Origin of the sequence: Amphritea sp. 1_MG-2023, from assembly GCF_030547545.1 — a bacterium.
Classification (GTDB): domain Bacteria; phylum Pseudomonadota; class Gammaproteobacteria; order Pseudomonadales; family Balneatricaceae; genus Amphritea.
On record NZ_JAUOQE010000009.1, the window covers coordinates 1 to 57,671 of the forward strand.

Sequence of the window (57,671 nt, forward strand, 5' to 3'; positions counted from 1 at the left end):
AGTATGCCTGTAACTGTTGCCTTGATCTCCAGCTTCTCTGTAAGCCAGAGGCGTAATTGACTTATTCGCACCTTCCCAAGCCTCGAGGGCAAGGCCGAGTGTGACATTAGCAGCCATCACAGACTAGTTCGTGTTATAAACCGCTTCAGCTGCGGCAATCGCTTTGCCGGTATTGATATCAGCTCCCATCGCTGACAGCGTATTTTCTAACGCATTCAGACACAGCAATACATTTTTCTTATTACACGCCGCGCCCATTAAACCGATACGCCATACTTTACCCGCTAATGCTCCCAAGCCAGCCCCAATCTCTAAGCTGTAATTTTCCAGCAAACGCTGACGCACCTGCGCTTCATCGATACCCTCAGGTACGAATACAGAGTTAAGCTGTGGCAAACGATAAGGTTCTTCAACCAGAAAGCCAATACCCATCGCTTCTAGCCCATCACGTAAAGCATGGTGATGATGACGGTGACGCGCCCATGCATTTTCGAGCCCCTCTTCCTCCAACATCACCAACGATTCATGGAAGGCATACAACGAGTTAACCGGCGCCGTGTGATGATAAGCACGCTTAGCGCCGCCGCCCCAATACCCCATCACCAGTTTTTGATCGAGGAACCAACTGGGTGTTTTACTTGCGCGCTGTTCGATCACTTCAATCGCTCGCGTATTGAAACTAACGGGTGAAATACCCGGCGGGCAAGACAAGCACTTCTGAGTACCTGAATAGACGGCATCGATTCCCCAGCCATCGACATCCAATTCACTCCCCCCGAGGGAGGTCACGGTATCAACAATGGTTAAGGCATCATGTCGTTGCGCGATTTGACATAAGGTTTGTGCATCAGAAAGCACGCCCGTTGATGTTTCCGCATGCACAAAGGCCAATACTTTAACATCGGTATTGGCAGCAAACGCGGCTTCAACTTTGGCGGGATCGACCGGTTTACCCCATTCATCTTCAACCATAATGGCGGTTGCACCGAAGCGTTCGACATTCTCTTTCATCCGCCCGCCGAACACACCATTCTGACACACAATCACCTTATCACCCGGCTCAACCAGGTTAACAAAACAGGCTTCCATACCCGCCGAACCCGGTGCCGAAATCGGCATCGTCAACGGGCTTTTGGTTTTGAAGGCATACTGCAACATCTGTTTCACCTCATCCATCATGCCGATGAATGCGGGATCGAGATGGCCAATGGTAGGACGCGCTAAGGCAGCCAGCACCCGAGGGTTAACATCGGAAGGCCCTGGGCCCATCAAGGTGCGCTGCGGTGGGTAGAAAGATGTCGTCATAATCCGTTGCTCTTTATGATTATTTTGAAATGAAAGTTAAGTCGGGTTAACGTTTTAAGCGGTTTTATCAGCGATGCAGTGTACCATCGCGATCACCATTTCTGCCGAGTGCTTTGCCGCAATCAGTAGAAACTGATCAAACGACAGGTTGGACTCTTTGCCGGCAATATCTGACAAGGCGCGAATCACGATAAAAGGAATATCAAACTGATAACAGGTTTGCGCAATGGCGGCCGCTTCCATCTCAACGGCTTTCATGGTGGGAAAATGCTCGCGCGTTTTGGCGACACGTTCAGGACAGTTCATAAAGGAGTCACCGGTGGCAATCAACCCTTTGACGGTTTGAATCCCTGCCATATCGGCGATACAACGTTGAGCGACATCCGCCAAAAAGTCATCAGGCGCAAAGCCTGCCGGTAATCCCGGCACTTGACCATGCTCATAACCAAAGATAGTGACATCCACATCATGATGACGCACTTCATCACAGATCACCACATCGCCGACATTCAGTTCAGCCGCAAAACCGCCAGCCGAGCCCGTGTTAATCACGCAGGTTGGCTGAAATGTTTGCAGCATTAATGTCGTACCGATAGCAGCATTGACCTTGCCAATGCCTGATTTAAGCAGCACAACCTCTACGCCGTGCATGGTGCCGGTATAGAGACTGTAACCTGCAATCGTATACTCCTGCCGCCCCTCCAATGTTTGTTTCAGCAGCTCGACCTCTTCATCCATGGCGCCGATAATACCGATTTTAAGCTGATCAGACTGAGCGCTCAGGCGTTCAGCAAAGGAGGTGTTGTTGGTCATTCGGGTGATTCCAGCACGAGTAATAAAAAAGTGGATATTAAGGCAATAAGGATACGCAATTTGCGTCACCGAAAAAATAGTAAATCGGCAGAAAAACAGATTAATACAGCAGTTTTATGACACTATTTAGTCGAACAACTAGTCAAACAACTAGCCGATCAACGCTTCGGTTGAATATCTACCCTCTATTGGCAAGATAAACACAGCACGGCTTGCTCATCGGCTGACATGATGCCGCCCTTTAGTTCGCGCTTTCCTCATGATCGGCTCGCATCTGCGGTGCCGGATATAGTCCTTGCCAACCAAATTCAGTAAACAACTGATCGACCCACTGTGTCACCGGCGCGTTAATGATAACCGGCTGCTGTGTATAAGGGTGCACAAACGTCAGCTGAGTTGCCATCAACAACAATCGATCCAAACCAAAGTGATCACGAAACAAGGTATTGTGTTTACCATCACCGTGCTGAGTATCGCCCACCAAAGGATGAAAAAGATGCTTAAGATGTCGACGAATCTGATGCTTGCGCCCCGTTTTGGGCTTAACCTCAACCAAGGAATAACGCGCGGCAGGGTATTTGCTCACCGGAATCGGTAACTCAACTGTGCCTAAGCGACGATATTCACTGATCGCATCTTTGGCTGGCTTATTCGGATCAGCCCGTTTATCGGCGACCTTATCGATAATCTCTTTAAGTGGGTAATCAATAACCCCTTGCTCTTCTGTATAGCCACGACAGACACAGAGGTAGGTTTTTTGCACCCGCCGCTCGGCAAAACAGAGATTCAGTTTATTCGCCGCGGCCGATGATTTTGCAAAGATGAGTACACCTGACGTGGGGCGATCGAGACGATGCACCGTATAGGCTTTAATCCCCAGCTGTTCTCGAATCAAGGCGACCGCGTTAGGCGCGCGTCTCTCAATGGGGCTCGGATGTACCAGCAATCCCGCCGGTTTATCAATGGCAAAATAGTGTTCATCATCAAAGAGTACGTGTATGGGATACATAATTATAACTTACCTCGCCGGTTCAAGGCGCGCAGCTTATCAATAAATGTTGCTATTGCCTATGAACCCTGCGGGCAAACATCTGTCATATCTATTAATACCTTCACCATAAACTGACACCACTGACGATTAAAAACCGGTTAAGCATTTAACACGGAGTGTCTGTATGGTTGAAATACTGACAAAAACCTATATATATAGGGTATTCAACAAACTAAACTTAAACGGCACCTAAAGCCTTAATTTATAGAGGGATAAGATGCGTAATATAGATACAATGACCGTCCGTTCAGAGCAATCTGTACTGGCGACCAATAAAGTAATTCGCAATACCTACATGCTACTGGCCATGACCATGGTATTCAGTGCGGTGACGGCCGGTATCTCTATGGTTATCAACCCACCGATGCTATTGGCTTTAGGAGCGATGATCGCGGGTATGATCTTAACGTTTGTCATCTCGAAAAAGCAAAACAGCGCGGCAGCACTGCCGTTAGTATTTGCCTTTACCGGCTTATTTGGCTTTGCCCTCGGTCCGATCTTGAATCGTTACCTCGGTATGGCCAATGGTGGTGAGATTGTCATGACGGCAATGGGCATGACGGCCGCAACCTTCTTAGGCTTGTCAGCTTACGTCCTCACCAGTAAAAAAGATTTCAGCTTTATGGGCGGATTTCTGTCGGCAGGCTTAATCATCGTCTTAGTGGCCATGGTGGCATTGATGATTCTACCGATGTTTGGTGTCAATATTGGTGCCATGCATCTAGCGCTATCGGCCGCTGTCGTTTTACTGATGTCTGGCTTTATTCTGTATGACACCAGCAATATCGTTAACGGTACCTACACTAACTACATCATGGCGACAGTTAGCCTGTATACCAGTATTTTTAACCTGTTTATTCATCTACTCAGCTTGGTTGGTTTTCTTAACGACGACTAAGTCGTTTTGACCCTCAACATTTAATAAACCACACACAAAGCCCTGCAATCCTGATAAGATTGCGGGGCTTTTTAGTTTACAGACAGCAAAATATTATGATCTTTTCTATCGTTGTTACCGGAGCGCCATACAGCTCTCAGGCGTCAGCCAGCGCCTTGCAATTTAGCCGAAGCGTTTTAAAGCTCGGACACAGCATTCATCGGGTGTTTTTTTATGCCGACGGTGTGCACAGTGGTTCGGCATTGGCCTCCCCGCCTCAAGATGAAAGCAATATTCCCGCTGAGTGGTCCGAGTTAGCGCGCCAACATCAGCTCGATCTGGTGGTCTGCATCGCCGCCGCCGTTCGTCGCGGGATACTCGATGAAAACGAAGCCCGCCGCTATGAAAAAAAGGGCCACAACTTAGCAGCAGATTTCACTCTGTCAGGCCTAGGTCAGCTGGTTGAGGCTGGCATTCTGTCTGACCGTGTTGTGACCTTTGGAGCCTAACCATGCGTGAGAACAAAAAATCATTTCTGATTATCAATCGCAAAGCCCCCTACGGCAGTAGCGCTGCCCGAGATGCGCTAGATGTTGCACTCACCTTCTCGGTTTTTGAACAGCCTCTCAGTCTGTTATTTATGGATGATGCCGTGTTACAGCTACTGCCAAACCATCAAGCCAATACGATTGGCCAAAAAAACCTCTCCGCTAATCTGGCGATGCTGGAGATGTATGACATCGATCAATTATATGTTTGTCGTCAAGCGTTAAGCGAACGGGGTATTCGTCCCGATCAGATTTCATTAAATATTACCCTGCTAGATACGCACGCTATTGCCGCACTCATCAAACAGCAGGATCAGGTATTGAGCTTCTAATGACAACACTGCATGTAATCAATAAAACACCATCGGAAAGCAGCGCCCTGCGTGATAGTCTCATCGCGATGAGTGATGGTGACGCGCTGTTATTGATTGAAAATGGCGTATATGCGACGCTGCCCGCCTATAGCGAACACTTCTCTCGGCTAACCGCTAATGTACAATGCTATCTACTCACGGATGATGCGCAAGCGCGTGGCTTGAACGATCTGAATCAAGACTTTTGCGGCATCGATTATGATGGCTTCGTTGAACTCAGTTGCCGCTATAGCAAAGTCGTAAGTTGGTTTTAAGATGACAACAGACAATAGTACTCAACCGCACGCGTTACAGGTTAACGGCCTCGCTATTCCGGTCGATCCCGAAGGCTATCTTCGGCATCTAGAGGATTGGAATGAAGCGGTTGCCACACAACTCGCGGCACAAGAAGCGATTCAACTCACCGAGGCTCACTGGGAGATTCTCAGGCTACTACGGCAGTTCTATCAGCAATTTGAGATGTCCCCCGCTATGCGACCACTGATTAAGGCGATCACCGCCGAACTCGGTAGCGACAAGGGCAAAAGCATCTACCTGATGAGTCTTTTTCCCGGTAGCCCAGCGAAGTTAGCCAGCAAGATTGCAGGCCTGCCGAAGCCGACCAACTGTCTATAGAGTAGTAAGGATGAAAATAGCATTTTTAGGTATCGGCCTGATGGGCCGCCCTATGGCCAGTCACTTATTAAAAGCTGGCTTTCAAGTGACACTATGGAACCGCACTCGCCATAAAGCAGAAGCGCTCATCGATCTGGGAGCAACGCTGGCTAACACCCCTGCAGAGGCACTGACAGATGCCGATATCATCATCACGATGCTGGAAAACGGCCCTGTTGTTGATCAGGTGTTATTTAATGCCAGTGTCAATTTCAAGCCCGGCAGTACACTCATCGATATGAGTTCAATCCCGCCCGAATTAGCCCGACAACACGCCACACGCTGTCTCGCTCTCGACGTCAATTACCTCGATGCACCCGTCTCTGGCGGCACTGTCGGTGCAGAGCAGGCATCCCTATCTATTATGGCTGGTGGCGAGCGAGCAACATTTGATGCCTGCCTAGCGATACTGTCGACACTGGGAAAAGCCACCTATATTGGTCCCGCCGGATCGGGTCAACTGGCGAAGTGCGCCAATCAAGCGATCGTCGGCATCACCATTGGTGCGGTCTCAGAAGCACTACTGCTGGCTGCTGAAGGTGGAGCCGACCCTGCCGCCGTGCGGGAAGCGCTGTTAGGAGGCTTTGCCGGCAGTCGTATTCTTGAACTACATGGTCAACGTATGATTGATCGAGCATTTAACCCTGGGGCAACGTCTCGCGTACAGTTAAAAGATCTGCGAACCATTTTAGATACCGCTCAAGATGAAGCACTGACACTGCCCTTGGTGCAGCAAACCTATGCTCAATATCAAAAGCTAGTGAACAATGGCCTAGAAGAAGTGGATCATAGCGGTCTATTACTGCAACTCGAGATCGATAATGGCAACCGCCCATTAAACAACAAACCGACTCACACACCCTATAGCAAAACTTAATCATCGATTCAGCACCGAGATCTCATCAACCCATAAGAGAGCCACCGCAGATGCCCGATTTTGCCGTTAACCTCAGCATGCTATTCACCGAAGTGCCCCTGATCGATCGCTTTGCCGCGGCGGCGAATGCAGGCTTTAGTCGCGTTGAAATTCAATTTCCTTATGTCTTACCTGCGGCTGATATCGCGCAACAATTGCAGCAGCATAAGCAACAACTCGTACTACTCAATGCGCCCGCAGGAGACACACAAAAAGGCGATATCGGTATCGCCTGTCACCCCCACCGAATAACTGAATTTCGTCAGGGTGTAGCTCAAGCCATCGATTACGCCAAAGAACTAAACTGCCCTAATATCAATGTATTATCTGGTATAGCGCCCGTTGATTATGATACTAATCTGATTGAAAAAACCTTTATCGATAATCTCAAATTTTGCGCCGAACAGATGGCTGAAGCCGATATTCAACTGCTTGTCGAAGCGATTAATACGCAGGATGTGCCTGGTTTTTTTCTGCACACGAGTCAACAAGCGCTGCATCTCTTTGATGCCGTAGAGCATGCCAATATAAAGCTGCAATATGATATCTATCACATGCAGATTATGGAGGGCAATGTGATCCATACGCTGAAAAAACATCTCAATAACATTGGCCATATTCAGTTTGCCGATGTACCGGGGCGTCATGAACCCCAAACTGGTGAGCTAAACTTCCGCAATATTTTTCAAGCCTTGGATGATATGGGATACTCCGGTGTTACCAGCCTTGAATATAAACCTTCCGTCAGCACGACTGAAAGTCTGCACTGGCTAAAACAGATAGTATGAGAGAATAATCTATGGGCCTTGAAGACACCGCCGCACAACTACAGCAGATTCAGGCAGAACTGAGCGCTAATGTTTATGATCTACACAAAAAAAATGGCGAGAGTCAGGAAGCCTATCGAAAGTGGGCGACCTTTTCGATAGCCGATGAGCTGTACGCCATTGATGTAATGCAGGTAAAAGAAGTACTACGCTTTACCGATATAACCCCCGTTCCTGGCGCTCCAGAGGGAGTACTCGGTATCATCAATCTACGTGGTAGCGTCGTCACCGTTGTTAACTCCCGCACCCTTTTCCATCTTGAAGATAAAGCAATCGATCACAATACCCGCATTATCGTGGTTGAATTCGATGATCAGGAGGTACTTGGCGTTCTGGTTGATGGCGTGGATGAAGTCATTAATCTACCTGAAAGTGACACCGATCGCGCCCCTGGCGTGTTACGCGAAGATGCTCAGCGACAATTTGTACAGGGCGTTTGCTATCGCGATGAGCATCTTATTATTCTCTTAGACCTTGATAAAATGCTGGCCGGATTCAAACTTCACACGGATGATACATCTGAATAACGCTTATAGCGCTTGATATAAGGCCCAATAGCGGGCCTTATTTAATACGCCTCAGCCAATATGAACGGCGATCTGACGCTGCTGATGATGGTGACGATGTTCCCAACAGAAGATTCCCTGCCAAGTCCCCAGCATTAATCGTCCCCGATGAATCGGCACCGATAAGGTAGTCGCCGTCAAGGCCGCTTTAATATGCGCAGGCATATCATCTGGTCCTTCAGCAACATGGGTATATAACGCGTCATCTTCCCGCACCAGACGGCTAAGCCAGTTTTCTAAATCATGTTGCGCACTCGGGTCAGCATTTTCCTGAATCATCAGGCTGGCGCTCGTATGCTGAATCAACAAACTACACAGCCCCTCCTGCACCTCACTATGACTGACCAAGCGATCAACCGCGCCGGTGAACTCGTATAAACCCTGCCCTCGGGTCGACACACTAATGATATCAATCATCTTTACTTACCTTACTTACCCATTAAAAAAAGCCCTGCCAACGTATGCTACGCCGACCGGGCTTTTTAGTGCGAGCCTCTGTATTAAAGCAATGCTTAAAGCACGCGAGTGTTATTCAGAAATTTACTTTCCGGACTAGGCCCAGTGCCATCGGCATAGAGCGTCACACCTGACTTCAAACAGATAGTAAGGTTCATATGTGACTCTTCCGTCTCTTTGGGTAACAGATGATTAATCACCGCCTTCTCTTCTAACAACTCCAGCTCGGTGGCCGTCAACTGCTTGCGACTGAAATCACTGATATCCAAACCATGTACAATCTGATAACGACCGTAGTTGCAGCGTACGGGGAAGGAGAAAAACACGCCTTTTTCAATCCCATAGCTGCCATCGCTCAGAATCCCCATACTGACTATCTCACCAGGCTCGGTACCTTGCGTCCAATTATGCATCTGATCGACAATCGCCTGTGCCGCGGAGGCCGCACTCGACAGTCCTCGGGCTTTGATAATCTCGCTACCGCGCTCTTGCACCCGAGGTATAAACTCATTGCAATACCACGCCGTATCAATCTGCGCCATCGCTGGCACACCAAAGACGGTGGCATGATGTAGATCAGGATATTGTGTGGGCGAATGATTACCCCAGATAATGATATTTTGAATATCGCGAGCCGTCACACCACACTGACTCGCCAGCATACCTTTAGCTCGGTTATGATCCAAACGAGTTAAACAGGTAAACTGAGACGGGCTGAGATTCGGCGCATTCCGACTCGCAATCAACGCATTGGTGTTAGCTGGATTACCCGTCACCAACACCTTCACATCACGGTTAGCAAAGTCGTTTAATGCCTTACCCTGACGGGCAAAAATCTCAGCATTCACTTCCAGTAAATCACTACGCTCCATGCCTGGCCCGCGCGGACGCGCGCCTACCAGCAACGCATAGTGACAGTTAGAAAAACCCTCTTCGACATTATCATGCAAGGTGATGGTATGGAGTAAGGGATAGGCACAATCTTCCAGCTCCATGGCCACGCCTCGTAACGACTCCATGGCTCCTGGCAATTCAATCAGCTGAAGAATAACCGGCTGATCTCTGCCCATCATTTCACCGGCAGCAATCTTAAATAATAAGCTGTAACTAATGGCGCCTGCCGCCCCCGTGACTGCTATCCGAACCGGTCTTCTCATCATATTTTCCTTTTTTATTTCAGACTTATAAAACAAGTGCATGATACACAGCATAACACCCTGTATTCACAACGTAGCGCTCAACGTAGTACTCAACATAGTGCTCAACGCAGCACAGGTCGTTATACTGCTCAGCCGCTCGTCAGTAGCAGCCTATCTTAAGCGCCGGACTATAATCCACGCTGACTCTCCTGCCTGAGAAACACGCGATCCGGTGTTTCGATCGCCTGCCGTAACTGAGCCAACAGCGTATCCATGTCCCGATTAAGCACGCCTTTAAGTACTAACAAATTAGACGCATGATCACTGCGAAAAATAGTGTTCTGCAAACTCAGATTTGACAGAAACAGCTCCATCTCTTCAAATAACTGACGTTGATTCAGGGCGGTAAAATCACCATCAAAACCCTGTTTCATTCGCTGATTACCTCGTCGAGAAAAAAGCACCAAGGTCGCCAGGTAATCTGGCTGCGTCAGGTTAATCAGCTTGGCAGACGCGAGCGCATGTTGCTTGCTCAATCGCGTCCCACCTAAGCCGTTAATCAACATAACCGAGGTTTTGATGCCGGCGGCTTTAGCCTTTAAGAGAGATTCGGCGGTACTGGCAAAGGTTTCACCCTTATCAATACAGCGTAACACGTCGTCATCGCCACTTTCAGCACCGACATAGATCAGTGTTAACCCGAGTGCTTGCAGCTGTTGTAACTCATCAATAGATTTATGCTTCAGGTTAGATGGCAATGCGTAAGTCGATACCCGTGTCACATGGGGTAGATAAGTGCGAATAGCCTCTAAGAGCGTTTTTAAACGGCGGAATGACAGCACCATCGGGTCGCCATCACCGAGAAAAACCCGCCGTACACCGGGATACTGTTGACCACAACGGCGAATCTCTTCAACCAGTTCCGCTTCGTTTTTGGGTTTGAATTTTTTCTGCGGATCGATATACATTTCGCAGAAGTTACAGCGATTCCAGCTACAGCCATTGGTAACTTGTAGAATCAGCGAGTTAGCTTCACTCGGTGGTCGATAAACGGGCTCAATATAACGAATCGGCATCGGCTTGCTTAGTGTCCAGCTTGCGTGACTTTACTGAACATGCGATCAAAATTTTGACTGGTAATTTCGGCCACTTCTTCGATACGCAGCCCCTTAATATCGGCGACACATTGCGCAACCTCAACCACATACTGAGGCTCATTAGGCTTACCGCGATAAGGAACGGGCGCTAAATAAGGCGAGTCGGTTTCGATGAGTAAGTTCTCAATCGGCACCTGTTTCACCACCTCTCTTAGCTCTGCAGCGGTACGAAAGGTAATAATGCCGGAGAAAGAGATCATATAATTGAGATCCATCGCCTGTTGAGCCATCTGCCAACTTTCAGTAAAGCAGTGCAACACGCCACCCACGGATGGATCGCTATGTTGACGTAACAGTGTCAGCGTATCTTCGCGGGCATCACGGGTATGTACAATCACCGGTAAACGCGATATCGCCGATGCCTTGAGATGACGAATAAAGCTCTCTTGCTGTAATTCAACGGTATCTTGCTGATAATAATAATCCAGCCCCGTTTCACCTAAGGCAACCACCCTCGAATCGGCAGCATACTCAAGTAACTCGGCGATCTCAGCCATGCCTTCTGCAACGTGCAGCGGGTGAACACCCGCGGAGGCGAAGACATTATCGAAACGTTTAACCGTTTGCAGCATATCGGGCAGTTGTTGCATCTCAATCGCGACACAGAGCATTCGAGACACTTGCTTAGCGGCGGCAGCATCAAGCACCGCTTGAAGATCATTATTTCGGACAGACAGATCCAGTCTGTCTAGGTGACAGTGGGAATCGACAAACATGGGAAGTAACTCAGAATTACATAGTATTAGTGCGACGACCTGAATTCAGCAAGGTCGCAACATAGGTTTCGATCTTCGAGATCAACGTAGCATCTTCCTGGGACAATTGAATGCCTATACCAGGAACGCGACCACCCTGCGCTGCTCTAGGCGTCACCCAGACAACTTTACCGGTGACCGGAATTTTATCGCTCTCATCAATCAGGCTCAGCAACATAAACACTTCTTCGCCCAGTTGATACGTTCGATTGGTCGGAATAAATAAACCGCCATTCTTAATAAACGGCATATATGATTTATAGAGATCTTCCTTGGTCTCAATGGTCAGGGATAAAATCCCATGACTCATGCGGGGTACAACTGTCATAGGCTGTATAGCCTCCCTCGTACTTGTTCCGTCCTGATTCAGACTTGCTATATTACTATTGCTTTATGCGGCTGTATATCCCATCAGCCGTGTTAGTCTTATCTCGCTAAAGAATACCACTCACTTAACAGCTTCTCCATCAACAACTGTTTATTCAGGTTATGCCGCAACATCAACTCTTTTCTGGCAACCTGTACCTGATCCGCAAAACAATATAGTTTTTGATGATTTACTTTACGCGCCAACGCTAACAACATATTACGCGCATCCGTATGTCGTAATATTTCAGGGTCCGCCTGATTCTCAGCGGAACGAGCAATATCAACAATCCAGCTATAAAGCCAACCGAGTAGCAACTCAAGATCTTCTTTATAAAGGGATTGCGCCACATCAACAGCGCTTCGACGGCTTTTAAGAATATCCGCCAATCCTTTCAACACCTTGGCCCGTAAGCCCAGCAAATCATCTTGCTTATAAGCCAATGCTTGCAGCGGTGAATGATGGGCAATGACTAATAATTGAGCCGCTTCTGCAGACTCAACCTGCAACTGAGTGGACACCCATTGCGTCGCCAAGGCGACATCAGCAGGCGGCATATCAACACGCTGACAACGACTCTTAATGGTTGGCAACATCTGCCCCAAACGATGAGTCAATAACATGATTAGCGTCTGTTCACCGGGCTCTTCCAGCATTTTTAACAATGCGTTAGCTGCATTGATATTCATACTGTCCGCAGGATCAATAATCACTACCCGATAGCCACCTTGCTGAGCCGTCGAATATATAAAGGTCGTTAATTCACGTACCTGATCAATCTTGATCGGCTTACCGGGATCATCAGGTTTCAGTAGATACAGATCAGGGTGGCCACCGCTACGGGTCAACTCACAGCTACGACAATGACCGCAGGCGGTATTGCCCTGCGGAGAACGACACAGGACATAATTCGCCAGCGCCATGGCAAAACACGCTTTACCGATGCCCTCAGGACCATTAATCAGTAGCGCATGAGGAAAGCGATTCTGTGTTTTCAATTCAAGCAGATAATCCCAGCGCCCTTTCAGCCAAGGCAATACCAAGGGCTTATCTTGCCAAAGTTCATCACTCACAAGCCCTGCTCCTGAAAATAACGCTGCAACACATCGGCAATCTGCTGCTGTACCTGCTCGAGTGTGCCGCTAGCATCAATAACGGCAAAGCGTTGCGGGTCGGCCGCGGCACGCTCAAGGTAAGCTTGCCGCACCTGTTCAAAAAACGCCATACGCTCATTCTCAAAACGATCTAATTCACCCCGTTGACGAGCGCGAGACAGACCAATCTCGACGGGCAGATCTAGTAAAATAGTTAGATCGGGTTGCAGGCCTCGCTGCACCAATGTCTCTAGTAGGCTGATGGTTTCCTTACTTAAGCCTCGGCCTCCACCTTGATAAGCAAAAGTCGCATCAGTAAAACGATCACAGAGAACCCAGCGCCCTGCTGCCAAGGCGGGACGAATCACGCTGGTCAGATGCTGAGCCCGCGCCGCAAACACCAATAACAGTTCGGCATCATCGGCCACCTCTTCGGTACGGTTGCGTAATAATAATTCGCGCACCTCTTCAGCCAACGGAGTGCCGCCCGGCTCGCGGGTCAATTGATAATCAATTGTCTGTTGCTGCAAAACAGATTCAATAAATCGCAGATTAGTGGACTTACCGACGCCTTCAGTACCTTCTAGGGTGATAAAACGGCCTACACTCATGCTTCCCAACTTATATCATTATCCAATGAACACACTATCGCTCAGTCATTATGACTCAGGACTCGAACGATAGTCACTACGCCGTCGCAACTGATACTCTCTGACTGCCTTATTATGATCTTTTAAGGTCGCTGAAAACTGATGACTGCCATCGCCTTTAGCGACAAAATAAAGCCACTTACCCTCTTCGGGATTTAAGGCGGCGGTGATCGCTTCACGTCCAACCATCGCAATCGGCGTGGGTGGCAAGCCACTGATGGTATAAGTGTTATAGGCGGTCGGTCGGCGTAAATCCGCGCGACGAATATTGCCCTGATAACGCTCGCCCATCCCGTAAATCACTGTCGGATCGGTTTGCAGTCGCATGCCTTTCTTTAAGCGCTGAACAAACACCCCAGCAATGATCGGCCTTTCACTCGCCAGTGCCGTTTCTTTTTCAACGATTGACGCCATAATCAAGGCTTCATAAACCGATTCATATGGCAGATCTTTAGCCTTGCTCAACCACGCTTTATCCAGTTCGGCTTGCAACAATTGATGCGCCCGTTGTAACAGATCCAGATCACTCATACCGCGGTGAAACTGATAAGTATCCGCAAGAAACATCCCTTCAGGATGCTGTCCTTCTAGCCCCAGTGTCGCCATTATCTGCGCATCACTGTGATCGGACAGCGTTTTTCTAATATGAGGATTAGAATTAATAGAAGCTCTTAACTGCTTGAAATTAAGACCTTCTATAATAGAAAAGTTATACGAAAGCGTTTTCCCTTCAATCAGTTGCACCAGTAACGTCCTAGGCGTTGTACCGGGCTCAAGCTGATATTCGCCAGCCTTGAGTAGGTGGCCTACTTTCTTTAAACGGACAAAAAACGAGAACCAGTCAGGCCTCTCTAATATACCCTCAGTCGCCAATTGCCTAGCTAAACGACTAAAGCTACTGCCCGGTTCAACCATCACCACCTGGGCTTGCGATAGCTTCAGTGGATCATCTAAATACGTTTGCAACGATCGCCATCCCGCATAAGCAAGCGCCACCACGAGTGTTAGAGTAATCAGGAAAGAGATAACAACTTTACGCACTAAGAAATTCCTTCAGCAGACAGCAATGACTGTAAGCACCGGGTAATAGGTCCTACAGACCATTCAAACTGAGATTGATCGATAGCGATACACTTAATCACCGGCCAGATAGCAATAATGCTATTGCAAACAAACACCTCATCGGCATCATTGAGCGCAGCCGCAGTAAATAAACCTTGCTGCAATGGGATTCCCTGCTGCTGGGCGAGGCGTACGACTTGCTCTCGAACAATCCCTTTAACGCCACAACGATCAAGTTGCGGCGTATACAGAACCCCATCACGACACCAGAACAGATTACTCATGGTGCCTTCCACCAAATACCCTTCGGTATCAAGCACGAGGCCTTCGCGAATAGCCGTTGTTGACCATTCCGCGCGCGCTAACACCTGCTCTAAGCGATTAAGATGTTTAATGCCAGCGAGATGTGGCGCAATGGCTAGCCGAGACTGACACAAACGAACGGTTATGCCGTTATCAGCGGGTTGATCGGGATACACTGGAAACGCGCTCAGCTGCACGATTCGATTGATCGGCGTCTCGGCATCAACCGCATAACCTCGACCACCGCAGCCTCGCGTAAGCGTGATTTTAAGCACTTGACGCACGGTAGAAGCGCTTCGTGTACTCAGCAGTGTCGACAGATCCTCTAACAAGAGCTGCTCAATATTATCAGGCAAAGGAATGGCAAGACGCTGAGCCCCCGCCTTGAGACGCTCGATATGAGCCTGCCAAGCAACGGGTTTTGCCTGATTGAGGCAAATGGTTTCAAACAATCCATGGCCGTAAGCTAGCCCCCGGTCAGCAACCGGAAGAGACTGTTCAGACAAACCATTGATTAGAATAATAGGTGGCATCAGAAGAAAACGGGTGCCTTAATAGCGCACCCGTATAGTCAGATCTTACGGAACACTAGGGTGCCATTGGTTCCACCAAAACCAAACGAGTTGGATACTGCCGCCTCAATCGGTGTTTCCTGAGCCGTATGTGCAACATAGTTCAGATCACAACCGTCGGATGGGTTATCCAAATTGATAGTCGGTGGGGCAACTTGATCACGAATAGCTAAGACAGAGAAAATTGCCTCAACCGCACCGGCAGCCCCTAACAGATGACCAATCATCGACTTAGTCGAACTCATACGCACCTGCTCAGCAGCATTACCCAACACCAATTTAGCGGCATTAGATTCTGCGATATCACCGGCAGGCGTCGATGTTCCATGCGCATTGATATAGTTGATCTGCTCTGGATTAAGACCGGCATCCTTAATGGCATTCGTCATCGACAAAGCGGCTCCAGCGCCATCAGCGGGTGGTGAAGTCATATGATAAGCATCATCACTCATACCAAAACCGACTAATTCAGCGTAGATAGTGGCACCACGGGCTTTCGCGGCTTCATACTCTTCCAGCACCACAACGCCTGCGCCATCACCTAGCACAAAGCCATCACGATCACGATCCCAAGGACGGCTGGCCGCCTGCGGATCATCATTGCGCGTAGATAATGCTCTAGCCGCAGAGAAGCCACCCACACCCAAAGGCGTCGTTGCCATCTCGGCACCGCCGGCAATCATCACATCAGCGTCACTGTTCTGAATCATCCGCGCAGCAAAACCAATATTATGAGTCCCCGTTGTACAGGCCGTGGTAATCGCAATATTAGGCCCTTTAAAGCCATATTTAATCGCGAGATTACCGGAGATCATATTGATAATACTACCGGGCACAAAAAATGGTGAGATTCGACGCGGACCACTCTTATTGAGTGTATCGTGTGTTGCTTCAATCATCGGTAAACCACCGATACCCGAACCAATGGCGACACCGATACGGGGAGCATTTTCTTCAGTGACTGTCAGATCTGCATCTTCAACCGCCTGAATTGCCGCCACCATACCGTACTGAATGAACAGATCCATTTTCCGTGCATCTTTCAGGCTCATGTAACCGTCAAGATCCAGCCCTTTAATCGGGGCTGAAAAACGGGTACCAAACGCTGTAGTATCAAAGTGCGTAATCTCAGCCACGCCACTTTTACCGTTAAGAATGCTAGCCCACGTCTCCTGGACAGTGTTACCAACCGGGGTCAGCATACCCATGCCAGTAACAACGACTCTTCTGCGAGACATCAACGTCCTCCTAGTTTCCCGGTATAACAAAAGAAAAGCCGCACTATATCACTATAGTTGCGGCTTCTCGGTAGTCTGCTGTGAGTCGATTACTGATGTGCGTTGATGTAATCGATTGCCAGTCTAACAGTGGTGATTTTCTCTGCTTCTTCATCAGGAATTTCAGTTTCAAATTCCTCTTCCAGAGCCATTACTAGCTCTACAGTATCCAGAGAGTCTGCACCTAGGTCTTCAACAAAAGAAGCATCGATGGTTACTTCTTCTTCTTTAACACCCAGCTGTTCAGCAATGATTTTCTTTACGCGATCTTCGATGTTGCTCATAACTCTTCCTATTGTTTATCGACATCCACATCCGAAGATGTGAATAGGGATTTTATTAGAATCCGCCGCTATGGATCAAGCCTGACGGCGATATTATCCAGTGAGCTGCGGCTCATTATCAACACTTTTACAGAAAAAACAATTCCTCAGGGAAAACTTTATGACATATACATGCCGCCATTGACATGAATCGTATCTCCAGTGACATATCCGCCGGCATCACTGGCTAAAAAACCAACAACAGCGGCGACTTCCTCAGGCTGCCCTAAGCGACCCATTGGAATCTGTTTTTGCAATGCAACTTTGTGCTCTTCCGGTAACCCGCTAGTCATATCTGTATCGATAAAACCAGGCGCTACACAGTTGACAGTGATATTGCGGGAAGCGACTTCTCGAGCCAATGCTCGACTAAAGCCTTCCATACCCGACTTAGCAGCAGCGTAGTTAGCCTGCCCAGCGTTGCCCATAGAGGCCACCACCGATGAAACATTAATAATACGACCCCAGCGCGCTTTGGTCATACCCCGTAGACAACCTTTGACCATGCGATAAACAGACGTTAGATTGGTATTCAAGACAGAATCCCATTCATCCTCTTTCATCCGTAACATGATGTTATCGCGGGTAATACCTGCATTATTGACGATGATCGCTACAGGCCCAAACCCATCCTGTACCGACTTTAACACCTCATCAACCGACTCACTTGAGCCTACATCAAGACATAAACCTGCGCCTTTCACGCCTGCTGCTTCGAGGTAAGCAGTAATAGAAGCGGCACCTTTATCACTGGTCGCCGTGCCCACAACAACAGCACCTTGACGCCCCAATTCCAGCGCAATCGCTTTACCGATCCCTCGAGTAGCACCCGTAATCAGCGCAACCTTGCCTTCGATACTCATAACTTGTTTCCTTTAATTCAGAGATTAAGCGTTTAACGCCTTCTCAAGACCTGCAGAGTCATTAATAGCCCCTACCACAAGGCTACGCTGTACTTTTTTGTTTAGTCCTGACAGTACTTTGCCAGGGCCGCACTCAACAGTACGCTCAACCCCTTGTTCAATCATATTTTGCACAGAGTCTGTCCACAACACCGGACTATACAGCTGCGCCAGTAAGTTTTCGACCAACTCATCAACACTATTAGCTGATTTAGCCGTGAAATTCTGAATAACTTGAATACTTGGCAGAGTAATTTCAATATTTTTTAAGGCTACCGCCATCTGTTCAGCGGCTGGCTTCATCAACACACAATGAGACGGCACACTAACCGGCAATGGAATCGCTCGCTTAGCACCCGCCGCCTTGCAGCCTTCGATGGCACGCTCAACCGCGTCTTTATTACCCGCAATAACGACCTGACCTGGGCAGTTAAAATTCACCGGTGAGACAACCTCATCACCCGCCGCCGCATCACAAGCCGCCTGAATTGCATCATCAGCCAAACCTAAAATAGCCGCCATCGCGCCAGTACCCGCAGGCACCGCTTGCTGCATAAACTCACCACGCAGCTTGACTAGATTAACCGCATCTTTAAACGCAATCGCACCAGCACACACCAACGCCGTATATTCACCAAGACTGTGGCCGGCCATTAGAGCAGGCTGTTCACCGCCCTGCTGCTGCCATAGACGCCACAAAGCCACGCCAGCGGTCAACAAGGCTGGCTGCGTGCGATCGGTTTGATTCAGATCGGCTTCTGGCCCATCCTGAGTCAAAGCCCAAAGATCATAACCCAGTACAGCGGATGCTTCGGCAAACGTATCTTGAATAATAGCGTGTTCAGTGGCTAACTCAGCCAGCATGGTCAGATGCTGCGAGCCCTGACCTGGAAAAACAAAAGCGAGGGGTTGTGGCATTATTACCTCAATAGACAGATAAACGCATAACAATTTAAAGGGCGTAGTTTACAGGATTTACAATGAATTAAAACGTTTGTCTTATAGATCAAGCATTTCCACTAGCCATCAGCGATATGCAATTCAAGCTGACGATTGATATTACCAGGCACATCCATCACCACTTCAGCCACCGCCTGATCAATCGCATAACCAAAACAGGCGCGATTGGCCGCCCCATGACTTTTCACAACAATACCCTGCAAACCCAGTAAACTCGCACCGTTGCGACGCGCTGGATCGATATGCGCCTGCACCTCTTCCAGCACTGGCGCGACCAGACATGCCATCAACTTACGTAACAAGGAACGGCTAAAGCTACGCTTCAACTGCTGCCCAATCAGACTGGCGACTCCCTCACTACTCTTTAAGGCGATATTACCAACAAAGCCATCACAGACGACGACATCGACCTTACCGGTAAAGATATCCCCGCCCTCAATAAAACCGCAATAGTTCAAACCACCATGTTCACGTATCAGGCGAGATGCTAGCTTAACCTGCTCATTACCTTTAATCTCTTCTGCACCCACATTCAACAAGCCGACGCGCGGCTGAGCAATCCCTTCGACCGCACTGGTCATCACCGACCCCATAATGGCGAACTGCAACAAATGCTCAGCACTACAATCGACATTAGCACCGAGATCAAGCATATAACTAACCCCATCAACAGAGGGGATTGCTGTGATGATCGCCGGACGATCGATGCCCGGTAACATTTTTAAGGCGAAGCGACCCAGCGCCATTAAAGCACCCGTATTGCCAGCACTCACACACGCTTGAGCCTGCCCTTCGGCAACCTGAACAACGGCACGGTACATCGAGGTATCTTGACGCTTACGGAGCGCATGAGAAGGTCGCTCATCACACCCGATGACTTTATCGGCATTAATGATAAGAATACGTGAACGCAGAGACTTATCTGTGCGTTTAGCCAAGGCTTGATCTAATAGAGGAGCAAGAACTGCTTGTTGACCAACAAGCTGCAGGGTCAACTGAGGATGACGCTTTAACGCATCAACGGAAGCGGGAATAACAACGCGGGGACCGAAGTCCCCACCCATCGCGTCAACCGCGATGCAAATGCCGTCAGACAATATTACTCGTCGTCTTGCTGTGCAACAACCTGCTTACCACGGTAAAAACCATCAGCACTAACGTGGTGACGACGGTGAGTTTCACCGGTGGTTACTTCTACTGAAAGAGTTGGGTTGCCCAGTGCATCGTGTGAACGACGCTGACCGCGACGTGAACGAGTTACTTTGCTCTTTTGTACTGCCATGGGATATAGCTCCTATTTCACTTATCAGCCTTCAGTGAGGCTAATACACTGAAAGGGTTCGGTTTATCAGTTTTGTTGTCCGTCGTCACCTCGTCACCGAAGGATGTCTGCACGCTGCAATCGTCATGATATGGCACAATAGGAAGCGATAAAATCAACTCTTCCTCGACCATTGGAAGCAATTCCAGATCATCTCCCGCTACAATCAAAGGATCATAGTACCTGGGCAGATTTTTTGCATGCTCCTCGGTGGGAGCGACAGCCAAGTTGAACTTAGCTTCGACTTCGATCTCAACTGGCTCAAGACAGCGCTGACAAGTCATAAAGACTTTAGCGTCGGCGGTGCCCTTAATTGTACGGATGCGCAATTCATCAGTATCAAATTGCAGATCAACTGAGACTTGGCCCTGTTCACCGGCCAGCATTGTAGCCAGATTCGGCAGCAGAGCAAGCTCGGCATCACCTTGTATCCGTACTCCCCGGTCAGCAAGCTTACGCGGGTCAATTTTCTTTGGTAATGGGGTGTTCGACATAAGCGCGCAATTCTAGGGATCAAAAGCCAGTCTGTCAAAGGAAATAAGGGTTTAAAAGCTAAAAAAACACGCTAATATCTGCAACTTAACTTAAGCCCGAGTATTTTGGAGAAATTGAGGCATGACTCAGCTAATTTTAGCGTCTAGCTCACCGTTCAGAAAAGCAATTTTGGATAAGCTCAACCTCGATTATCAGGCGCTATCGCCCGATATCGATGAAACCCGGCTGACGGATGAATCGCCTGCGGCTTATGTCGCTCGACTGGCGCGCGCTAAAGCGGCTGCATTACAAAGCCATTTTCCTACCGCCTTAATCATCGGTTCGGATCAAACCGCCATTATCAATGGCGAAACGATTGGCAAGCCGGGGCATTACGACGCCGCCTTTCAGCAGCTTTCAGATGCATCGGGACAGAAGATCACCTTTCTCACGGGCTTAAGCTTGTTGAATAGTCACACCGGCGAATGTGAAACCGATGTCATCCCCTATCATGTTTACTTTCGTCAGCTGACAGCCTCGATGATCGATAACTATCTTCAGGCTGAGCAGCCCTACAATTGCGCGGGCAGCTTTAAATCAGAAGGCCTTGGGATCGCGCTCTTTGAAAAGCTTGAAGGCGATGATCCCAACACGCTGATCGGATTACCGCTGATTCGCTTAATCCGTATGCTGGAAACGCAGGGCTTACCTATCATCTAGGGCATCTCAGCTCTCCAATCGAATAACGGCACCAAGACAGCGTGGCTAGCTATCGCAACTAGGCGTTCAATACAAAGCCTCACTCAAAGCTCGCTGACTCTACCATTGCGTGATACATCGATAGCCTCTCCTGCGTCACTTGGCGAAGCTAAATTTAAGATAAAACCTTGAATACCCTTTGCCTGCCGCTAGAATGCGTCAATTAAATATTCAAGGGATATAGCGCAATGGGCAAGGTCACGATACTCAATGGCGGCGTCGGTCGAGAACTTGAGCGCCGCGGTGCGCCTTTCAAACAGCCTGAATGGTCTGCTCAGGCCATGATCGAAGCACCTGAGATGGTTAAAGAGGTGCACAAGGCCTATATAGAAGCCGGCTCACAGGTCATTATTACAAATAGCTATGCACTGGTGCCTTTCCATCTTGGCGCAGCCCGCTTTAACGCGCTCGGCGCAAAGCTGGCAGAGCAATCCGCCCTCATTGCCCGTGAAGCGATCAATGAAACCGGTCAGCAAGCGGTATTAATCGCAGGCTCGATGCCACCCCTGTTTGGCTCTTATCGAGCCGATCTGTATCAACCTGAACAGGCTGATGATATTGCCCTTCCCTTGATTACCGCCCTCAACCCACATATTGATGTGTGGCTGAATGAAACACAGAGCCTCATAGAAGAAGCGTTAACCGTTAAAAAGCTAATCGATCGCATCGATACGGATCACAAACCCTATTGGGTGGCGTTTACGCTGGAAGATGCAAAGCCAACCGACTCACCACAACTACGCTCTGGCGAATCAGTTGTCGCCGCCGTGCAAGCAATGGCCACCGCGGGCGTTGATGCCATTTTATTTAACTGCAGTCAACCGGAAGTAATTACTCAAGCGATTGAACTCACGCAACACACTCTCGCGCAGTTGACCTCAACGTCGGCGATCACGAAAAAGATCAACATCGGGGCTTATGCGAATGCCTTTCCGCCGCAGCCAAAAGATGCTCAAGCCAATAGCGAACTGAATCAACTCCGCGATGATTTAACGCCCGCCGCCTATTTACGCTGGGCACAAACTTGGCATGCTCTTGGGGCTGATCTGATTGGCGGCTGCTGTGGTATAGGCCCTGAACATATTCAACGATTAAGTGATGCGCTATCAAAATAACACATTAAGCTTGTCAGACAGTCAGCCTCATCTCTTCATCGCGCGGCAGTTGTGCGCCAGAGCGCAACACAATATGCGCTAAGAGGTATCAATATACGATACTTTTTAGTCATTCATATCTAATCCGTACTGACCTCGCCAGAATCAACGCCATTGAACACACATCACCGCATCAATGGAAACGGATTCGAACATGAAACAGACAACAACCAATGCACTCGAACAAAAACTCATCGCCACACTTCAGGAAGGCGATATCCTCTTCATCTCCATCGACGCCTTTCTCTATAAGCAGGTGGCTAAAGGCACCGGCAGCTGGAGTTCTCATGTCGGTTTTGCTATTCAAGAAAATAATCAGTGGTTCGTGATTGAAAGCAAAGTGCCCGTCGTGCGCAAAACGCCCTTGAGACAATTTCTTCAGCGTACCTGTCATGGTGAAGTGATGGTGCGACGCCTGAAACAGCCCCTAAGCAGCAAGGAGATCGAACGACTCAAAGCCTCGGCAAGCAAGCTTGCTAATAAGCTAAGCAACAGACTGTATCACTTAGGATTTGATTTTGAATCGGAACGTCAGTTTTGTTCTAAATTTGTTCACTTAGTGTATAAAGATGCTCTCAACATCGGGCTAGGCAAAGTACAGACACTGGAACAATTACTGCAGGAAAATCCTCAAGCATCCGTTCGGTTTTGGCGCTGCTGGTTTCTAGGTTTTATCCCTTGGCAGCGCAAAACATTAACTCCCGCGAGCCAAATCAATGATGAGCAGCTCAGGACTATCTTTACCACCGTATCGCCATTGAGTGCATCAATGGCATAACACTTAATTAATGTGCCGCTGCTCGCTGCTGTGAATGATCCAGCATACAACGCTGTTCATCCCAAGACGATTCGATCTGTATCGTGGCGTGAGCAATATTAAAATGATCATGAAAGTGCTGCTGCAACTGCCGCAAGAAATGATTATCTAATTGCGTATCATTCACCACCAGATGCACTGTCAGTGCTATCTCGGTGGTACTTAAAGGCCAAACATGTAGATCATGAATTCGCTCAACCGACTCGAGTCCGGTGATGTACTGCCTCAAGGCCGCGATATCCACGCTGTTGGGTACAGCATCCAGCGCATAGTTCATCGAATCCTTCAGCAAACGGAGGGTCCCCAGCAAAATAGCCACCACAATCAGCAAACTAATGACGGGATCGACCCACAACCAACCCTGCCATAAAATCAATACACCGGCCAGCACAACGCCTAGCGAGACCACCGCATCCGCGGCCATATGTAAAAACGCGCCCTTGATGTTCAGATCCGTTTTCTGTCCACTAAAAAATAGCCAAGCGGTCAGCGCATTAATCACCACCCCGATAGCGGCAACCACAATCATGGTTACCCCCTCTGCTGGGGCGGGAGTATCAAACCGGCTCACCGCCTCCCAAGCAATACCGCCTAAAGCGATGAGTAGCAAAATAGCACTGCCTAAGGATGCTAAAACCGGCGCCTTACGTAAACCATAGGTGCGTTTTTCCGTCGCCGCGCGGCTCGCCAAATAACTCGCGCCCCACGCTAATAACAGACTAAAGACATCACTCAGGTTATGCCCCGCGTCGGCGATCAACGCCAACGAGTCAGACAGAATACCGTAAGCCGCCTCAATCACAACGAAAATGATGTTTAAGACAATACCGATAGCAAAGGCTTTATTGTGATTGGTAACTTCATGGTGATGATGACTCATTGTACCTCCTGCAGTCGCGTGAATGAGTTAAAGGCATCGCGACACGACAACCGCTTAACGCCTCAGCCTCAAGTCTCTCTCGTATGAGCTGCGGATGAAAAAACGCCGCAATGATACCCTGTCGTATTCAGTCGCCAAACGATTTGTTACTCTCTCTTCTTTAGAGTCGCTGACGTTGTATCGTGAATGAAAAAGCTATTGCAAAGAAAAACCTACATAAGCCTATTACTCATCGCGGGCATGCTCTTTTTCCTCTCTGGCTCGGACAAACAAAACCAAGAAATTAACCCTCGTCAGATTACCGAGGAGCAATCCTACCGTTTCAGTCAGCATATCAGCCCGATATTGGATGAGAAGTGCTTAGCCTGTCACGCTTGTTATGATGCGCCTTGTCAGCTAAAAATGGAATCCCACCATGGTGTTGAACGAGGCGCATCAAAACTACGCGTTTATGATGGCGGGCGCTTAAACGATCTATCACCCACACGTCTCTATATCGATGCCCAAACCCCTCAAGAATGGCGCGCCAAAGGCTTTTATTCGGTACTGGATCATTACAGCGACAATGATAGCGGCGCGATCAATCGTCCTCTCATGCAACGTATGTTAGACCTCGGGTATCAAAACCCACTTCCCGCCAATCAGCCCGTGCCAGAGACCATTCAACTCGGTTTCGATCGAGTGAATAGCTGCCCTGCCCCGGGAGAATTTACTGACTATGCCGAACAGTTCCCTCATGGCGGCATGCCTTTGGCCGTTGCTGGATTAACGCAACAGGAATATCAAACGCTCTCTACTTGGTTGACAGAGGGCGCTAAAATAGACACCCCCGGGATCGCTATTGATACGCACGATCAGGCAATGATTCAGCGCTGGGAACAGTGGCTAAATCAGCCCGATAAACGCTCACAACTGCTCGCCCGTTATCTCTATGAACATCTTTTCTTAGGCCATCTTTATTTGCAAACCGATTCGCAAACGGCATCCAAGCTGACCCAAACAACCAACAAGATGCAATTTTATCAGTTGATACGATCTTACACCGCTGAGGGCGCGCCGGTTATCGTGCCCACAGTACGCCCCAATGATGACCCTCAAAAAGCGTTTTTTTATCGACTGATTCCGCTTGCGGGCACTATCGTTCATAAAACACATATCACCTATCGTTTCGATGCCGCTCGGTTACAGCGCTATCAACAGCTTTTCTCGAGTCATGCATGGGACGTTACTGATCTTCCGGGGTACAACTTTGCCGAGCGATCCAACCCGTTTATCACCTTTGCCGCCATTCCCGCCAAGCTACGCTATCGTTTTCTATTAGATGATGCGCAGTTTTTTGTGCGCAACTTTATTCGCGGTCCAGTGTGTCGCGGACAGATCGCCACCAATGTTATCCGTGATCAGTTTTGGGTTATGTTCGAAAGCCCCGATCAAGAGCATTACACCAATAACGAAGACTATCAGCTAACGGTTAATCCCTACCTCGGCTTACCCGGCGAAAACACATCTTTGCTAAAGTTTGGCAGTGAATGGCTCACCTATAATGATAATCGTAATCACTATTTAAGCCTGCGTGAAAAAGCCTACCGACAAGCATTTCCAGCCGGCACAACAGTCGAGCAGATCTGGAACGGTGAACATAGCAATCCGAACGCCTTTTTAACGGTCTTTCGACATCACAACAGCGCATCAGTGACACAGGGCTGGCAAGGTGAAATACCCTTAACCGCTTGGGTCATGGGCTATCCATTGCTCGAACGGACATACTATGAGCTGGTGGCCAATTTTGATGTATTTGGCAGCGTTTCTCATCAGGCACAAACGCGGCTCTATTTTGACCTCATACGCAACGGCTCAGAAACCAACTTCCTGCGCTTTATGCCCGCCTCCGCGCGGCAAAAAATCTATGACAACTGGTATCAATCCAGCGCGAAACTCAAAGCCAGCATCACTTACTATCCATTAGATACGCACACCCCTAGCGACATCATTTATCACAGCGATAAACCAATGCAGGAATTCCTGCAAACGCTGCAGCAGCAATACCCTGAAATCAGCGCTAAAATTGATCCACTTAACCGCTGCAAACACTGTGAACAACCTCATACTGAGCCGTCCGCCATACGTGCTAATCAAGCCCTGAGTCAGCTAGCCGCGATACCCGCTTCACAATTAGCAGGCATCAAATGGCTACCCGAGGTCAGCTTTCTGCGTATCAACCTCGATAGCGATGCTCAGCAACAAACAGACAATAACGTTCTCGCGTATACCCTACTGCGTAATCGTCGTCACAGCAGCGTGGCGTATCTATTGGGTGAATCATTACGCTATCAAGAAAATCTTGATAGCTTAACAATCCTACCGATGCCTATTGGCAGTTACCCCAACCTGATATTGCAGATGAATCTCTCTGAAATAGACGAGTTTGTCGCACAGTTTCGTCATATTGATTCCGATAAAAGTTATCGTCGGTTTTTACAGCGTTGGGCCGTTGGCCGCATGAATTCTGACTTTTGGGGCGTGTTCCATAGCTTCAAAACGTATTTAGAGAAAACCAACCCACTCGAAGCGGGTGTCTATGATATGAACCGCTATGGGCACTGATGGCCTTTCAGCCCCTTAAACAACCGTTGGGCTTTCAGCGTTGAGCGTGGCAGGCTCGATCAGCAACGCGCATGATTTACTGCTGATCGACTATCGGCATGATGATTGATGATCGCATATAAGAGTCATCGTTCCGCCTCATGATCTCACGACCTCATGACTCGACGGCATTAAGATGGCGATAACGATGTGAGGCAGTATCAGTAATGCTTTAGGCTAGTTCACGCAATACTTCTTTGTAGGTGCTCTGCGGATGTGCACCGGTCATCGCGCTACTTCGATTAAAAATCACCGTTGGCACCCCTGAAATGCCCTGCTGCTGCCACTGCTTCTCTAACTGAATCACTCGCTGCTGACGCTGAGTATCATTCAAGGCGAGTGCAGCAGCCTCAGGTACTAAGCCGACACGTTGAGCCTCAGCCAATAAGATAGCGCGATCGGAAACATCTTTCTGCTCGGTGAAGAACGCGGCAAATAAACGCTGCTTTAACGCATGCTGTAGCCCCTGCTCATGGGCAAAATCGAGCAATACATGGGCATCCCGCGTATTCACGATTTTCATTCCGTCAAAGTAATCAAACACAAAGTCATACTCAGCACCGAGGGCGCGAATATTCTCACGGGCTTTATCACTGTCTTCCCGCTGAGCACCATATTTACGTAGTACATGAGCCCGAAGCTCTTCACCCTCGGCAGGCATCTCCGGATTCAACTCAAACGGCTGCCACTCGATCTCAACTCGCTGCTGTAGCCCTAATTCATCGATGGCCGCCTGTAATCGCTTATAGCCAATGATGCACCATGGGCACACCACATCAGAGACAATATCTAACTTAATCTTATCGTTCATATCAGGATTCTTGATTAGTCACTTGAGGGACTAGCAGCTTTAACAATACCGATTGATACTCCCCATTCGGTTGATCAATCGCTACTGCCGTCAAACACTAGCCGAAACAATATGTTACAGCGGATGCCCCGCACCCGCCGCCCTATTTAACAACGCCTTATGCAGGCTTTAAGGCTAAAACCTTATCGATATCATCAGCCGAATGCCGTTCAGGTACTTGCTCCCAGGCTTCTCCCCAAGAACGGTTAACCATCCGTCCCCGCTGAACGGCTTCTCGCTGTTCAATCATTGTTGCCCAACGCACAACGTGACGATAGTTTTCAACTTGCAGGAATTCTGCCGCATCGTACAAGTGACCCAAGACTAAATTGCCATACCAGGGCCAAATAGCCATATCGGCAATCGTGTAGGTCTCACCTGACACAAAGGTATGCTCGGCTAACTGCTTATCCAAGACATCCAGCTGTCGCTTCGTTTCCATCGCAAAACGGTTGATAGGATAGGCCTGTTTTTCATCCGCGTAAGCATAGAAATGACCGAACCCACCGCCCAAAAAGGGGGCCGAACCTTGCGCCCAAAACAGCCAATTAAAGGTCTGCGTGCGCGCTGCTCCCTGCGGCAAAAACTGCTCAAATTTCTCGGCCAGATACACCAGAATCGAAGCAGACTCAAAGACATTCACCGCTTCACTGCCCGACTTATCGAGCAGCGCAGGAATTTTTGAATTGGGGTTCACGCCAACAAAACCCGACGAAAATTGCTCGGCTTCACCAATATTAATTAAGAACGCATCATATTCCGCAGCCTCAATGCCCAGCGCCAATAACTCTTCAAGCATAATGGTTACTTTTTGACCGTTGGGCGTACCAAGTGAATACAACTGCAAATCATGTTCACCAACCGGTAAGGCTTGCTCATATCGAGCACCGGCTTCCGGACTATTAATATTCGCCCATTTATTATCACCACGGGGTTCATTGCGCCAAATTTTAGGCGGTACGTATGGGGTTCCCACGCTCATCACTCCTTGCGTTATTAAGCATTCTTAGCGAAGTTTTGCGGGAATAGCGCCCGCGCTGCAACGTCATCGAAATCAGACTTAAATTGAATATCATTATCGATGTTACGCGCCCGCTCGACAGCAGGACGCCCATTGATTTTAGCAAACCAACGCTTCAGGTTGGGATAACTATTTAAGCCTTCACCACCTAATACAGGCATCACTTTATCGATCCAGCCCCATGCGGATATATCGGCAATAGAATAGTCATCACCCACGATATACTCACGCCCTTCCATATGAGCTTCAAGCACCTCGTAATGACGCTCAGCTTCGCGTAGATAACGATTGATCGCATAAGGCACTTGCTCGGGAGCTTTGTGTCGAAAATGTACTGATTGACCCGAAAAAGGTCCTAATCCTGTTGCGATAAACATCAACCATGACAACATCTCAGCACGATCGTCTGCGTTACCGGCTAGCAGCCCCGTTTTTTCAGACAGGTACATCAAAATCGCAGTCGAATCGAAAACACGCTGACCACCATCCTCGATGGCAGGGGTTTTGCCATTAGGATTGATCGCACGGTATTCCGGCGTATGCTGCTCACCTTTCAGGGTATCGACTGGGATCAATTCATAGGGCAAGCCCGTTTCTTCAAGAAACAGCGCAACTTTCATGGGATTGGGCGTTTGATGGAAATAAAACTTAAACATCGGATTATCCTATGGGTATTTTAATGGTATGAGATGGCAACAACACCGACTCAAAGATTTAACGACGACAAACACAGGAACAATTGTTCAGGTAAATTGACAGTCATTGTTTAACACGTGAACGGGCGATATTTTGTCTAAGACTGTATTTAAAGAGACGGTAGCTTAAAGAGGCACAAACCTAGATCGATAGGTAACGACATAGCATCACGACTCAGCGATTAGTACAGTAAAAGACTCAAGCTATCGCGCAAAAAAACAGTGACTGCTACATTAATCGTCACTGGCTATAATTTGATCGACTAAATCGCTCATACTGTCGGCATAGATAGCCGGCCGTTTGTACAATGGATTATAAGGCGCACCGGAGCGATTGATGTAGGCCGCCTGCAAACCAGCACTCATCGCTCCGTGTGTATCCCAATCATGGGTTGCTACCAGTCTGAGCTTATCCTTAGGATGCGCCAGTTTCGTTGCAGCAAATTCATAAGCCGCTTGGCTGGGTTTAAACGTACCCGCCTCCTCCACCGAGATAATCTCATCAAAGTACTCATCTAATCCCGCATTATGGATTTGACTATGGATCAAATTAAGTGATGAGTTTGACAAGGCAACCACTCGAAAACCCGCTGAGCGCAGTGTGGTAAGCGCCGCTTTTATATCCGAATGGGCTGGTAGACTGGAGAAGCCACTCAACACATCATCAACCTCTGCGCGACTCAGTGTTACCCCTGTGCGAGCCGCCAACGTCTCCAGCATGATTTTCGAGAGTGAGGCGAAATTAGTGTTAACACCGGTCATCATCGAAACAGTCGACGCATGTAGCAACATGGAAAACCACGTATCGGTATAATGCTCATCGCCAAACAGCGCTTTAAACTTCGGTTTTAACACACTCAAGTTTAAAACGGTTTCGTTGATATCGAATAAAATGATGGTTTGTTGCATAAATCACCCTTAATAACACCCAATAAAGCGCACATCGTGTTTAATCTATGTGCATTGCACCCTTTTACTATAGCCATATAAAACCGCACTGATAGCGGCAAAAAAGAACAGATGCAGTATAAACTTAACATCTAGGCTGAGATTAAAGCCGGGGAGCTTATCCAACTGCAACTGTTGTAACGACACTAACTGTACGATCATCGCATTGGCGGGTGGTGCGATAATGGTCGTGATCCAGCTAAACAGGAGGGTCACTAGCGTTATCATCGTCAAACGTGATGTACTCAATACGAGTACCGCGCACATCAGCCCATACAACACCGAGACGGCCAAATGCGCTGTCCAAGCCATCATGATCGCAGTCACTTGACCCCAATCTCCCAACGCCTGATAAGACTGTGCATGACGACTGGTTAAAGTATCCATGCCAAACAATGGCTGAATAAGGATAAAAATAACGCCCGCCACAACCCCAAGCATGACAGCCATTGCCAGAAGTTGGCTACGAAAATCACGCGGCAATAGGCTTAACAAAGGATTCGAGGTTTGGCTGTTGATAGCTGACATAAGGCTCTCTTTTCTATCGTTAGCTGCACGCTTTTAATGCGTTCATTGAAGCGAACAGGCTGACTCAATCGCGGCCTGTCCACGCTCTATCAAGCTTAAACCGGTTGGGTTATGCCTTCTTCCAAGCAAACTTTTCAAACACCGTATCAATCGGTGTCTCAGCAATACGATTCACATAATTACTAATGACCTTCTGAGATAAACCCAGCACAATCTCCAGTAATTGACGCTCGCCATAGCCTGCCGCATAAAAAGCTTGAACCTCTTCATCCGTTAAATTACCGCGATTTCGTACCATTGACAGCGTTGTATCATGCAGCACTTGCAGCTTAGCCGTTGGCATCTCGGTTTCGTTTCTCAATGCTTCAGTCAATGCAGGATCAACGTTCATCATCTGCGCGATACCGGTGTGCGCAGGCACACAGTAGTGACACTCATGTTCAACATTAATGGTTTGCCAAACAACGGTTAGCTCTTCTTTATCAAAGGATGAGTTAACAAATAGCTCATGTAATTTTTGATAGCCTTCGAGTAAGTTCGGCGCACTCGCTAATACACCATGCAGTCCGGGAATACGGCCGTTCGCCTTAAGTGATTTGGCGAGGAACGTTTGACTCTCTTCAGGTGCTGTCTCTAAATCATGGATCGTTAAGTGGGTCATTGTTGCTCTCCGAGTAGCGCAATGTCGTCATCAGTTATCGACAACGACTTATTCAGTGAGAGCACTATAACCGCACTTGAACGGTCGATCAATACATTTATGAACGATTGTTCAAAATGAATCACGCCGCTACCCGCCCATCCACTTTAAGCAATGATCATCATTGACATTAGTGATTTGATTTTAAGTATTGCTGTAAATCGCTACCGCCCTTATAAAACATGGCCGATAGCTGCTTTTCAGGAGAATATGATTGAATTGAACATGAGATGTTACGCTAAGAACGATTAACTTATGACATATAAACTTGGGTGGTACACAGAATTAATTATAGGTTCATGTTTCGGTTTAACGTCATGCTCCCTGATAAAAACAGCCCAGTGCCAGAATAGCTTGCCATGCTCGGTGCGCCATTTGATAGCCAACGGCACTTTATCTGGCAGGCCATCCCACGTCTTGAACGGTGTTTCTTTGGGCGAAACAGAGATATTAAATTCACGAAGTAGCGTCCGAACATGCTCTGTTTCAGACCAGAGCGCTGTGTCTGCTGCAGGTATACCAAGTGCGTTTGCCTTTTGCTTGGCGCTCTAACAGCTTATTATGTGCCGGTTTAGTACATCGGATTGCCATTTTTTGATTCACTTGGCACCTCTTGTATTGAATCCCAATGCTCAACTATTTTTCCATTGTTATCGAATCGAAAAAAATCCATCGTTACGTACTCTTCGTTACCTGGCCAAGTTTGATGTGTATGAAGGGCTACCAGATCGCCCTCAGCAATGACCCGCACGAACTCTATTTCTTTATCCGGGTAGTCTCGGGCCATTTCGTCAAAGTAATCGATAAATGCCTGCTTCCCATCACCTACTGCTGGATTGTGCTGGATGTATTCAGATCCCACGTATTTATCAACGGCTTTAGCTGGCTCCCCTAAATATGCCGTCCGGTAAAATGCAATTGCATTTTCTTTATTTAATTTCAGATCGTGTTCCATATCTGATCTCCGTATTTAAGTGTGTTGGCAATTATTGAGGGGCACATAACGCTTTGCTCACCGGTAAGTTAGGAGCGCAGCGAGTAATTTATGCGTGTGCAGCTAATTGTTATATTTCTTAGAGGCTGAGTTAGTGAAAACAGTCATGACCACCTATATTAAATTTTGTATGCCCGAACAAACTACGCCAATTACTCATTGATGAGAAAGTCAATTGGGTCGCCAATAACGTTTTTCGATATCCTTTGGTTGATCGTTGGGAGTTAAGAATCTGTTTTCTTTTGCCGAGACCTTTAGTTCCCTATGAAAAAGCCCAACGTAGTCTAAGTCGTTTAAGAGATCATCGCTTAGCTCCGCATCAATTTTCTCAGCTACTTTTAATGTGGCTCCACCAGTTGAAAGAACAGGAATAATGTCTTTTCCAGTCTGAAGCTGTGCGAAGAGCTCGAATTCATCGATAATCCCAGCCATCCCACCAACAAAAATAGCGGCTTTAAAATTATTATCAGAAAACATCCGCTCTCTCATGTGGCGCAAACTTTTATCGCGGTCATTTTCGATATTCTCTGTGTAAATAACATTTCCAAATTTCTCGTTATCTTGAGGAAACTGATCTTTAAAATAGAGTGATTGATAAAGCTTAACCCACTCGCCGTAATCAACCCCCATTTCCTCCGCGACAACTTTTATCATAGGCGTTATAGCTGGATGGCCTCCCCAAACAAGAACTCTGCGCCCTAAAGTAACATGTACTAATGCTCTGACCGCAGAGGTGATCGCTACTGAATTAGACGTTTCTGCAAACTCGGGGGCACGCTTAGGATCAGGAACACTAGCTGATAAAAAAATTGAGTCTTCCATTCTTATACCTCCCAGGCGGCAAGCATCCAACCTGCCTGAGTTATCTTAAGCCCACGAACAGCTTGAATATTATCTTCTAACCATTGCAAGTGTGCAGACCAAGCTTCTCTAATTCCAATATCATCATACACAAGTACGGGGATTTCTCTCTGGTTAGCTGCACGAGCCTTATTTGCAATATCATTTAAAGTTTCTGCTGTAGGCACTCCAACAACTGGATATGCCCAAATAGTTCTATCATCAATAAGCTTGATGGCAATTGCCCGATGAGCGCCAATTCCTTCGAAACTAGCACCAATCCTCTCAACATCCGCCCTAAGACGGCCTGTAATAGACATATACCTAGCTGCAATGCTCCGACTTCGAACACTCTCCACTTTTAATGCTATTTCATCCATAGTTTTGGAAACAACCGGTCCGCAATCTTTTTCTAGATCTTCCTTCTTTAAGTAAACGGTCTCAGCCAAGTCCGTCATTTTGTTTGGTTCATGCTCAGGCCAAACGACTCGCAACACATGAATTTCCTTGGCACGAGCTCGACCGATTTCTTCACGGGTCCACCTACTTTCAAAATAGGTTGGTGTATCTAGCATTACTAGCACATCGGAGTCACATAGCCTGTGCCAAAGAACATCCTGAAAGGGATCTCCGGGCCGGATGTCGTGCGTATCCAGAAAAACATCGAATCCTTTTGAAGTAAGAAGGTCGTGCATCTGTAAAGCAGCTTCGCGTGACTCCGTTCGGCGATAGCTTACAAATACCCGCCTCTGACGACGCAAAAGCCCAACACATTCAAGCATGATCGTCGCCAATTCTTCCATTTCTGGATCTTCTTTTTTTAGGCAGTATCCATTTGTAGCCCGTAAAAAGTCAGGAACAGCAGTAGAAAACTGTTCTAGATTTTCTACCACAGGAATTATCGGGACGCTCTCTGAAAATAACGATGAAGCGGCTTCTAAGTCAGTAGTGACGGCTCCGCCAAAGTAAACTGCTGCAAAAGCTGACGCTCTATTTCGACAAGCCAATGTTTCGTCATCATAGATTTTAACTTCGGCACCTATTGCAAGACCGAATTCGGATATCATTTCACGAATTGTGTTAGTCAAGCACTGCCGCTGTTCAGACGAAACATTACCTAGAATAGAAAACTCGTAAATGCCCATCGCATTATCGACCTGCTGCCTTGGCAGCTTTTTCTATCCAAGAAGAAAGATTGTTGTATCCATCGTCATTTACCCAGTCGTAGGTTTCATACATCTCGGAGAAATATACTTTACGACCGTTCTTTTCTATGAACCAATAGTCCAGCGGATTTTTGCCCTGAACGTCAGAACCTTTTTGTGGATCTTTAATCCGATGAATATCTATTGCCAGCATGCCTTTTTTTAGCTTATAGCTTCGCTCTATTTCATGGAGCACCCATTTTCTGTCATAGGTTTCAGCTCCAAAGAGGATAACAGTAACAGATGTTCCTTTGAGCTGTTGTTCAATCCACTCTTCAATACCACCAGCACGCTTCTTGGCTTCTTCAAACTCAGCTTTGTCGTAGAAAGGCTGCGCTTCTCCTTCTGGTCTGACAACCCAAGAATTCCGCACCTGAACGATACGTCTAACGTCTCGTTCATAATGAAAACTAAAAAAAACTTTCCTAGCCATATATTATTCTCCTACGTTTTTAGGTTTAGGCTGCTACCTAACAGCCTATCTGACCAAATTTATTAATGACAATCTGATACCGGAAATATAACGCCCGCATTTGCGGCTGGTTTGGAGCGTAGCGTAGCCGAAAACCAGTCCGACAACATGCGCTTGTTATACGTTACCTGCACAACCCTCGCGATGTCGAAATCCGACCAGAAGCAGACTTTACGAGTTTTTACTCTGACCCCAGCCATCTAAAGTTGATTAATTTTTTAGGGAGTGACGTTTAGACAGTAACATTTTCTTATTTTCATCCAATATTAAAGAAGCTTTAATTGGATCGATACCCCACAATTCCGAAAGTTCGGGTATACACATACGGTTTGCATCCCAAGGGTATAGTGATTGTTTGTTGATCGAAGTGAATGGGCCATCAGTCTCTAACAAAATTCGCTCTTTTGGAATTCGAGATACCAGACTCCTTCCTTTCTTCCCCCTCAGCATCAACGGGCCAACACTAAACCAACAGCCAATTTCAACTGCTCGGCTAACCTCTTTAACAGTGCCGGAAAACCAGTGTAGTATGAAGGTGTTGCTGTATCTAAAGGGCTCTAGACAATTCATGACTTCAGTAGCTGCCTGACGACTGTGTATCGATAAAATCCTTCCCCCATGAATATCTGATAGTTTCAGTGCGTGGGTAAATACTTTTATCTGGTTCTCCCAAGAACTTCTATATCTAGATGAACCGTCAAGGCCAACTTCACCAACAAAGTCCGTTGAATGTATCCATTTGTCAAACAATGATAATTCACCGAATCTTTGATGGACTAGCTCCGGGTGTAAACCAAGCCCGGTTTCGATATTCGGACAATCCTTGGCTAGTTGAGCAGTTTTTTCGTAAGCAGACGGAGTTGTTGTGACAGATAAGACAAAAGTGCCTTGTCGCTTTGCCGTAGCCACTACCTCAAAGGGGTCAGGATACAGGTCTAAATGGCAATGAAAATCCACTAAGTTACACCTTGGGCTTTAAGAAAGTCATCAAGCTCCTTTAAACCACGCTGGGCTATATCGTTGTAGGGTTGAATGTTTGAAATTGGTGCAGAGGAAAGCCCCGCCCCCATCCAGCGACGAATACCTACATCTTTTTCTTGTATAATAGCCATTGCGACTGCACGAACATCATCAAAACCAGAATTATCGGAGTCCTTTTTCCCTAGGTTTTTGTATACATAAGTGGTTCTATCCACCTCTCCCCACTTATGAAATGCCGCTCTTCTAACTAAGCAGGGAACGCATCGACCACAATGGGTTTTCTTAAAAAGCAAGAATCTACCGCAGCTCGTTGACTGGTGGGCCAACTCCTTGATGAGGGATTGATTTTTACACTCTGATAACATCTCTCCCTTTGTTTTCAATGCGTAGGGAGTATCGATTTTTAGTCCAATATCTGCTGAATCAAAAACTTCCTGAATACCGGAAAGATAGGTTGGATGTGTTGTTCTTGTACTTAGACTTCCTACTCTCATAGGGGTGAGGGGTGTATTCAACGAAATAAAGCCATTTTCTGAGACTACTAATTCAGTATTGGAGCTGTTGTGATTTTTCAAAGATGATGCTGCGAGGGCAGCATAGGCTAAGAAAACTATAGATCGCGAACGCTGAGACGCAGGAGTTTCGCCATTTGGTACTTTAGCTTTATGACTCATTACGAGTGACTCTATATCACTGTGAATCTTTTGTGGGAATAGCTTTTGTTTGGCTTGATCACCTTGTACAACTTGGCTAATAGTGACTGGCTTTTGCCCATCTTTAACAAGGTTAATTGCCCCGATAAGACTATCCATTCCGCCAGAGAAAAGTGTCAAACAATCAGCATCGAATTTTTTCTCTGGTTTTGGTGGTTTTGGATAAAAACCTCCTTCAGAAAAATTGATAAGCCAACGGTCTGTAGTCAGGAAATTTAAAGTCTTCTGAATGACCTCTGCTTGTGATCTCCAGAAATATGGATCAACTACTGCAATTGTAAGTTCGAACTCTCTAGTCCAACCGTCAGGACTTTGCTTTCTGTGTCCAGCAGTATCAGCGCATACCACTGAAAGTGCGATTGATAAAAAGTCCCATGACCTTGATGAAGGGTTAATTTTTCTTTTCCTGACTACTTCGGCAATTCCGTGACCTGCATACCCTAATCTCTTGTTGTCAGGAATGGAGTAAAGCTGAACGTCAAGGTTTGATTTATGATCATCGAAGTTAAATCCCTTTGGTCCGCATACTATTTTCATCGCGTATATTCCTCAAAAACTTCGTATGTGTCTTCTAATACACTACGGGCTAAAAGTGTAACTTGGTTCTGTGACAATGAGGATAGGTTGTTTCCTATTTTTTTAAATGAGGACTTAACTGTCTCGCGTACATACTCTTTTATCTGTTTTAATCGGCTTACACCTGCTGCTGCATTTGGTGCCTTGTTTTGTATGTGTTTTCCGACATCTAAGGCAATTCTTTGATAGATATCGGCGGCAAGAAAGGTCTCTATGACTAAATACTTGTCGTTATCATTCAGTTCCAATAAATCAGCATCGGGATTCTTATCTAATAACTCGCTTAATGCGTCCTTGATAGATTCTCGTGAAGCTTCTGAATCTTGTGTTCCATCAATAGGTCTAACCGCGTCAATGATTGCATTTACAACATCATCGGAGTTTTTCGATTGAAAAGACAGCGCATTAAAGTGGTCAGATTGAGTGTTTGCACGTGTGTCGGAAGATAATATTCCTGCCAAACCACCAGCAGTAGATGCAGTGCTACCCATTCTTCGCGCTGCACTTTTAGCCCCGCCATAACCTCTGGACACATATTGACGAATTCCATTACGCATACTGCTTGAGCTGCCATCGCCAGCGAAAGCACCTAGGCTACTGCGCGCGCCTCTAAATCTCCCTGGAGGAGCGTTTAGCGGTTCTTTTGTGTTGCCCCCGGCGTTGTTATCTTCAGGACTTGATTGATTGTCGTCTTGACCACCCTGGCTAGCAACTGGCGCTTCCGTGGGGTTGTCAGCCCAAGGCGGTACCATCGGTATCCCTGAACCGGGGCCATTGCTTGAACTTGATGTTCCCATTATTTCTTACTCTTCTGAATTGCTTTTATTACTGGTCCTGATACGTCTGAGTCTGTCCAAACATCAAACGGAATATCGACCCAATCCTCCTCTGCGATCTTTGGAACAATGCTAGGCTCGATCTGGTTTGCGGGGCGTTCACTCAAAAAAGCTCCGAAGCGCTTACCAACAGATTTATGAGACTGCCCAACGACGATACAGGCAGTTAATATATCCGGTGCGCCCCATGATTGCTCGCGCGCGGCAATTTCCAGCAATTTATCCATTATTAGATTCAAATCTTCAGTTGCTAACTCATTAATTGAATCTTTAAGCGCTGTTGCCATGTCAGGTGTTTCTTTTAACGCACGCAAAATCTCTAGGCCACTCGATGAAAGTTGTTCATGGCTGAGGAGTAATGGAGAGTGTTCTCGACTGACATATAACGCACCACGAATATCAATATCAGCTAATTGTGGCTTTGAGGCGGCCCATTGTTTAAAGAACGCAGTATCGAATTCTGATGGCCAATCAATCTCTTTACCTTCTTCTAAGCTGGCTTCAATGTCCTTCAGAATTGACGGGAGTCCCTCATCATTACTTGCACAAGATGTCGCAATTTTTCGGTAGGCATCGTCGGTGCCGCAACGCTCCAATAAAAGTATTTTCGTCAGAACGGCTTCATCAATCGCGATATCTTGGGCGTTGCCGATTGCTAGACGAATTGATATGGCGTTTAGAAAACGCTTAATTAACCTGGGATTTGCATCTATGGCTGTTTCCGAAGACATTAGAGGTGCCAATCGATCAGCAAGATCGATTTGTGTGGATAGTTTTACGGGTATTTCGATATTGAGCTCTTGAGATAAGCCTTCCAGAAACTGCCTATCAACACGAGCACCTTTCCAGGTTTCAGATAACTGTTTGCATATCCTTTCTCTAAGCCTGTCTTTTTCGTGTTGTTCGATATTGCTAAGGTCGATATACAACATGCATAGGTAAGCTTTAATATCCTGTACACCGAGCTTTGGTACTTGAATAGGTATTTGTATCAGCTTATCGAAATAGTTGGTTACTAGCTGGTCGTCTGGCATATCATGGAAGTGCTTTTTGACAGCGTGACGAATCATTTTTGTGTCAGCAGCGATAACGAAAGCTGTGTTTTTTAGGAAGAGGAATAGTCGCAGTGCTTCCAATGTCGATATTGCAGTTTCTGGCAAGCAGCGATCTAAATCGTCAATGAGCACAACGAGAGTAACGTCAAGCTCTTCAAGCGAACTCTCGAATCCACTTCTAATTGCTTCTATTTCTTGAGGGGGAGATTTTCTTTTCTTCGACTTTACTAAGCTTTTCCCTTCTTTAAGTACTTCGCTACCGGACTCTTTAGCAGACTGTAGTTCTTCCTCTGTAATGTCTCCGTCTAGTAGTGCTTCTCCCGAGTCCCAAACCCTACCGACAAGGCCACCTATGGGCAGGCCAGTTATAAGTGAAGCGGCTACACCACCGGTTGTTTTTGCTGCGCGTAACCAGTCAATGCGGCCTAGCAAATCTTTAGTCTTGCCAACCGCAGTTTGTTGCTGTTCAGCTTCTTCAGCAAGTTTCCTAGCAATGACTTCCATCAATGCCGCTTTAGCATCGTCGTATCCTTGATACAGCCAAGCATTGAACTCGACAAATATATATTTCTTTTCTTCTTGACTGTCAGTGGTATTTTTCAGATTAGCTTGGACAAGTTTGATCATGGACGATTTCCCGACGCCCCAGCTTCCTGAAACCCCTATAGAAACAGGCTGTCCATTTGCCCTTGCGATAATCTCCGAAACCGTAGCTGCTACGGTAGAAAAATTGAGAAAATCGCGATCAGTTTCATTATCTGTCCACATTAATTACCACCTTGATTAAATATTTCGCTAGAAACTCACTTTTTAGTCTGAAAGAGCTTTCATAGTCCCGAAACCAACCATTGCGCATCATGGCTCCACCACATAAGAGAATGATCATGTGCTACAAAGTGCTCTTAGCCATTGTGAAATTACCATAGCCTTTGTTACTCAGGCCATAAATAGGTCTCGAGCGTACGGTGCTCCAACGGCTAGCGGCTTCTGGAACCATTTGTACGTTCCAACTTATTTGTATTAGACTTCTAATGACTGAGATGGGTCGAAATCAGACTTACCACGACCAGCGTATAACAGCTTATTCGTGTGCGTGCCTGATATACTGGCGAGAACTCACTGGGCTTGTGCTTGTAACCAACTGATTTCATTCTGAAACCTTCCATAGTTTGACGATTCCCTTCCAGAAAAGCGTGCGTGCACACTATTTCGCTGACGAGCGGCCTATAAACTTGCAGACCAAATCAATAACCTATTGATTTTATTGACAATCAAAATATCACCAACCGAATAAACAGGCAAGTACGAAAACTCAGTGTGTCCCCTTTCCTTGAAAAATTCAAATCATACTGTATATAAAGACAGTGCAAGAATGTTTCATGGGTTCCATTTTCATCAATCGATTGCGTCACCATATTCGTGCTCGCAATGGCCGTCAGCGTACAGAACAAACTTATGTTCGTTGAATCTGCCCTGATCAAGCTTATCGCCCGTAGGGGGCTGGTGAGCTGTGCGAACCGCACCGTTTTTTTGTTATGCCTCGACTGTCCTACTCAAGCCTATCGCCCCTAGAAAGGACTCCCACAGGTATAGCCACTAAACTTTTGTTGCTGCTCAGCTAAGATGGGATTAATCGCGACGAGTACCCAAGGGGCATGCTAGCGTCGCTCGCTACAATGGATATGGAGCATGGTGAAAAATCACACGGGGGCTGGTGAGCTTTGGGATTCGTTTCTTACCCGCCTCCCCTTCGTTTTGTCCTGGTTGTGATTTCAAGCCACGTCGACTGGGCATATCGCCCTGTAAACTTTGTAAAGGTGTTTAAAAGACAGTTTTATAAAATTTTTCCAATTAAGATAACGGTATAAACTTATCGGGGAATTTGAACGATGCTTAGCTTGCCTGCCTTATCCGTTATTGATGAATCCTACCTGCGGCTCTCAGCCTCAATCGACATCATCACTCGATCACGTAGATGGGATTCATATCAAAGACGAGACTATCAATAAGAATCAATAAGAATCAATAAGAATCAATAAGAATCAATAAGACTATCCAATGAGACTATCCAATGAGACTATCCAATGAGACTATCCAATGAGACTACCAATGACTATGTGGATTTAACACGGAAGCTATAAAAAAGGCCGCGACATCTCTGTCGCAGCCTCTCTAACGCAATACGCGGTTTAGCGCAGTTGTACTGAGTTATTCAAGCCTAATTGGGTGGCGATGGTTTTACCAAAGCTGACGCCTAAGCGATCAATTAACTGTTCCAACGGTGTGCCCTTCGGTGAGTAGTCGACTAATTTTTCAACGCCGACTATATCACGTGCGACAGAACTGCTACTTCCTAGACCATCAATCAAACCAAGTTCCAGAGCCTGTTCACCGGTCCACACTAAGCCACTGAATAACTGATCGTTTTCTTTCAAGCGATCACCCCGTCCTTGACGGACCTGCTCAATAAATTGCTGATGAGTTGTATTCAGGACGGTCTGCCAGAACATGCGATCTTTGTCTTCCAACGGCGAAAAGGGATCGAGGAAGGTTTTATTCTCTCCCGCAATCAGGTTACGACGCTCAACACCAACCTTCTCCATCAGATCGACAAAGCCAAACCCAGAAGAGACAACACCGATAGAGCCAACCAAGCTGGCTTTATCGGCGTATATTTCATCCGCCGAGGCCGCAATATAGTAAGCGCCGGAAGCACCGATATCGAGAATCACAGCATAGACTTTCTTCTGCGGATGCAAGGCCCGCAGGCGTTTTACTTCATCATAGACATAACCCGATTGAACTGGGCTACCACCGGGGCTATTTATTCTCAGAATAACCGCCTTAGCGCTGTCATCGGCAAAGGCCTTTCTCAATGAATAAATGATCTTATCCGCACTGGCATCTTCACCATCGGCAATCATCCCTTTCACCTGAACCACCGCGGTATGATCGACACTATCATCGATATCCGAGGTAAAGACATTGGCAAACAGATAGATACCCAATATGACAAACAGATAGCCAAAGGTCAGTAACTTAAAAAATATCCCCCAACGGCGAGCGCTGCGCTGCTCTTTTTGCAGCCCCATCATCGTTCGTTCGATTAACCGCCACTCTTTCGTTTTATGCTCAGGCTTGGCTTTATGCTCGGCCTTAGCGTTCTGCTCAGGCGGTTGAATATTTTCAGAGTCCTTGCTGTCGTCTGCTTCCCAGGGATTTGAGCCCACTTGGTTCTCCTTACTTTATCTGGCTTAAATGATGTTTCGATACGGCTTAGCGAATTGCTCGGCCCGCTAATCCGCTTTCTAAATCGGAAAAACGATGCATCACTAAGACGGGCTTATAGGGTGTTAATCGATCGATATGATGTGCACCATAACTGACACCAATGGTGTCCATACCTGCTCTGACACCCATTTCCAAATCAAATTCCGTATCGCCTATCATAACCGCTTCAGACGCATTTAAGCCGGTTTCTTCAAGAATCTCTTCCAGCATATGCGGATGCGGCTTAGAGGTCGTTTCATCGGCGCAACGAGAGGTCTCAAACAAATACTCAAGCCCCGTCTGAGCAAAAACCCGATCCAATCCACGACGGCTTTTACCGGTCGCAACCGCCAATCGATAACCTTGCTCTTTAAGGTTAATCAGGGTTTGTTCTACCCCCTCGAACAGCTTAGTCGGGGTGTCATCCGCCTCTAAGTAATAGTAGCCGTATCGCTCTCTTAGCTGAGGAATTACATGATCATCGACACCCGGAATGAGCATTCGAATCGCTTCTGGCAAACCTAAGCCAATAATATTTCGTACCGCGTCATCACTCAGTTCCGGTTGATCCAGATCACGGGCGGCCTTTTGCATACTCGAAATAATGCGTGCCGCAGAATCAATAATGGTGCCGTCCCAATCAAAAATAAGTAGCTTATACACAATAGTTATCCAGCGCTGTTAATCTTAAAACTTGGAAACTGATCTTACGTCAACCGCGGCATAAACATAACCACGGATTTAAAATGGTTTACATAAACAGATGATTAGCGCGTTTTTCGGCGGTATGGCTGTGGTTCGGCAACAACAACGCAGCGCTATTCTGCCACGAGGGGGCGAATCAATAATTCGCTGACATCCACATGGGCAGGCTGTGTCACTGCGTAGAGTATGGCATTGGCAATATCTTCCGGCTTAAGGTTGTCCTGCGTCTCGCTATACATATTGTCTTTGACCGCGGCGCGTATTTTTTCATGCACAATACTATCGGGCAGTTCGGTATCAACCGCACCAGGCTGCACATCGGTAACGCGCACACCGTAGCGGATTGCCTCTTTACGCAGAGTATCCGAAATCGCTCTAACCGCATGCTTTGTGCCTGCATAGACGCCCGCACTGGGGTAGGTTTGCCGTGCAGCAATAGAGCTAATATTAACGATGTGCCCTTGTTTGCGTTCAGCCATCCCTGAATAAACCGCATTAATCGCGTATAGCACGCCCTTAATATTGGTATCAATCATCAGTTCCCACTCATCGACCCGACCATTAATGAGTGGACTGATCGGCATGGTACCGGCGTTATTAATGAGAATATCAACGCCACCCTGTGCCGCAATCTGTTCCCCTACCTGCTGCACCGCCTGACGATCGGTAACATCCAGTGGTGCGACGGTGATATCACGCCCCGTGGCGCGCAGTTCATCGGCGAGCTGTTGTAACTTGGCTTGCCGTCGAGCACTGATCACCAAATCCGCACCTTCTGCCGCTAACAGTCGAGCAGTCGCCTGCCCAATACCCGAACTAGCACCCGTAACCCATGCCTTTTTACCTAGTAATTTCATGATATTAGCTCTATATGTTAATCCAATAATTAAAGAATAGCATCGCCATAAAAAACACTAAAGCCGCCTATGCAGAACATGGCGGCTTTATATGATTACGCGATCGGTACAAATGCAGTCGCGGCTTTATTTGTTTTTGAACACCGGTTTGCGCTTTTCGGCAAACGCATTCATGCCTTCCGAGCAGTCCTCAAAGGCAAAGGTTGCTTCAAATGCTCGACGTTCAAAACGCAGGCCATCATTAAGCGAACTACTCACTCCAAGGTTGACACTCTCTTTAATCAGCATCACCGCCGGGCGCGACATCGAGGCGATCTTAGCCGCGGTTTTCAAGGCTTGCTCTGCCAGTTCATCCGCCGCCACAATACGCGCAACAAGGCCCACACGTTCAGCTTCGTCCGCGCCCATCATCCGCCCTGTTAGACACATCTCCATCGCCTTCGCTTTACCCACGGCTTTGGTTAAACGCTGCGTACCACCGGCCCCCGGCATCGTTCCAATGCCCACTTCAGGCTGACCGAAGGTTGCACTCTCGGCAGCAATAATGAAATCACAGGCCATCACCATTTCACAGCCACCGCCAAGCGCGAATCCGGCAACCGCAGCAATAATTGGCTTGCGCGCATCATCGATGGCGCGCCAGCAATCCCGCTGAATATAGGGAAAATTGTTAGCGTGCAACGCGGCAAAAGACTGATCTTTCATCTCTTTAATATCAGCCCCAGCCGCAAACACGCGATCACCACCGGTAATGATCGTGCAACCGATAGCCTCATCGGCTTCAAAATGATCGACCGCCTCACCCACTTCACGACACAGGGTCGCGTTAAGCGCGTTCATCGCGTCAGGGCGGTTCAGGGTAATAATGCCAACCCCTTGTTTTACCTCTGTCAGAATACACTGATAGCTCATCAGACTCTCTCTTTAGATTCTCTCTAGTGGACTTATTCGCATCTTCCTAAACATTAAAGCCTACCTTGTCGGTATTGCCACCCATACTGAACCGATCCGAGCTTCGCAGGCCGAATCGGTTAGTGACGCTATCAAGCGTGTCGACGGCTTTGAATCACGCGGAAACGGTTAGCCACAAAGGCGAGATCGGACAGTGAGGCATTCGCCGCAGGGTTACTACCGGTGGCATGAAAATCACTGAAAGCAGCACTCTGATTCACATACACGCCCCCGGTTAGGTTAATCGAGAGAGCAACGCCAGTATCCAAAGCGGCTTCTTCAATCTGCTCCAGCACGGCGGCGCTAGTTGAATAACAACCCATGGTAATTGCACCATGATTTTTCACTGCCTTATGCGCTAAGGCAATTGAGTGCTCGCTATTGTCGGTACGGACGAGGAAGCTAATAGGCCCAAATAGCTCTTCCATATAGCTGTCTTCTTTATCAGCATCCACGGCGATCAGCAATGGGCTACGCATCCGCCCCTCTTTGAACCAAGGGTTTTCCGGACGATCAGATTCACGCACAATCGTGCCGATCTGTTCACCTAGTTCGCGCGCACTATCGACCCGTTTATCCGTCACATCAGCCTGAATACAGCCTAACACCATCGCGGCCCGCTCTGGATCGGATAAGAAGCGGCTAATACCGGTACTCAGCGCTTCAGCAACCTCATCGAAGCTTTTATGGCCTTGATCCGTATCGATACCGTCAGCGGGGATAAAGATATCCTGAGGCGTGGTACACATCTGCCCAGAGTAGAGGCTCAACGTGAAGGACAGGTTCTGAATCATACCCTTAAAGTTATCGGTCGAATCGATGATAATCGTGTTAACACCGGCCTTCTCGGTATAAACCACAGCCTGATGACAATTTTGTTCTAACCAATCGCCGAAGCCGGTGTTACCGGTGAAGTCGATGACTCGCACCTCTTCTCGCTGTGCCAAGGCTTTGGTGCAAGGCGCGGCAGGATCAGCATCGATCACCATGGACGCGATATAAGGCGGCAAGCCTTGTTCGCTTAACACTTCCTGTGCAATCTGGATGGTTAACGCCGCAGGTAAAATGCCCGCCGGATGAGGCTTAACGATCACTGGATTACCGGTCACTAACGAAGCAAACAGACCCGGGTAGGTATTCCACGTCGGGAATGTTGAACAACCAATCACCAGCGCCACACCACGGCCTGTTACGGTGAATGTTTTATCCATAACCAACGGATCATGCTTACCCTGCGGTTTAGTCCAAGTCGCCGCTACTGGAGTATGCGTCATAGCATCATAACCGTAGGCAATCGCTTCTAAACCTCGGTCTTGAGCGTGTGGACCACCCGCCTGAAAGGCCATCATAAAGCCCTGTCCAGAGGTATGCATCACCGAATAGCCGATCTCGAAGCTGCGTTGATTAATGCGCTTCAGAATCTCTAAACAGATACCGGTACGCGCATCAACGCCGATATCACGCCATACTTTGCGCGCCTCATGCATCGCTGGTAGCAAGACATCCATATCAACCGTGGGGTATTTAATGCCAAGATCGAAGCCGTAAGGCGACACTTCACTGCCGGCTTCGCCGGTTATGCCCGGCATTTCCAGCTTAAATGAGGTATTGAGGTGCGCTTTAAACGCCTGCTGGCCATCTTTATCAGCCGTTTCGCCATATTTACGTGGACTGGGGCTTTCTGGGTAAGCGCTGTAATAATCACGGGTACGGATAGCGTTTAGTGCGGCATCAAGTTTCGCTTTATGTAACTCAAACAGGTTATGGCTCATACAAGGTCTCTTTATTTTTCGGCCCGTAGGCGTTATCTCTTTACAGAACGATGTGTCTTGCGCACGTTGCTAACTCAGCATCATTCTGGCTGCTGACTGCTTATCAAACCGTTTAGAAGAGAGCATTAAGTTGAGCAATAGCGGCTCATACCTCATCTCAACGGCCTGACAAATATCCATATGAGTTAAAAGATACACTAAAGAAAGTGATACGAAAAGATAATTTGTTGATAATATATTTGTATCCCTTTGTTGTTTTACGGTAACCTTTGGCTGAGTGATTAAACCTCGTCAGGCGAACACTACCGGAGATTGATCGGCTGCCAACTCAAAAGGCGTCATCAAGGCCACGCGAAAACGTTATTGATGAGTCACACGATTAAGCGCCACGAGGCTTAAGACATAATCACCGTACAAGTAGCTGAGGTGCTTCATTAAGTATCTAATTTAGACGCCGGATTTAAGCGTCTAAATTAAGCACTTAAATAAACGCCGCGAGTCATTTGAAAAATAATAAATGAGCGTCAGCCAACCAAGCCTGACGATCAATATCGACACTAATATGTTGAGAAACCATGTTGAAAAACTATGCTGAGAAACGCCATGTCCGATTATCAAGATATTCTGGTTAGCGAACCAGACGCCGGGGTGATGACTATCACCCTCAATCGCCCTGCCGCGCGCAACGCCCTATGTAACAACTTACTGAAAGAACTTGCCGATTGCCTCGATGCCTCCATTAACGATGAGCGTATCGCCGCGGTGATCATCACTGGGGGCGAAAAAGTGTTTGCCGCAGGGGCGGACATCAAAGAGATGGCCGATTTAGATGCCGTGGGCGTGCTGAATGATATCCGCCCGACTTACTGGCGACGCATCGCGCAATACCCAAAGCCGATCATCGCTGCCGTCAATGGCTTTGCACTGGGTGGCGGCTGCGAACTGATGATGCATTGCGATATTGTCATTGCCGGTGACAATGCACAATTTGGTCAACCGGAAATCAACCTAGGCATTATCCCCGGCGCAGGCGGCACTCAACGACTCCTGCGTACCGTCGGGAAATCAATGGCGATGCAACTGGTATTATCCGGCGAATTTATCAGCGCCGCACAAGCCCGTGATTTTGGACTGGTCAGCGAGGTTACCATTCCAGAAATGAGCTACCCACGCGCCTTAACACTGGCGAAGAGTATTGCCCGCAAGCCGCCCATCGCCATTCGTTTAGCCAAAGAATCGCTGCTAAAAGCCTATGAAACCACATTAGAAACCGGCCTCAATCTGGAGCGCAAAGCATTCACGCTACTTGCCGCCACCGATGACCGCAATGAAGGCATTGCCGCTTTCATGGAAAAACGCCGACCAGCCTTTAAGGGGAAATAATCCAATGGCTTATCAACATATCGAGTTTGAAATCACGGACGGCGTCGCAGTACTAACGCTGAATCGACCCGACAGCCTCAACAGCTTTAACGGTCAAATGCATATCGAGGTACGAGACGCGCTGAAACAGGTCAAAACTGATGCCGCTGTACGCTGCTTACTGATTACGGGTAATGGCCGTGGTTTTTGTGCCGGTCAAGACCTAAGTGATCGCGCTGTCGATCCCGATGCCGCTATGCCTAATCTGGGGGAATCCATTGAGAAGAACTACAACCCCATGATACGTAGCCTCACCTCATTGGAGATGCCGGTTATCTGTGCCGTCAACGGCGTTGCTGCCGGAGCCGGCGCGAATATCGCCTTGGCGTGTGATATTGTGCTGGCCTCTAAAAGCGCCAGCTTTATTCAAGCATTCTGCAAGATAGGCCTAATACCCGACTCCGGCGGTACCTGGACACTGCCCCGCGCCGTAGGACTGCCCCGTGCGATGGCTTTATCACTATTAGGTGATAAATTATCAGCCGAACAGGCAGAGCAATGGGGTATGATTTGGAAAACCTACGAAGCCGACGAATTAAAAGCCGCGGCTCTAAGTATGGCGAAGCAATTAGCAACTCAACCCACACAGGGGCTTGCACTGATAAAACGAGCGCTTCAAGCATCTGCCACGAATAGCTTTGATGAGCAGTTAGACCTCGAGCGAGATCTGCAAACCTTAGCTGGACAAACTGAAGATTACCGTGAAGGTGTGAGTGCCTTTATGGCAAAACGTGCCCCTCATTTCCAGGGTAAATAGGCATCGCTGATATAAAGAAAGGCTGCTAACCCCGCTGATGCGGGGTGACGCTATTGCCGCAAAAACATAAGCGATTGAAAGCGAATTTTGGAGATTTACACATGAGTCGTTTCACGACAGATTCTATGATTGCCGTCATTGGTGCGGGCACGATGGGGGCTGGTATTGCACAGGTGGCTGCCAGTGCTGGGCATCCTGTATTGTTGTTTGATAACGCAGCGGGAGCCGCACAACGCGGCATCGATAATACCGCCAAGGGGCTGGCTCGTCAGGTAAGCCGAGGTAAAATGAGTCAGTCAGATGCCGATGCTCTGATCGCGCGTATTACGCCGGTCAGTCAGTTGAGTGAACTGGCGGCAGCCGTGCTGATCATCGAAGCCATTGTCGAACGCTTAGATATCAAGCAACAGGTCTTTACTCAGTTAGAAGAGATCTGCAGCGCCGAAACCATCATTGCCACGAATACCTCATCGATCTCGGTCACGGCGATCGGTGCGGCCTTGAAACGGCCACAGAATCTAGTCGGCATGCACTTTTTCAATCCTGCGCCGGTTATGAAGCTGGTCGAAGTCATTAGCGGATTGGATACCGACCCCCAAATCGCTGCGGATATCTACGCACTCGCCGCTAGTTGGGGCAAACAGCCAGTACTGGCTAAATCGACCCCTGGGTTTATCGTTAACCGTGTAGCGCGTCCATTTTATGCCGAAGGGCTGCGTATCACTCAGGAAGGCGCGGCCGATATCGCTACCATTGATGCACTCATGCGTGAGTGTGGCGGTTTCCGCATGGGACCTTTCGAACTGATGGATCTGATTGGTCACGATGTTAACTACGCCGTTACCTGCTCGGTGTTTGCCGCATTTTATAACGATCAACGCTTCCTGCCCTCACTGATGCAAAAAGAATTGGTTGATGCCGGCCACCTAGGACGTAAAACCGGTCGAGGCTTTTACGATTACAGTGACGGGGCGACTCAACCTGAAGCCGTCACGGCAGCCGCCTGCCCTGCGCCAAAAACTATTTTAGTGGAAGGCGAACTCGGTGTAGCCGAACCACTCTTGAACCTGTTTGAACAAGCAGGCATTCAGGTTGAGCGTAGCGATAATGATGAAGTTGAAGGCATGATCACCGTGGGTGATGCCACGCTAATGCTATCAAACGGTCAATTCACCACCCTGCGGGCCAGTGAAACCATGCGTCCTAATCTGATCAATTTCGACCTAGCACTGGATTACACACGCGCCACACGTATCGCCCTGGCACCCGCTGATCAGGCCTCTGAGGCCGCGTTACAAGCTGCCATCGGACTCTTCCAAGCGATTGGCAAATCCGTCAGCGTGATCGATGATATTCCGGGAATGGTGGTGATGCGCACGGTTTGCATGTTAGCCAACGAAGGTTTTGATGCCGTTAATCAGCAAGTCTGCGATGAAGCCGCCGTCGATATCGCCATGAAGGGGGGCGTCAACTACCCTTGCGGGCCTATCGAATGGGTTAACAATTTAGAACTTAGCTATGCGTTGGATGTACTCGATAACTTAATCGATGCCTACGGTGAAGATCGCTACCGCGCCTCGCCGTTACTGCTACGTAAAGTCGCCGGAGGTGCCGCATGAAGGCGAGTGAAATGACCCCGCAACAGTTAGCCGAAGCCGCCAGTGAAGCGCTGCACCTGAATGATCATGCGGCTAAAGGGATGGGTATCAGCATTGACGAGGTGGCTCCCGGCTATGCCAAACTCTCGATGGTGGTGCGCAAAGACATGCTCAATGGACACTCAACCTGCCATGGCGGGATGATGTTTGCGCTCTGCGATACCGCCTTTGCCCATGCGTGCAACTCCTACAACCGCTCAACGGTTGCCAGTGGCTGCACGATCGATTTTATTGCTCCCGGCTTTGAGGGCGACACGCTGACGGCAATTGCACAAGAGCGCTCTCGTAGTGGTCGAACCGGTGTCTACGATATCACCCTAAGCAATCAAGAAGGCACCGAGCTCGGCTTCTTTCGGGGCAAAGCTTATCAAATCAAAGGGACGCTGATCGCCGAAGACTAACGGCTTGAATCTAGCTGATTGAAGTTAGCGGCTGACCTGCTGAGTAGTCATGAGCTATCACCGATACCACAGAGATAGCCCATTAGCTATTCAAATGATAAAGCCGCTGTGTTAGGTGCTCACAGCGGCTTTGACCGAGCACCGCGACTGATTCACTCAATCGCGTATTTTCGGCTAGCGCTATTTATTAGCGTTAGTTACTTAGCCCTAGTTACTTAGCCCTAGTTACTTAGCCCTAGTCGATTATCTCTAGTTTCTTAGGTGAGATCAGTACGCCATTATTATCGGCATAGACATACTCGCCAGGCTTAAAGGTGACGCCACCAAAGGTTAACGGAACATTCAACTCTCCGAGGCCGTTTTTATCGGTTTTCAGCGGATGTGTGCCTAAAGCTTGCACCCCGATATCCAGATCACCAATGGCATTAACATCACGAATACAGCCATAAATGATAATACCCGCCCAACCATTTAGAGAGGCTTTCTCGGCCAGCATATCGCCTAACATCGCGCGACGCATCGAACCGCCACTATCAACCACGAGCACTCGTCCTTCGCCCGGCAGCGCCACTTGCTCACGTACCAAGGAATTATCTTCAAACGCTTTTAGGGTGACAATTTCACCGCCAAAACGCTCACGACCACCAAAGTTACCGAACATAGGTTCTACAACTTGCACCAGATCAGGGAACTGATCACACAGTTCGGGTAATAAATCGTCCACGGAAATGCTCCTTCAATTGAATGGTTAAGCGTCTTCTACTTACCGTTATGTTACATTTTTTTGCGCCTGCACACTGTTACACTAAAGGTGCAAAAGTGGCTATTTAGAGACAAAAATATACCGATCAAACGGGCTACCAGTTAACAAACCATTGTCATATGTCTGTAGTGTTAAGCTAGGTAACGTATCGCTCAACGCGCCCGGTTGTAAACAAAAGCGTTCGGGAAACCCCGTTTGTCGATGCTGCTCGCGATTAAACGTTTGAATCAATAACCGAGCAGCGGGCTTCATATAGCGTGGCAACTGCGCTAACAGAGATGCTTCAGGTAGATAGCGCAGTATGACAATATTATCAAAATCGCCCGTCAGCCCCGTCAGCGCTTGCGGCGCAGACAGATCACTCTCTCGGGTTTCAATTTCTAACTGTCGTTCAGCTGCAAACCCTTGTAAGCGTTGCAAGCCTTCAGTCGAAAAATCCACCGCAACGACTTGATGCCCCTGCGCTGCTAAAGATAAACTCGCCGCGCCATCGCCACAGGCTAAGTCGAGAGTACGACCCGGCGGTAACTGATCCAGAGAAGCTTGAAGTGCGGCGGGCAAGGTCGAAGCTGCGGCCTGTTTGCTCAAATAACGCTGGTTCCAGAGATCCGCTCTACTCATTCGTGTACAATCCTCGCTAATAAAACACTAAAAGATCATGCATCCGCTTTGCGCCCTATCTGATCAACTCATCAACCCTCGGAGCTAAGCCTCATGGAACGCTATCAATACATCATCGTACTGCTATTCATCGTGATCGTATTTACCCCGATCACCTGGCAAGCGATCCAACGCCGCAAGCTCAATCCGCCGCCGATGGCTAGCCATGATCGCAAACTTTATCGACTTTGGCGTTCAGATCCCAGCGCATATGAACGTCAATATGGCGACATGGATAAACACTATCGACAGGCCCAAAAGCAGAAAAACCAGACGACTCCCTAGTCATCTGGTTTTTAATCTCTTCACCGCAACCCGTTTTAACGCCGCCTCAGTGCTGCTTCAACAGCGCTAACAGTATCTGTACCGGATGCAGTAGTTGTTTTTCATCCAACCTTTTGACCTGACTACGACAGGAATACCCGGTTGCCACTAACTTACCCTCGTTGGCGGGATCGTTTACCACCTCACTCCAGCTCAGATCGTAAATCTGTTTCGATGTTTCGTAGTTCTCACTCTCATGCCCATAAGTGCCCGCCATACCACAACAGCCCGTCGGCTGTAGCTCAAGCCTTTGTCCTAAGGCCTGAAAGATCGCCCGCCAATCAGCCATAGAAGCGGCAGCAGAGGTTTTTTCAGAACAGTGCGCCATCAACTTATAATCATTGTGAGGTAAATCTGTCGCGCTTTCCGCTAGCAATTCAGTATGACGCGCCAGCCACTCCTGAATCAATTCAACCTTAACCGATTGACGCGTCCCATCATCAACATATTCTTGTCGATACGTCAGCGTCATAGACGGATCAATACCCACCATGGCGATACCACTGCTCGCCAATGTTTGTAACATCTGCGTATTAGCATCGGCGGCTTTATTAAAGGCCGCTTTAAAGCCATGTACATGCAGCGGTTTACCATTCGGTTTAAACGGTGCCACGAGCACATTAAAGCCTGTGCGGCTGAGTAGATCGATCAGATCGAGCACTAAGCGCGTTTCAAAATAGCTGGTAAACGCATCCTGAACGATAATCACGGACCGCTCGCGCTGCTCCGGTATGATCGCGGCTAAATTCTCAGGCGTCGCGAATCGAGTGCCACGCTCATCCATCCCCTGCTTAAGGCTATGCGTACAGATCGGCGGACTATCCATCATCCCTACCCAACGTCGGAATACCGCTTTCATCAGGGTATTATTCATCATCCAATTATAAGGCGCTGGGAAGCGCGCCAGATAAGGGATCATATACTCTAGGCCACCGACCATATAATCTTTCACAGGGCGCAGATAACGGCTGTAGTAGGCTTCCAGAAAGCGAGAGCGAAAATCGGGTACGTTGACTTTAATAGGGCACTGCGCCACACAAGATTTACAGGCAAGGCAACCCATCATCGCTTCATGGACTTCATGGTTGAAATCGTATTCACCCCGTTGCTTTTTAAGACTGTTCTTGATGCGCCCCGGCAGACTCTTGATAAACGAGCCGTAACGGGCTTTACTGCCCTCGGCCACCACATCAACGCCCTGTAAAGACATCAGTCGTAACCATTCACGAATGAGCGAAGAACGCCCTTTCGGCGAATGTTTGCGCTCACGGGTGGCTTTCCACGATGGGCACATGGCATCCTTCGGATCATAGTTATAGCATGCCCCATTCCCATTACAGAACATCGCCTGCTTATACTCATCACGGGCGTTTTCAGGAATCTGTCGATCATGCTGACCACGGGTCGGTACGGCATCGATCTTCAACAACTCAGCGCCATCAATCAACGGCGTACAGATCTTGCCTGGATTTAACTGATTAGCGGGATCAAACGCCCCCTTAATCTCTTGTAATTGAGGGTACAGCTCACCAAAAAAGGCGGGCGCATATTCAGACCGCACGCCTTTACCGTGTTCCCCCCAGATGAGACCATTATATTTCTGTGTCAGGGCGACCACTCCATCCGAGATCACTCGAATGAGCTTTTCTTCGTCCTCACTCTTCATATCAATCGCCGGACGCACATGCAGCACCCCCGCATCAACATGACCAAACATACCGTAAGCGAGGTTATGGCTATCTAACAGGGCACGGAATTCAGCAATATACGCCGCCAGATTTTCCGGCGGTACCGCCGTATCTTCGACAAATGGAATGGGACGCTGCTCGCCCTTACCGTTACCCAATAAGCCGACCGATTTCTTCCGCATGCCCCAGATTTTATTGACCTCGGCAGCCCCCATCACCACGGAGTAGCCAAATGATTTGCCAGCCTCACCGGAGACACTATCTAGATAAGTGGTTAGCTTGGTTATCTTCTGCTGTAACTCGGCTTCATCATCACCGGTATATTCAACCAAGTTTATACCCTGAATACTCGGCTCGCCTTCAGTCTGTGGGAAATACGCTTTGACACTATCCCAAACGATATCGCCCATGGCCAGATTAAGCACCTTAGAGTCAACCGTTTCAATTGAGGTCGGCCCCCATGCCATCAGCTCGGCGGCATCCTTGAGGGAATCCTGAAAACCGGCATACTTAACATTCACTAAGGCAGAATATTTAGGAATCGGTAAGACATTTAGCTTCGCTTCCGCAATAAAGGCCAACGAACCTTCTGCACCACAGAGCACCGAATTGAGGTTAAAACGTCCATTTTCATCGCGGATATGAGCCAAATCATAACCGGTCAAACAACGATTCAGTTTAGGAAACTTGGCATCGATGAGTTCTTCGTGTTGCGTGAACACCGTATCCACGACTCGATGCACTTCACCCACTCGGTCATCACGCTGTTTAATTTTTGCTAGCGCGTCATCATTCAGCGGCCCCGAACTCCACTGAGTACCATCGAGGAAAACCGACGTAAGCTCGAGCACATGATCTCGGGTTTTACCGTATAGACAGGAACCCTGACCACTGGCATCCGTGTTAATCATGCCGCCAATGGTGGCACGATTACTGGTGGACAGCTCCGGCGCAAAAAACAAACCATACGGTTTTAAGGCCGCATTCAACTGATCTTTAACCACGCCACCCTGCACTCTCACCCAACGTTCGGCAGCGTTGATTTCGAGAATCTGATTCATATGCCGCGAGATATCGACAATTAACCCATCGGTTAACGATTGACCGTTAGTGCCGGTACCGCCGCCACGCGCACTGAGTACGACCTCTTTAAACCTAGGCTCGTCGGCTAAACGGGCCAAGAGCACGAGATCTTCAATGCCTTTTGGAAAAACAACCCCCTGAGGCAAGACTTGATAGATACTATTATCGGTCGATAACACAATTCGGCTTGCATAATCAGGATTCATTTCACCTTTAAAGCCATTGCTTTTTATGGCTTTTATGAAATCAAGATAAAGCTGCTGCGTAATATTTGTTTCGGCTATACGTGGAATCATCGATCAACCTGTGCTTCGGGCATATAAATAGGGGTTTATAATGCAGAAAAATCATTTATCATTCAAACGATAAAATATGATTAATTAATAGATTAAAACGATAAATGAATTTAAACCTTTCGATCCGTCACTTACGCGCCTTCACTCAAGTAGCCACCTGTGGCAGTTTTACACAAGCCGCCAGTAGGCTTCATCTCACGCAATCGAGCCTCACCGCAACGATCAAACAACTCGAGCAGAGCGTTGGCCTAACGCTGTTTGATCGCACCACGCGACGGGTTTTATTGACGCTACAAGGTGAACAATTCCGACCTGTCGCCGAAAAGCTGATCTCCGATTTCGATACGGCCATTGGTGATTTACAGGCGATTGCCGGACAGCAACAGGGGCAGATTGCCATTGCCGCCTCACCCTCAACCATCAGTCGTCTGCTGCCATCGGTAATCGATGCTTATCGTCAGCAATACCCAGACATCGCTATCTCGCTACGCGATGATAGCGCCGGTCAAATTGAGCAACGTGTGTTGGATAATGATGTCGACTTCGGTATTGGCGCAAATCACTCGGCTCACCCTGAACTTAATTATCAGCCAGTGCTTTGCGATCGCTACGGTGTGATTGTCCCTGCGCAGCACCCTTTTACCGCTCAAGACAGTATTCAATGGCAACAGTTAATTAAAGAAGAGCTGCTGTTCCTCTCGGCGGATACCGGTATCAGGTCGCAGTTAAATCAGTTTCGTAAGGCAGGACAGCTACAATTATCTGATCAAAAAGCCATTTTAGAAGTGTCGAATCCCGCCGGCCTAGCGGCACTGATTCGTCAGGCCATCGGTATATCGGTGCTACCCGCTCTCGCCGCTAGCACCGAATCGTTCAAGGAGCTGCGATTCATCCCGTTAACCGAACCTCAGATGCACCGTCAGATATGCCTCGTCAGTCGTAAGGGACGCACACTCAGCCCCGCAGCATCGACGCTGTTGCGCTTGGCACGACAACACTTTGTTAGCATGCCACTGCCTCCCTATTTGGAAAACATTGATACAACGATTGAAAGCGCCGACGAGAACAACGCCGCACATCATCATAATATCGCTTAAGTCTCTCTCACTTTCAGGAGTGATTTAATAGTCCAGTACTTACAATCCAGTACTTATAGTCCAGTACTTAAGCGATGACGTAAAGCTTACACTCAAGGCTTATAAAGACGGCAATGCTCTCCATCCAGCGATTTAATCTCGGCCATCAGATCAAGGTTACTACGAATTTTCTTCATCTCAGCCCGATGTTCCGATTTAAGCTGCTTACGAATTTTGCCTTCGATAAAGCGCTTAATCTCCTGCTCGTCTTCCAGAATCAAGCCCGGTACTGCAATCGGTGCCCGAGTATCTTCATCCATCGCCACCATGGTGAAATATGAAGTATTGGTGTGCTTGACGATACCTAAACGAAAATCTTCTGACACCACTTTAATACCGATTTCAAGGGATGAGTTACCGACATAGTTAACCGAGGCCGATAGGGTTAATAACTCCCCTACTTCAACCGGATTAAGAAAGTTAACCGAATCCACTGAGGCCGTCACGCAGTAACCTTTCACATGTGAGGCCGCACAGGTATAGGCGATCTTATCCATCAATGACAGAATCACTCCGCC

At 47.9% G+C, this 57,671-nt stretch carries 61 protein-coding genes (1 of these 61 running past the window's edge); 18 read left to right on the top strand and 43 right to left on the bottom strand.

What is annotated here, in order from left to right:
• Positions 1-123: 123 nt before the first annotated feature.
• The 3 genes from Q4488_RS06755 to Q4488_RS06765 all read right to left on the bottom strand — a co-directional run bounded on the left by Q4488_RS06755 (position 124) and on the right by Q4488_RS06765 (position 3,127).
• Positions 124-1,305 carry an alanine--glyoxylate aminotransferase family protein gene (locus tag Q4488_RS06755; protein WP_303579718.1) on the bottom strand — a complete coding sequence of 394 codons (1,182 nt, stop codon included), beginning with the start codon at positions 1,303-1,305 and terminating at the stop codon, positions 124-126.
• A 54-nt stretch (positions 1,306-1,359) separates the two neighbouring features.
• On the bottom strand, positions 1,360-2,118 hold the full coding sequence (mtnN, locus tag Q4488_RS06760) for a 5'-methylthioadenosine/S-adenosylhomocysteine nucleosidase (protein WP_303579719.1): 759 nt from the start codon (positions 2,116-2,118) through the stop codon (positions 1,360-1,362).
• Positions 2,119-2,359: 241 nt separating this feature from the next.
• On the bottom strand, positions 2,360-3,127 hold the full coding sequence (locus Q4488_RS06765; RefSeq protein WP_303579720.1) for a pseudouridine synthase: 768 nt from the start codon (positions 3,125-3,127) through the stop codon (positions 2,360-2,362).
• Between the two features lie 259 nt (positions 3,128-3,386).
• Here Q4488_RS06765 and Q4488_RS06770 point away from each other — a divergent pair, with 259 nt between their 5' ends.
• The 8 genes from Q4488_RS06770 (at position 3,387) to Q4488_RS06805 (ending at position 7,892) form a co-directional block, all read left to right on the top strand.
• Positions 3,387-4,067 carry a Bax inhibitor-1/YccA family protein gene (locus Q4488_RS06770; protein ID WP_303579721.1) on the top strand — a complete coding sequence of 227 codons (681 nt, stop codon included), beginning with the start codon at positions 3,387-3,389 and terminating at the stop codon, positions 4,065-4,067.
• Between the two features lie 95 nt (positions 4,068-4,162).
• Positions 4,163-4,555 carry a sulfurtransferase complex subunit TusD gene (gene tusD / locus Q4488_RS06775; RefSeq protein ID WP_303579722.1) on the top strand — a complete coding sequence of 131 codons (393 nt, stop codon included), beginning with the start codon at positions 4,163-4,165 and terminating at the stop codon, positions 4,553-4,555.
• 2 nt (positions 4,556-4,557) lie between these two features.
• Positions 4,558-4,926 carry a sulfurtransferase complex subunit TusC gene (tusC, locus tag Q4488_RS06780; RefSeq protein ID WP_303579723.1) on the top strand — a complete coding sequence of 123 codons (369 nt, stop codon included), beginning with the start codon at positions 4,558-4,560 and terminating at the stop codon, positions 4,924-4,926.
• Complete coding sequence (gene tusB, locus Q4488_RS06785; protein ID WP_303579724.1) at positions 4,926-5,222, top strand: sulfurtransferase complex subunit TusB; 297 nt, start codon at positions 4,926-4,928, stop codon at positions 5,220-5,222. Before tusC ends, tusB begins: the two co-directional genes overlap by 1 nt.
• Position 5,223: 1 nt before the next feature.
• Positions 5,224-5,583 (top strand): TusE/DsrC/DsvC family sulfur relay protein, encoded by a 360-nt coding sequence (locus Q4488_RS06790; protein WP_303579725.1) that lies wholly within the window; start codon positions 5,224-5,226, stop codon positions 5,581-5,583.
• Positions 5,584-5,593: 10 nt separating this feature from the next.
• On the top strand, positions 5,594-6,499 hold the full coding sequence (locus Q4488_RS06795) for an NAD(P)-dependent oxidoreductase (RefSeq protein WP_303579726.1): 906 nt from the start codon (positions 5,594-5,596) through the stop codon (positions 6,497-6,499).
• A gap of 50 nt (positions 6,500-6,549) precedes the next feature.
• Complete coding sequence (gene otnI / locus Q4488_RS06800) at positions 6,550-7,326, top strand: 2-oxo-tetronate isomerase (protein WP_303579727.1); 777 nt, start codon at positions 6,550-6,552, stop codon at positions 7,324-7,326.
• An 11-nt stretch (positions 7,327-7,337) separates the two neighbouring features.
• On the top strand, positions 7,338-7,892 hold the full coding sequence (locus Q4488_RS06805) for a chemotaxis protein CheW (RefSeq protein WP_303579728.1): 555 nt from the start codon (positions 7,338-7,340) through the stop codon (positions 7,890-7,892).
• 51 nt (positions 7,893-7,943) lie between these two features.
• Here Q4488_RS06805 and Q4488_RS06810 read toward each other — a convergent pair whose 3' ends face one another.
• From Q4488_RS06810 to Q4488_RS06885, 16 genes are all read right to left on the bottom strand, one after another.
• The gene (locus Q4488_RS06810; protein WP_303579729.1) at positions 7,944-8,348 is read right to left on the bottom strand and encodes a secondary thiamine-phosphate synthase enzyme YjbQ; all 405 of its coding nucleotides are present in this window, start codon (positions 8,346-8,348) and stop codon (positions 7,944-7,946) included.
• A gap of 95 nt (positions 8,349-8,443) precedes the next feature.
• Positions 8,444-9,544 (bottom strand): malate dehydrogenase, encoded by a 1,101-nt coding sequence (locus Q4488_RS06815; RefSeq protein WP_303579730.1) that lies wholly within the window; start codon positions 9,542-9,544, stop codon positions 8,444-8,446.
• 170 nt (positions 9,545-9,714) lie between these two features.
• Positions 9,715-10,602: a radical SAM protein gene (locus Q4488_RS06820; RefSeq protein WP_303579731.1), complete on the bottom strand. Its 888-nt coding sequence runs from the start codon at positions 10,600-10,602 to the stop codon at positions 9,715-9,717.
• A gap of 8 nt (positions 10,603-10,610) precedes the next feature.
• Positions 10,611-11,399 carry a TatD family hydrolase gene (locus tag Q4488_RS06825; RefSeq protein ID WP_303579732.1) on the bottom strand — a complete coding sequence of 263 codons (789 nt, stop codon included), beginning with the start codon at positions 11,397-11,399 and terminating at the stop codon, positions 10,611-10,613.
• Between the two features lie 16 nt (positions 11,400-11,415).
• Entirely contained in the window at positions 11,416-11,766 is a 351-nt protein-coding gene (locus Q4488_RS06830; protein ID WP_303579733.1) for a PilZ domain-containing protein, read from the bottom strand.
• Between the two features lie 98 nt (positions 11,767-11,864).
• Entirely contained in the window at positions 11,865-12,878 is a 1,014-nt protein-coding gene (locus Q4488_RS06835) for a DNA polymerase III subunit delta' (protein ID WP_303579734.1), read from the bottom strand.
• Positions 12,875-13,510: a dTMP kinase gene (tmk, locus tag Q4488_RS06840; protein ID WP_303579735.1), complete on the bottom strand. Its 636-nt coding sequence runs from the start codon at positions 13,508-13,510 to the stop codon at positions 12,875-12,877. The genes Q4488_RS06835 and tmk overlap by 4 nt, the downstream gene beginning before the upstream one ends.
• Before the next feature lie 48 nt (positions 13,511-13,558).
• Positions 13,559-14,590, bottom strand: a complete 1,032-nt coding sequence (mltG, locus tag Q4488_RS06845) for an endolytic transglycosylase MltG (RefSeq protein ID WP_303579736.1) — start codon at positions 14,588-14,590, stop codon at positions 13,559-13,561.
• Positions 14,590-15,447, bottom strand: a complete 858-nt coding sequence (pabC, locus tag Q4488_RS06850) for an aminodeoxychorismate lyase (protein WP_303579737.1) — start codon at positions 15,445-15,447, stop codon at positions 14,590-14,592. The genes mltG and pabC overlap by 1 nt, the downstream gene beginning before the upstream one ends.
• Positions 15,448-15,485: 38 nt before the next feature.
• Positions 15,486-16,724: a beta-ketoacyl-ACP synthase II gene (gene fabF, locus Q4488_RS06855; protein ID WP_303579738.1), complete on the bottom strand. Its 1,239-nt coding sequence runs from the start codon at positions 16,722-16,724 to the stop codon at positions 15,486-15,488.
• A gap of 89 nt (positions 16,725-16,813) precedes the next feature.
• Complete coding sequence (gene acpP, locus Q4488_RS06860; RefSeq protein WP_126160046.1) at positions 16,814-17,047, bottom strand: acyl carrier protein; 234 nt, start codon at positions 17,045-17,047, stop codon at positions 16,814-16,816.
• 158 nt (positions 17,048-17,205) lie between these two features.
• Positions 17,206-17,949, bottom strand: a complete 744-nt coding sequence (gene fabG / locus Q4488_RS06865; RefSeq protein ID WP_303579739.1) for a 3-oxoacyl-ACP reductase FabG — start codon at positions 17,947-17,949, stop codon at positions 17,206-17,208.
• 24 nt (positions 17,950-17,973) lie between these two features.
• Entirely contained in the window at positions 17,974-18,906 is a 933-nt protein-coding gene (gene fabD / locus Q4488_RS06870; RefSeq protein WP_303579740.1) for an ACP S-malonyltransferase, read from the bottom strand.
• A 101-nt stretch (positions 18,907-19,007) separates the two neighbouring features.
• Positions 19,008-20,045, bottom strand: coding sequence for a phosphate acyltransferase PlsX (gene plsX, locus Q4488_RS06875; RefSeq protein WP_303579741.1), 1,038 nt, complete (start codon positions 20,043-20,045; stop codon positions 19,008-19,010).
• A 2-nt stretch (positions 20,046-20,047) separates the two neighbouring features.
• Positions 20,048-20,230, bottom strand: a complete 183-nt coding sequence (rpmF, locus tag Q4488_RS06880; RefSeq protein ID WP_215953058.1) for a 50S ribosomal protein L32 — start codon at positions 20,228-20,230, stop codon at positions 20,048-20,050.
• Positions 20,231-20,247: 17 nt separating this feature from the next.
• Positions 20,248-20,763 carry a YceD family protein gene (locus Q4488_RS06885; protein WP_303579742.1) on the bottom strand — a complete coding sequence of 172 codons (516 nt, stop codon included), beginning with the start codon at positions 20,761-20,763 and terminating at the stop codon, positions 20,248-20,250.
• Positions 20,764-20,884: 121 nt separating this feature from the next.
• Here Q4488_RS06885 and Q4488_RS06890 point away from each other — a divergent pair, with 121 nt between their 5' ends.
• The 3 genes from Q4488_RS06890 (at position 20,885) to Q4488_RS06900 (ending at position 23,434) form a co-directional block, all read left to right on the top strand.
• On the top strand, positions 20,885-21,463 hold the full coding sequence (locus tag Q4488_RS06890; RefSeq protein WP_303579743.1) for a nucleoside triphosphate pyrophosphatase: 579 nt from the start codon (positions 20,885-20,887) through the stop codon (positions 21,461-21,463).
• 227 nt (positions 21,464-21,690) lie between these two features.
• Positions 21,691-22,617, top strand: a complete 927-nt coding sequence (locus Q4488_RS06895; protein WP_303579744.1) for a homocysteine S-methyltransferase family protein — start codon at positions 21,691-21,693, stop codon at positions 22,615-22,617.
• A gap of 193 nt (positions 22,618-22,810) precedes the next feature.
• Positions 22,811-23,434: a YiiX/YebB-like N1pC/P60 family cysteine hydrolase gene (locus tag Q4488_RS06900; protein WP_303579745.1), complete on the top strand. Its 624-nt coding sequence runs from the start codon at positions 22,811-22,813 to the stop codon at positions 23,432-23,434.
• 7 nt (positions 23,435-23,441) lie between these two features.
• On the opposite strand, the gene Q4488_RS06905 is transcribed toward Q4488_RS06900, so the two are convergent.
• The gene (locus Q4488_RS06905) at positions 23,442-24,353 is read right to left on the bottom strand and encodes a cation diffusion facilitator family transporter (protein ID WP_303579746.1); all 912 of its coding nucleotides are present in this window, start codon (positions 24,351-24,353) and stop codon (positions 23,442-23,444) included.
• 186 nt (positions 24,354-24,539) lie between these two features.
• On the opposite strand from Q4488_RS06905, the gene Q4488_RS06910 reads away from it, so the two are divergent.
• Positions 24,540-26,957, top strand: coding sequence for a fatty acid cis/trans isomerase (locus Q4488_RS06910; protein WP_303579747.1), 2,418 nt, complete (start codon positions 24,540-24,542; stop codon positions 26,955-26,957).
• 211 nt (positions 26,958-27,168) lie between these two features.
• On the opposite strand, the gene Q4488_RS06915 is transcribed toward Q4488_RS06910, so the two are convergent.
• From Q4488_RS06915 to paaN, 19 genes are all read right to left on the bottom strand, one after another.
• Positions 27,169-27,807: a DsbA family oxidoreductase gene (locus tag Q4488_RS06915; protein ID WP_303579748.1), complete on the bottom strand. Its 639-nt coding sequence runs from the start codon at positions 27,805-27,807 to the stop codon at positions 27,169-27,171.
• A gap of 157 nt (positions 27,808-27,964) precedes the next feature.
• Positions 27,965-28,828, bottom strand: coding sequence for a glutathione-dependent disulfide-bond oxidoreductase (gene yghU, locus Q4488_RS06920; RefSeq protein WP_303579749.1), 864 nt, complete (start codon positions 28,826-28,828; stop codon positions 27,965-27,967).
• A gap of 14 nt (positions 28,829-28,842) precedes the next feature.
• Positions 28,843-29,523, bottom strand: a complete 681-nt coding sequence (locus Q4488_RS06925) for a glutathione S-transferase family protein (protein ID WP_303579750.1) — start codon at positions 29,521-29,523, stop codon at positions 28,843-28,845.
• 273 nt (positions 29,524-29,796) lie between these two features.
• Positions 29,797-30,471: a haloacid dehalogenase type II gene (locus Q4488_RS06930; RefSeq protein WP_303579751.1), complete on the bottom strand. Its 675-nt coding sequence runs from the start codon at positions 30,469-30,471 to the stop codon at positions 29,797-29,799.
• Positions 30,472-30,516: 45 nt separating this feature from the next.
• Entirely contained in the window at positions 30,517-31,038 is a 522-nt protein-coding gene (locus Q4488_RS06935) for a hypothetical protein (RefSeq protein ID WP_303579752.1), read from the bottom strand.
• Positions 31,039-31,147: 109 nt separating this feature from the next.
• Entirely contained in the window at positions 31,148-31,699 is a 552-nt protein-coding gene (locus tag Q4488_RS06940; protein ID WP_303579753.1) for a carboxymuconolactone decarboxylase family protein, read from the bottom strand.
• Positions 31,700-32,309: 610 nt separating this feature from the next.
• The gene (locus Q4488_RS06945; RefSeq protein ID WP_303579754.1) at positions 32,310-32,693 is read right to left on the bottom strand and encodes a nuclear transport factor 2 family protein; all 384 of its coding nucleotides are present in this window, start codon (positions 32,691-32,693) and stop codon (positions 32,310-32,312) included.
• A gap of 210 nt (positions 32,694-32,903) precedes the next feature.
• Positions 32,904-33,554 (bottom strand): hypothetical protein, encoded by a 651-nt coding sequence (locus Q4488_RS06950; RefSeq protein ID WP_303579755.1) that lies wholly within the window; start codon positions 33,552-33,554, stop codon positions 32,904-32,906.
• A 2-nt stretch (positions 33,555-33,556) separates the two neighbouring features.
• Positions 33,557-34,717 (bottom strand): toll/interleukin-1 receptor domain-containing protein, encoded by a 1,161-nt coding sequence (locus Q4488_RS06955; protein WP_303579756.1) that lies wholly within the window; start codon positions 34,715-34,717, stop codon positions 33,557-33,559.
• Positions 34,718-34,721: 4 nt separating this feature from the next.
• Positions 34,722-35,210: a TIR domain-containing protein gene (locus Q4488_RS06960; protein ID WP_303579757.1), complete on the bottom strand. Its 489-nt coding sequence runs from the start codon at positions 35,208-35,210 to the stop codon at positions 34,722-34,724.
• Between the two features lie 249 nt (positions 35,211-35,459).
• Entirely contained in the window at positions 35,460-36,206 is a 747-nt protein-coding gene (qatD, locus tag Q4488_RS06965) for a Qat anti-phage system TatD family nuclease QatD (RefSeq protein WP_303579758.1), read from the bottom strand.
• The gene (gene qatC / locus Q4488_RS06970; protein ID WP_303579759.1) at positions 36,206-37,480 is read right to left on the bottom strand and encodes a Qat anti-phage system QueC-like protein QatC; all 1,275 of its coding nucleotides are present in this window, start codon (positions 37,478-37,480) and stop codon (positions 36,206-36,208) included. Before qatC ends, qatD begins: the two co-directional genes overlap by 1 nt.
• The gene (qatB, locus tag Q4488_RS06975; protein ID WP_303579760.1) at positions 37,477-38,316 is read right to left on the bottom strand and encodes a Qat anti-phage system associated protein QatB; all 840 of its coding nucleotides are present in this window, start codon (positions 38,314-38,316) and stop codon (positions 37,477-37,479) included. The genes qatC and qatB overlap by 4 nt, the downstream gene beginning before the upstream one ends.
• A complete protein-coding gene (locus Q4488_RS06980; RefSeq protein WP_303579761.1) occupies positions 38,316-40,178 on the bottom strand; it encodes a P-loop NTPase fold protein in 1,863 nt (620 codons plus the stop codon). Before Q4488_RS06980 ends, qatB begins: the two co-directional genes overlap by 1 nt.
• Before the next feature lie 1,421 nt (positions 40,179-41,599).
• Positions 41,600-42,592, bottom strand: coding sequence for a signal peptide peptidase SppA (sppA, locus tag Q4488_RS06985; protein ID WP_303579824.1), 993 nt, complete (start codon positions 42,590-42,592; stop codon positions 41,600-41,602).
• 94 nt (positions 42,593-42,686) lie between these two features.
• Positions 42,687-43,343, bottom strand: a complete 657-nt coding sequence (locus Q4488_RS06990) for an HAD-IIIA family hydrolase (RefSeq protein ID WP_303579762.1) — start codon at positions 43,341-43,343, stop codon at positions 42,687-42,689.
• A 155-nt stretch (positions 43,344-43,498) separates the two neighbouring features.
• The gene (locus Q4488_RS06995) at positions 43,499-44,242 is read right to left on the bottom strand and encodes an SDR family oxidoreductase (RefSeq protein WP_303579763.1); all 744 of its coding nucleotides are present in this window, start codon (positions 44,240-44,242) and stop codon (positions 43,499-43,501) included.
• A gap of 126 nt (positions 44,243-44,368) precedes the next feature.
• Positions 44,369-45,154: an enoyl-CoA hydratase-related protein gene (locus Q4488_RS07000; RefSeq protein WP_303579764.1), complete on the bottom strand. Its 786-nt coding sequence runs from the start codon at positions 45,152-45,154 to the stop codon at positions 44,369-44,371.
• Between the two features lie 131 nt (positions 45,155-45,285).
• A complete protein-coding gene (gene paaN / locus Q4488_RS07005) occupies positions 45,286-46,965 on the bottom strand; it encodes a phenylacetic acid degradation protein PaaN (RefSeq protein WP_303579765.1) in 1,680 nt (559 codons plus the stop codon).
• A gap of 603 nt (positions 46,966-47,568) precedes the next feature.
• Between paaN and paaF the strand changes: the two genes are divergently transcribed.
• The 4 genes from paaF to paaI all read left to right on the top strand — a co-directional run bounded on the left by paaF (position 47,569) and on the right by paaI (position 51,203).
• The gene (gene paaF, locus Q4488_RS07010; protein WP_303579766.1) at positions 47,569-48,348 is read left to right on the top strand and encodes a 2,3-dehydroadipyl-CoA hydratase PaaF; all 780 of its coding nucleotides are present in this window, start codon (positions 47,569-47,571) and stop codon (positions 48,346-48,348) included.
• Between the two features lie 4 nt (positions 48,349-48,352).
• Positions 48,353-49,144 carry a 2-(1,2-epoxy-1,2-dihydrophenyl)acetyl-CoA isomerase PaaG gene (gene paaG / locus Q4488_RS07015; protein WP_303579767.1) on the top strand — a complete coding sequence of 264 codons (792 nt, stop codon included), beginning with the start codon at positions 48,353-48,355 and terminating at the stop codon, positions 49,142-49,144.
• Between the two features lie 101 nt (positions 49,145-49,245).
• Positions 49,246-50,763 carry a 3-hydroxyacyl-CoA dehydrogenase PaaH gene (paaH, locus tag Q4488_RS07020; protein WP_303579768.1) on the top strand — a complete coding sequence of 506 codons (1,518 nt, stop codon included), beginning with the start codon at positions 49,246-49,248 and terminating at the stop codon, positions 50,761-50,763.
• Positions 50,760-51,203 carry a hydroxyphenylacetyl-CoA thioesterase PaaI gene (gene paaI / locus Q4488_RS07025; protein WP_303579769.1) on the top strand — a complete coding sequence of 148 codons (444 nt, stop codon included), beginning with the start codon at positions 50,760-50,762 and terminating at the stop codon, positions 51,201-51,203. Before paaH ends, paaI begins: the two co-directional genes overlap by 4 nt.
• A 235-nt stretch (positions 51,204-51,438) precedes the next feature.
• Here the strand turns inward: paaI and rraA are convergent, their stop codons facing one another.
• Together rraA and Q4488_RS07035 are read right to left on the bottom strand one after the other, a co-directional pair.
• Complete coding sequence (gene rraA, locus Q4488_RS07030) at positions 51,439-51,927, bottom strand: ribonuclease E activity regulator RraA (protein WP_303579770.1); 489 nt, start codon at positions 51,925-51,927, stop codon at positions 51,439-51,441.
• Between the two features lie 99 nt (positions 51,928-52,026).
• A complete protein-coding gene (locus tag Q4488_RS07035; protein ID WP_303579771.1) occupies positions 52,027-52,587 on the bottom strand; it encodes a bifunctional 2-polyprenyl-6-hydroxyphenol methylase/3-demethylubiquinol 3-O-methyltransferase UbiG in 561 nt (186 codons plus the stop codon).
• Between the two features lie 93 nt (positions 52,588-52,680).
• On the opposite strand from Q4488_RS07035, the gene Q4488_RS07040 reads away from it, so the two are divergent.
• Positions 52,681-52,911 (top strand): hypothetical protein, encoded by a 231-nt coding sequence (locus Q4488_RS07040; protein WP_303579772.1) that lies wholly within the window; start codon positions 52,681-52,683, stop codon positions 52,909-52,911.
• 46 nt (positions 52,912-52,957) lie between these two features.
• On the opposite strand, the gene Q4488_RS07045 is transcribed toward Q4488_RS07040, so the two are convergent.
• Positions 52,958-56,017 carry an FAD-binding and (Fe-S)-binding domain-containing protein gene (locus tag Q4488_RS07045; RefSeq protein ID WP_303579773.1) on the bottom strand — a complete coding sequence of 1,020 codons (3,060 nt, stop codon included), beginning with the start codon at positions 56,015-56,017 and terminating at the stop codon, positions 52,958-52,960.
• 104 nt (positions 56,018-56,121) lie between these two features.
• Here Q4488_RS07045 and Q4488_RS07050 point away from each other — a divergent pair, with 104 nt between their 5' ends.
• A complete protein-coding gene (locus Q4488_RS07050) occupies positions 56,122-57,114 on the top strand; it encodes a LysR family transcriptional regulator (RefSeq protein WP_303579774.1) in 993 nt (330 codons plus the stop codon).
• Between the two features lie 92 nt (positions 57,115-57,206).
• Here the strand turns inward: Q4488_RS07050 and Q4488_RS07055 are convergent, their stop codons facing one another.
• Positions 57,207-57,671 carry the 3' portion of an acyl-CoA thioesterase gene (locus Q4488_RS07055; protein ID WP_303579775.1) on the bottom strand. The gene runs 96 nt beyond the window's last position, so the window shows 465 of its 561 coding nt (coding positions 97-561); its start codon lies off the right edge, out of view — the gene reads right to left on this strand; the stop codon is at positions 57,207-57,209.

Excerpts from the sequence above, each read along its gene's own strand:
- Q4488_RS06755 (WP_303579718.1), bottom strand. The coding sequence starts at position 1,305 with ATGACGACATCTTTCTACCCACCGCAGCGCACCTTGATGGGCCCAGGG.
- mtnN (WP_303579719.1), bottom strand. The coding sequence starts at position 2,118 with ATGACCAACAACACCTCCTTTGCTGAACGCCTGAGCGCTCAGTCTGAT.
- Q4488_RS06765 (WP_303579720.1), bottom strand. The coding sequence starts at position 3,127 with ATGTATCCCATACACGTACTCTTTGATGATGAACACTATTTTGCCATT.
- Q4488_RS06770 (WP_303579721.1), top strand. The coding sequence starts at position 3,387 with ATGCGTAATATAGATACAATGACCGTCCGTTCAGAGCAATCTGTACTG.
- tusD (WP_303579722.1), top strand. The coding sequence starts at position 4,163 with ATGATCTTTTCTATCGTTGTTACCGGAGCGCCATACAGCTCTCAGGCG.
- tusC (WP_303579723.1), top strand. The coding sequence starts at position 4,558 with ATGCGTGAGAACAAAAAATCATTTCTGATTATCAATCGCAAAGCCCCC.
- tusB (WP_303579724.1), top strand. The coding sequence starts at position 4,926 with ATGACAACACTGCATGTAATCAATAAAACACCATCGGAAAGCAGCGCC.
- Q4488_RS06790 (WP_303579725.1), top strand. The coding sequence starts at position 5,224 with ATGACAACAGACAATAGTACTCAACCGCACGCGTTACAGGTTAACGGC.
- Q4488_RS06795 (WP_303579726.1), top strand. The coding sequence starts at position 5,594 with ATGAAAATAGCATTTTTAGGTATCGGCCTGATGGGCCGCCCTATGGCC.
- otnI (WP_303579727.1), top strand. The coding sequence starts at position 6,550 with ATGCCCGATTTTGCCGTTAACCTCAGCATGCTATTCACCGAAGTGCCC.
- Q4488_RS06805 (WP_303579728.1), top strand. The coding sequence starts at position 7,338 with ATGGGCCTTGAAGACACCGCCGCACAACTACAGCAGATTCAGGCAGAA.
- Q4488_RS06810 (WP_303579729.1), bottom strand. The coding sequence starts at position 8,348 with ATGATTGATATCATTAGTGTGTCGACCCGAGGGCAGGGTTTATACGAG.
- Q4488_RS06815 (WP_303579730.1), bottom strand. The coding sequence starts at position 9,544 with ATGAGAAGACCGGTTCGGATAGCAGTCACGGGGGCGGCAGGCGCCATT.
- Q4488_RS06820 (WP_303579731.1), bottom strand. The coding sequence starts at position 10,602 with ATGCCGATTCGTTATATTGAGCCCGTTTATCGACCACCGAGTGAAGCT.
- Q4488_RS06825 (WP_303579732.1), bottom strand. The coding sequence starts at position 11,399 with ATGTTTGTCGATTCCCACTGTCACCTAGACAGACTGGATCTGTCTGTC.
- Q4488_RS06830 (WP_303579733.1), bottom strand. The coding sequence starts at position 11,766 with ATGACAGTTGTACCCCGCATGAGTCATGGGATTTTATCCCTGACCATT.
- tmk (WP_303579735.1), bottom strand. The coding sequence starts at position 13,510 with ATGAGTGTAGGCCGTTTTATCACCCTAGAAGGTACTGAAGGCGTCGGT.
- pabC (WP_303579737.1), bottom strand. The coding sequence starts at position 15,447 with ATGCCACCTATTATTCTAATCAATGGTTTGTCTGAACAGTCTCTTCCG.
- fabF (WP_303579738.1), bottom strand. The coding sequence starts at position 16,724 with ATGTCTCGCAGAAGAGTCGTTGTTACTGGCATGGGTATGCTGACCCCG.
- acpP (WP_126160046.1), bottom strand. The coding sequence starts at position 17,047 with ATGAGCAACATCGAAGATCGCGTAAAGAAAATCATTGCTGAACAGCTG.
- fabG (WP_303579739.1), bottom strand. The coding sequence starts at position 17,949 with ATGAGTATCGAAGGCAAGGTTGCGCTGATTACGGGTGCTACTCGAGGG.
- fabD (WP_303579740.1), bottom strand. The coding sequence starts at position 18,906 with ATGCCACAACCCCTCGCTTTTGTTTTTCCAGGTCAGGGCTCGCAGCAT.
- rpmF (WP_215953058.1), bottom strand. The coding sequence starts at position 20,230 with ATGGCAGTACAAAAGAGCAAAGTAACTCGTTCACGTCGCGGTCAGCGT.
- Q4488_RS06885 (WP_303579742.1), bottom strand. The coding sequence starts at position 20,763 with ATGTCGAACACCCCATTACCAAAGAAAATTGACCCGCGTAAGCTTGCT.
- Q4488_RS06890 (WP_303579743.1), top strand. The coding sequence starts at position 20,885 with ATGACTCAGCTAATTTTAGCGTCTAGCTCACCGTTCAGAAAAGCAATT.
- Q4488_RS06895 (WP_303579744.1), top strand. The coding sequence starts at position 21,691 with ATGGGCAAGGTCACGATACTCAATGGCGGCGTCGGTCGAGAACTTGAG.
- Q4488_RS06900 (WP_303579745.1), top strand. The coding sequence starts at position 22,811 with ATGAAACAGACAACAACCAATGCACTCGAACAAAAACTCATCGCCACA.
- Q4488_RS06905 (WP_303579746.1), bottom strand. The coding sequence starts at position 24,353 with ATGAGTCATCATCACCATGAAGTTACCAATCACAATAAAGCCTTTGCT.
- Q4488_RS06910 (WP_303579747.1), top strand. The coding sequence starts at position 24,540 with ATGAAAAAGCTATTGCAAAGAAAAACCTACATAAGCCTATTACTCATC.
- Q4488_RS06915 (WP_303579748.1), bottom strand. The coding sequence starts at position 27,807 with ATGAACGATAAGATTAAGTTAGATATTGTCTCTGATGTGGTGTGCCCA.
- yghU (WP_303579749.1), bottom strand. The coding sequence starts at position 28,828 with ATGAGCGTGGGAACCCCATACGTACCGCCTAAAATTTGGCGCAATGAA.
- Q4488_RS06925 (WP_303579750.1), bottom strand. The coding sequence starts at position 29,523 with ATGTTTAAGTTTTATTTCCATCAAACGCCCAATCCCATGAAAGTTGCG.
- Q4488_RS06930 (WP_303579751.1), bottom strand. The coding sequence starts at position 30,471 with ATGCAACAAACCATCATTTTATTCGATATCAACGAAACCGTTTTAAAC.
- Q4488_RS06935 (WP_303579752.1), bottom strand. The coding sequence starts at position 31,038 with ATGTCAGCTATCAACAGCCAAACCTCGAATCCTTTGTTAAGCCTATTG.
- Q4488_RS06940 (WP_303579753.1), bottom strand. The coding sequence starts at position 31,699 with ATGACCCACTTAACGATCCATGATTTAGAGACAGCACCTGAAGAGAGT.
- Q4488_RS06945 (WP_303579754.1), bottom strand. The coding sequence starts at position 32,693 with ATGGAACACGATCTGAAATTAAATAAAGAAAATGCAATTGCATTTTAC.
- Q4488_RS06950 (WP_303579755.1), bottom strand. The coding sequence starts at position 33,554 with ATGGAAGACTCAATTTTTTTATCAGCTAGTGTTCCTGATCCTAAGCGT.
- Q4488_RS06955 (WP_303579756.1), bottom strand. The coding sequence starts at position 34,717 with ATGGGCATTTACGAGTTTTCTATTCTAGGTAATGTTTCGTCTGAACAG.
- Q4488_RS06960 (WP_303579757.1), bottom strand. The coding sequence starts at position 35,210 with ATGGCTAGGAAAGTTTTTTTTAGTTTTCATTATGAACGAGACGTTAGA.
- qatC (WP_303579759.1), bottom strand. The coding sequence starts at position 37,480 with ATGAAAATAGTATGCGGACCAAAGGGATTTAACTTCGATGATCATAAA.
- qatB (WP_303579760.1), bottom strand. The coding sequence starts at position 38,316 with ATGGGAACATCAAGTTCAAGCAATGGCCCCGGTTCAGGGATACCGATG.
- Q4488_RS06980 (WP_303579761.1), bottom strand. The coding sequence starts at position 40,178 with ATGTGGACAGATAATGAAACTGATCGCGATTTTCTCAATTTTTCTACC.
- Q4488_RS06995 (WP_303579763.1), bottom strand. The coding sequence starts at position 44,242 with ATGAAATTACTAGGTAAAAAGGCATGGGTTACGGGTGCTAGTTCGGGT.
- Q4488_RS07000 (WP_303579764.1), bottom strand. The coding sequence starts at position 45,154 with ATGAGCTATCAGTGTATTCTGACAGAGGTAAAACAAGGGGTTGGCATT.
- paaN (WP_303579765.1), bottom strand. The coding sequence starts at position 46,965 with ATGAGCCATAACCTGTTTGAGTTACATAAAGCGAAACTTGATGCCGCA.
- paaF (WP_303579766.1), top strand. The coding sequence starts at position 47,569 with ATGTCCGATTATCAAGATATTCTGGTTAGCGAACCAGACGCCGGGGTG.
- paaG (WP_303579767.1), top strand. The coding sequence starts at position 48,353 with ATGGCTTATCAACATATCGAGTTTGAAATCACGGACGGCGTCGCAGTA.
- paaH (WP_303579768.1), top strand. The coding sequence starts at position 49,246 with ATGAGTCGTTTCACGACAGATTCTATGATTGCCGTCATTGGTGCGGGC.
- paaI (WP_303579769.1), top strand. The coding sequence starts at position 50,760 with ATGAAGGCGAGTGAAATGACCCCGCAACAGTTAGCCGAAGCCGCCAGT.
- Q4488_RS07035 (WP_303579771.1), bottom strand. The coding sequence starts at position 52,587 with ATGAGTAGAGCGGATCTCTGGAACCAGCGTTATTTGAGCAAACAGGCC.
- Q4488_RS07040 (WP_303579772.1), top strand. The coding sequence starts at position 52,681 with ATGGAACGCTATCAATACATCATCGTACTGCTATTCATCGTGATCGTA.
- Q4488_RS07045 (WP_303579773.1), bottom strand. The coding sequence starts at position 56,017 with ATGATTCCACGTATAGCCGAAACAAATATTACGCAGCAGCTTTATCTT.
- Q4488_RS07050 (WP_303579774.1), top strand. The coding sequence starts at position 56,122 with ATGAATTTAAACCTTTCGATCCGTCACTTACGCGCCTTCACTCAAGTA.